Source organism: Mucilaginibacter sp., from assembly GCF_041088075.1.
Lineage (GTDB): Bacteria > Bacteroidota > Bacteroidia > Sphingobacteriales > Sphingobacteriaceae > Mucilaginibacter_A.
In genome coordinates, this window is sequence record NZ_JBGCVY010000017.1 from 1 (window position 1) to 57,671 (window position 57,671).

Sequence of the window (57,671 nt, forward strand, 5' to 3'; positions counted from 1 at the left end):
GTGTTGTTGCCCACCATCAAATCCAGATCCAAACGCTGCGCAATAGAACGCACAACGGGAACGCAGATTAAACCACGGCCATAACGCGCCATAAAATTAATCACTTCCGGAGTGGCGTTGCGCGCAGGAATATAAAAATCGCCTTCGTTTTCGCGGTCTTCATCATCCACAATAATGATCATTTTTCCGGCTTTTATATCTTCAATCGCTTCTTCTATACTGCTTAACATCGTTGTAGTATTTAATTGTTTTGTACCGGATGAACTTAAACCTGTTAAAAAATTGTTTTTGATTGGCACAACAGCACAAAACTAAGTATTAATACAATGTGGGCAGTCGGCATACTGTAAAACAAATTGCCCTTATTTGGCTCGGTATTTTTTTGTTGTAAGTTTTTATGCCGATAAAAGAAGCATCGGCCCTAAAGTTTTTCAGCAACAAATTTTGGGTGGTAAAAGAAGCATCAGTTTAACGATACTGTTTTTATGCCGGTAAAAGAAGCATCGGCCCAAAGTTTTTCAGCATCAAATTTTGGGTGGTAAAAGAAGTATCGGCTTAACCATATTGTTTTTATGCCGGTAAAAGAAGCATCGGCGTTAGTCATCCTGAAATTTTTTCAGGATCCCTCTTCCAAGATCATAGCCTTTCTAATGGGATGCCGAAAAAATTTCGGCATGACAAAAAACAGAAACACACTAATTTTATGCCGGTAAAAGAAGCATCAGCTTGCCAAAACGGTTTGTTCGTTGTCTTTGGTTTTTTTTTGAACAAGACGTAAAAAGAATTTTTTATAAACATCCACATCAAAAATAGCCGAATCGGTTGCGGCCTTGTAAGTTAAAAACAAACCCAGCGGCGTTAACACCACAATGGCCACCCACATCCCAATCACCGGAGGAACGTGCCCGTCTTTTGCCGATTTTTCCCCAATGGTTGAAATGATATGGTAAATCAGGAAAAACGCCACCGAAACCACAACTGGCAGGCCCAAGCCGCCTTTGCGAATGATGGCTCCCAAAGGTGCGCCAATTAAAAACAGCACCAAACAAGCGGCCGATAAAGTGAATTTCCGTTGGTATTCAACCATTGTTCTGCGGATGTTATTCGAAGCGCCTTTTCGCAAATCAATCTTGGAAGAGACCGTTTCCTGTAAAGCCCGGGCTTCGCCCAAAGCAGCACTAAGGGCACTTAAACGCTCTGTAGGTTTAAAAGTGTTCAACAAGCTGCTGGCCAGTTTATAGGTTTTTGGGCCAGTTTTGGATTGGTGCGGAACAGAAAAATATTTAGCATAAGCACTCAATGTCCTAAATTCTGTGGCCAAACCGCTGTCCAGCCTAAATTCCATCGTTTCGCGTTCGTGTTTAAGCTGCTTTAAATTCATCATTTGGTAAGCACTTTTAAACTCTGCTTCTGATGTCCTTTTAAACTTTAAATTTGATAAGTCAAACTTTTGCTCGGTTTCTTTAAAACGCATCCGGGTCAAACGCTGGCGCGGATTGTAGCCTTTATCGCCGTTCGTTTCCTCATAACGGATGCCGTTCTTCAATTTTAAAACCAAATAAGAATCGTCGGGCGTGCGGTACATACTTCCCTCTTTGGCAAAAATAACAGAGTTGTTGCCGCTGGAAGGGTTTTTTTCGTAAATGATGATCCCGTAAAGCCGCTGTCCGTCCGGATCTTTCTTTTTAACACGGATGGTATAGCCCGGAAAATTACTGCTGAAAATATTTTCGGGCAATAAGTTGGTTGATTTTTGCTGGCGGGCATCGTACAACAAGGAATAATACTTGAGGTTGGCCACCGGCAGCATATAATCCGAAAATATAAACGCGCTGATGCTTAATAAAGTAACCACGATAATCATCGGGTACATAGCGCGGCTTAGCGAAACGCCTGCAGATTTAATGGCCACCAATTCGTAATTTTCGCCCAGGCTGCCAAAAGTCATGATGGATGAAAGCAAAATGGAAAGCGGCAGTGCCATGGCTACGTTGGTTGCCGAAGCATACATCATCAATTCTAAAATAACATACCATTCAAAACCTTTTCCAATCAAATCATCAATGTATTTGAATAAAAAAAGCATCAGCAACACAAACATTACAATAAAAAATGTAACGAAAAATGGCTGTATAAACGCTTTTAAAATAAGCAGGTGTATCTTTTTCACTAATCAGTCCCCCTTGTAAAATTTATAACTACGCACCCAAAACGCTGATTAAATAAGCAATCTGGTTGTCCCAAATCAAGGTTTTTTCGTTGATATTGTCTTCTGTTGCAAAATCGGTGATGCCGAGGGCAACATCATTGGTCAGTTCGTCCTGGATAATTTCCATTTCGAAATAACTTTGCGGGTCATCGTCCGTCCACCTAAAGCGCACAAACTTGTTCTCTTTTACACTGAGCAGTTTGGCATCTTGCTGTTCGCCGTCCCACGAAAAGGTGTAAACCTGATCTTTAATGGTTACATCATCTGCAAACCATTGCGCCAGTCCGTTTGGCTCGCTTATAAAACTGTATAATATCCGGGGCGAAGACTTAACTTCGTACTCTATCTTAAATTTTTTCTTATTGCTCATGTTAGGTTATACGGAGGTTTTAGGTAGAAAATGTAAATTTTAACAATTTTTCTTAGTAAAACTAATTTCTGGTATATTTGCGACCTGTTTAACAAAAGGCGGGGTAGCTCAGATGGTTAGAGCGTAGGATTCATAACCCTAAGGTCGGCAGTTCGATCCTGCTCCCCGCTACCATACCGGGACAAGCGCAATTGCGTTTGTCCCTTCTTTTTTTAACCCTAAAGCATTAGAGATTTGATAAATGTAGCGTAGAAGCAGTTTTTAGCGCAAAAAATAAGGGCAAATCAACCGCTAAATTGATTTGCCCAGTATGTAGCCCGTAGGGGAATCGAACCCCTGTTTCTAGAATGAAAATCTAACGTCCTAACCCCTAGACGAACGGGCCAACTTTTATTTGGCTACACGCAGCAAGTAATTAAACAGTTAAATTGTTTTTGGCTGATTGTTCGGCAAAGATATAAATCCAGAATTTCCCGTCAATACTACACCTGCAAAAATTGCATTCAAATAGAAATATCATTTTTGCAGAAAAATCCAGTATAAATGCATACTGTTTTTATCACTACAAAAATGATATCCAGATTGACTTTTACCTTTATTTAAGGTAAAAGAAGTATGTACAAATGAACAATAAAACTCGGTGCATTTATTAAAATGCAGGGTAAATCCCCTTGTTTTTAATATTCGTCTTTACGGCCACCGCCGCCACCTTTATTGTAGCCACTGCCGCCACCGCTTTTATAGCCGCCTTTATCGTAGCCGCCTCCACCGCCACTTCTGCCGCCGCCGCCACCATAGCCGCCACTTCCGCCCCGGCTGTTGCCGCCGCCGTAGCCGCCGCCGCTGTTTCCGCCTTTGTAGCCGCCGCCACTGTTGCCGCCGCCAAAACTACTTCTTCTGGAATCGTCCCTTTTGTCCTCAGATTTGTTGACTACAATCGAACGGCCTTCAACTGTAGATCCGTTTAGTTCGTCAATTGCTTTTTGCGCCATGGCATCGTCCGGCATTTCAACAAACCCAAACCCTTTACTTCTTCCTGAAAACTTGTCGATGATAATTTTCACTGATGATACTTCACCGTAAGCTTCAAAAACTTCTTTTAACTTGGTTTCTTCCAAAGAAAATGGAAGGCTTCCTACAAAAATGTTCATTATTGTTTTTTAATTTGATTGTATATCTATTTCAAACATACTTATATTAAATCTATATTTTACTATTAAAAAAAATTTTAATTTTAATTTAGTTTGCCAAGGTATCCTAAAACCTAAACCTGAGTCCCTCATAACGAAAACTAACGCATAAAAAAAGGCGTGCCGGTAATAACCGGCACGCCTTTTTGGATAATTATTAAATTTAACCTTAGAAAATAGTAAACTCTACACGACGGTTTTTCTGACGTCCGGCAGCAGTTTTATTGCTTGCAATTGGTTGGGTCTGGCCATAACCAGTTGCCTCAATACGAGATGTGTTTGCACCTTTGCTTACCAAATATTGTTTTACGGCTTCTGCACGGTCTTTAGAAAGCCTTAAATTAAGCGCTGCGGAACCAGTGTTATCCGTATGTCCAGCAAGTTTTAAAGTAAAGTTTTTGGTAACCAACAGGTTAGCAACTTTATCCAAACTGGCAAAAGAGTGTTCGCGGATAGTAGCTTTGCCCAAATCAAATTCTAAGTTGGCAATTGCCTCTCTCACTACTTGTTTGTCTTCTTCGGTTACAAAAACTTTAACGTCCGGCCTTCTTTCCGGCAAAGCACAACCAGAACCATCAACCACAGTTCCGGCAGGTGTACCTGGGCATTTGTCAAATTTGTTGGCTACGCCATCGGCATCATCATCACCCAAATCTTTGGCATATTGTTGTTGCAATTGTTGTTGTGCCTGCTCATCTGCCAGTCTTTTTTGTTCAGATGCTGAAAGCATGCCTTTTAACTCAGCACTTTCGGCTGCGCTTTCTTCTCTAAGTGCTGCAATCGGGCTGTAATTTGCCAATTGTGAAGATTTTTTTCTGCCTAAAGAAAACTCTAAACCTGCGTGTGCATAAGAAAACCTGTCATTTGCTCCACCACGAACACCATCAAAAACAGGTGTTTTCATGAAGTAAACGTTGTAACCCAAATCAATGTTGATCGTTTTAGACAAGCCAAATTTCAAACCTGCGCCAATCGGTACAAACCAATTTCTGTTATAAGACCCGGCCTCAACTATTGCTGCCGGAAGGCCTTGCACATTTGCACTGGAAGACATATAACCTGCGCCACCGGTTACATAAGGGGACAATGCGCTCCTTTTATGGTTAAGGCTTAAATTTGCGATGGTAAGGTTGGCACTTACTGCTGCAGACCAGTCAATATTAGTGGTAAAACTGCTGTTGTTTTGTGCTGCACTTGGCGAAGGAAGGTAATTGGCCTGATAGCCCCTTACTTTACCGCCTAAGAAATCTGCCTGAATGCCAAACCCTGGCAAAATTTGTTTTTTAATGTAACCGCCATAACCCCATGTTTCTTCAGGTGTACGGAAATCTCCATTTGAAGCATTGTTAAATGGGGTGAAGTGCGTTAACATACCGCCATTAAGCCCGATAGACCATGTACGAAAACTTTTTTTGTCAAAACGTTTTGTTGTGTCCGAATTCATGTCTTGAGCCAATACTGCTGTTGATAGCCCCACTGCAGATAGCGTAAGGGCTAATTTTGTAACTTTTAGTTTCATTTTCAATTGTTATTATTTAAACTTGTTATGCTGCTTTGTACAAATGGTCGATTTAAAATCTGTACTCGCAACACCACACTTTCATTAAAAAATGAGCCAAAAGCGGAAGCCATAATGTTAAATGTGCATTGCCATAGCTAAGTGTTTGACTTTTAAGAGCGAAAAGTTAGTTAAGGATGACAAAAAACTAATCAAACGATTAAGAAACGTAGTGCAGGATTGACTAATTAAGCAGACAATATTTAGTTTAGGACTAAATTTAAGACAGAAAACCAATTTGGTATACAGGCCAACATCAATTTTTGGGTGGTAAAAGAAGCATTTAACTTTTCTTTTTGCGCCAGGGCTTTTTAAAACCGCCCGATGCCCTTTTAACTTCTGGTTGATAAATTGGCCCTTCGCCCAATTCCGGCGGCAAAGGCATCCGTTCAATTGGTTTTCCAATCAAAGCTTCAATATCACTAAATTTCCGCTGGTCGCGTTCATTGATAAAAGTAATTGCGGTTCCGGTAGTTTCGGCGCGCGCAGTCCGGCCAATGCGGTGGATATAATCTTCCGGGTCATGCGGCACATCATAATTGATTACCAAACTAATCCCTTCCACATCAATTCCTCTCGATAAAACATCGGTGCCGATAATAATGGGCAACTGTCTGCTTTTAAAGGCACGCAAAATATTCTCCCGTTGCTCCTGCTCCAAATCCGAATGAAAAGCTTCCACTTTTAAACCTGATCGCTGCAAAGCCTGGTGCAATTGCTTTACTTTTTCTTTGGTAGATACGAAAACGATGGTGCTTGCGTAATTGCCTTCTTTCAAAATAGATTTGATCAACGCTAATTTCTGGTGGTCAAAAGTCATGTAAACCTGCTGCAAAATACCAACTGCGGGCTGCGAAAGGGCAATGTTGATCTGTTCCGGCTGGTTTAAAATTTTATTGGATAAAGCGCGGATTTTTCCCGGCATCGTAGCCGAGAACAAAAGCGTTTGCCGTTTTTGAGGCAGATAACTGATGATGCGGACAATATCGTCATGAAAACCCATGTCCAGCATCCGATCGGCTTCGTCCAAAATCAAATGCTGCAACTGGCTCAGTTTTACCACGCCCGAAGTTAAATGCGCAATCAACCGGCCCGGCGTGGCAATAATAATATCCACACCTTCATTCAAAGATCGTCGCTGCTGCTCGTAACTAATGCCATCGCCGCCGCCATAAACCGCGATGGAACTGATGCCGGCAAAATAGGCCAGCCCTTCTGTTTGCTGGTCAATTTGCTGAACCAGTTCGCGTGTCGGTGCCAAAATCAAGGTATTGACCAAGCTTTTCTCCTCGGCAACACAAATCTGATGCATAATCGGCAATAAGTAAGCGGCCGTTTTGCCTGTGCCGGTTTGCGCGCAGGCAATCAAATCGTGCTTTTTTAAAATAATCGGAATGGCTTGTTCCTGTATTGGCGTAGGTTTTCGGAAACCCATGCTGTCCAATCCTTCCTGCAGTTTTGGATCGAAGTTAAAATCGGTAAATGTCAAAAGTATTTAGCTGTAGTGATGAGTATTTTATTAGCGTTTTATTAAGTGTTAAATATACGTATAATGCTGATTTAGGCAAATGCTTCTTTTACCGGCATAAAAACAGTATCGGCAAGTTATTTTTATTTAAGCCGAAACCGGAACCGTTTGCTTGACAATGTTGGAGATAATTTGTTCGGCATGAACCCTCGAATTTTCGATAAACCACGAATGCGTGTCCATCCCGCCGCAAACTACGCCGGCCAAATAAATGCCTTTTTGGTTGGTTTCCATCGTTTTGGGATCGTATTCTGGCAACCGTTTTTCATCCGCAGAAAGCGCAATGCCCATTTTTTGAAGGAAAGAAAAATCAGGCTGATAACCGGTCAAAGCAAGCACAAAATCATTCGGAATGGTAACTAAACCTTTCGGCGTTTGGATATCCACTTCATTTTCCCTGATTACAATTAAGTTGGAATGATAATACGCTTTGATCGTTCCTTCTTTAATCCGGTTGATAATATCCGGCCGTACCCAATATTTTACACGCTCGCTGATGTCATCGCCACGGATCACCATCGTTACTTCTGCGCCTTTTCGGTACGTTTCCAAAGCGGCATCCACCGAAGAATTACTGGCGCCAACCACCAAAACTTTTTGAAAAGTATAAAAGTTCGGGTCTTTATAATAGTGCCGCACTTTGGGCAAATCTTCTCCCGGGATGTTCATCTTTACCGGCACATCGTAAAAACCGGTAGCAATAATGATATTTTTAGCCTGATAAACCGCTTTGGTTGTGGTGATTTCGTAATGATCGTTTTTAGACTGATTGCTTAAAACGGCTTCAAACAAATGAATGTTTAACTGATTTGAACTGGCCACACGCCGGTAATATTCCAGCGATTCGGCACGCGTTGGTTTGATGCTGTTGGAAACAAACGGAACGCCGCCAATCTCTAATTTATCCGAAGTGGAAAAAAAAGTCATCCCCGCAGGGTAATTATATAAGGAGTTGACGAGCGTGCCTTTTTCAACAATCAGGTAACTTAAACCTTTATTTTTTGCTTCGAGTGCGCAAGCCAAACCAATTGGCCCACCGCCGATAATCAATAAATCCAACATAAAATTTAGTGTGCTAAAAGAAGCATTGCCGGTTTTAACCAATTTTTGGATGCTTCTTTTACCGGTAAAAAATCATTAAAAAACAAAAGCCGGAAAAACTCCGGCTATGATATAATTTAAAAAGAGAAAGGTTGTTTGAAAATAAAAAATGGGTAAGCTACTTCTATCGCGCCGCTACAACTTTTTACCCTTGCTGCGTTCCCGCCCTGGGGGAGTTCAAAAGGAGCTGGCCGTAGAAGACTTACCCGCCACAAAAGTAGAAAAATTATTAAAATAAGCGCATCAAAATAACAATCGTTGTTTTTTTATAATGCGGCCGCCAATCCGATCTCTGCTTTTATACGCATCGGCAAATTGAAAAACTTGCGCGTAGGCGTTTCCAGTACACTGATTTTATCGGCGTAAAAAGAGTATTCAAAGTTTAAGCTTTCAAAATACAGCCATAATATTTCCGCTTTTTCTTTAGAAATATTTTTTGCAATTGTAATGTGCGGCGGGCATTACCTATACACATTTAACTAAACTACATTTCTCAGCTTAAACTCTGTTTCAACTTCCATCGGCTGTGTATGCAAACTGCGCGTTGGTGTTTTTAGCACCACAATTTCATCGGCATAAAAAGAGCATTCAAAGTTTTGCTTCTTAAAATAATACCACAATAATTTATATCGATTGTATGACAAAGACCTGGCAATGGTAATATGCGGCGTTTGCGGAACATCGGCACCAAACACTTTTTTAAACCTGGAAAAAGTTGCTTTGATATCTTGGCTTAATTCTACTTTGGCGTAAATGGTGTAATTGCCCTGGTGTTCAAAAAAATCAAAACCACAAATTTTGATTTCGAAAGCATCAATCCGGTTTGTCATGCTTCTATAAACAGGCATCCTATCATCAAAAAACAAAGCTTTGCCGTCGTAATAATGGTTAACGGTGATATGCGCTTTACTATTAAAGGAGGGATAATAGCCGATCAGCTTTTTCGCGAAGTCTTTCAATCTTCGTACTTCCGAAACAACTTCTTCGCTTGGCGTGATCACAAGCAGGTAGTCCTGGCTAACTAACTTGGCAAAAGGGTTTTGTTTGAATGTTTCCATTCACATAATTACCAATAATTTTAGTTTTTAATTTTATTACTTTTCCACATTTTGCTAACAAACTTATCAACATTAGCAATTAAGAAAACTGTTTAAATGATCCAACCAAAAACGACGATGCTTCTTTTAACCTATAAAAATTGGTGCCTGCATCAAGCTAAACAAAGCATAAAACAAATGCACACCAATTTTTATAGGGTAAAAGAAGCATGTAAACCTGGATCAGTAAATTTCAAACGGATTTAAACTTCGCGGCAAAGAATTTGTCTTTAATGTAACTTTTGAAAATGCACGTAGTATAATCAAAAAATTAACGCGATAATTGCAGCATTTTCTAAGCATTTTAAATTAGACAAATAATGAATCAACAACGCTATATTTTGCCTACTGTCAGAGCGGTTTTTGCTCCGGTTGCAACTGCGTTAGTTTTGGTTTCTACCTGCCTCCTCTCGTTAAGGCGACGACGGATTTACATTTCCCGGATTTAAACCGTTCCTGCAAATACACATTCACCTGTCGGAAAAAAGGCTTATGCAATTGCCTTAAAATTTATTTCCGGCGTTAAAAGCATTTTTATTTTAACGGAAAATATTTGTATTTCTCCATGACCATTCAAGATTTTAAAATACAGGTAGCCAACGGCGAACACGCAGATTATGCCCCGCAGATTTGCGATGAAATGGCCGAATCTGCCAAAGCGCGCGGGACGGGCATCGCCAAACGCTCGCCCGAATATGTTGCCAACAAAATGCTGGAAGGCAAAGCCGTTATCGCTTTGCATAAAGACGGCACCTGGGCGGGTTTTTGTTACATCGAAACCTGGAGCCACGGCCAGTTTGTAGCCAATTCCGGTCTGATTGTGAACCCGATTTTCAGAAAAGTTGGTTTGGCCAAGGCGATTAAAGAAGAAGTTTTCAAGCTTTCGCGCAAAAAATATCCTGATGCCAAAATCTTTGGCCTGACAACCGGTTTGGCGGTGATGAAAATCAATTCCGAATTGGGTTACGAACCGGTAACTTACTCGGAATTGACGCAGGACGAAGCGTTTTGGCAAGGCTGCAAAAGCTGTGTCAATTACGATATTTTGATGAGCAAAGAACGCAAAAACTGCATGTGCACGGCCATGCTTTTTGACCCGGAAGAAAAGGCCAGAGAGATTGAGGAAAAGATGAAAAAACTGAGCCACAAAGCCACTTTGCTGGAACGGATTGAAAGCGCGCTGAAAAAATCTGCCAAACTGATTACGCCTGCAATGTTGGCTTTTTTTAAATTTATTGACCACGCTTAAAAAACTGATAAACAAGCTGATGCTGTTTTTATCGCCTAAAAAATTGTCTAATGAAAGAAAAAGTAGTTTTAGCTTTTAGCGGAGGTTTGGATACTTCGTTTTGCAGCATTTATTTGTCGCAGGATTTAAACCTCGAAGTACATTCCGTTATTGTAAACACCGGTGGTTTTGGTGCCGAAGAACTGGCCGATATCGAACGCCGAGCTTATAAAATGGGCGTTGTTTCTCATGCCGTGGTTGATGAAACCGAAAACTTTTACAACACCTGCGTTCGTTATTTAATTTACGGTAATGTGTTGAAAAACAATACTTATCCGCTTTCTGTAAGTGCCGAACGGGTGAGCCAGGCCACGGCAATTGCTTTGTACGCCAAAAAAATCGGTGCCGATTATGTAGCGCATGGCAGCACTGGCGCGGGCAATGATCAGGTTCGTTTTGATATGATTTTTAATATTTTGATCCCGGAAGTAAAGATTCTCACACCAATTCGGGATTTAAAATTGAGCCGTGAGGCAGAAATTAAATACCTGAAAGAGCACGGCGTGGAGATGAATTTCGAGAAAGCCAAATACTCTATTAATAAAGGTATTTGGGGAACTTCTGTTGGCGGAAAAGAAACGCTGACTTCGCACGAAGGTTTGCCGGATGAAGCCTGGCCAACGCAATTAACTAAAGAAGGTTCGGAAAAAGTAACGCTGGAATTTAAACAAGGCGAACTGATTGCCATCAACGAGAAAACCTTTGATCATCCAACTAAAGCCATCCAACATTTGCAGGAGCTGGCATCGCCTTACGCCATTGGCCGCGATATTCATGTTGGCGATACGATTATCGGCATCAAAGGCCGCGTTGGTTTTGAAGCAGCTGCGCCAATGGTCATCATCAAAGCGCACCATGCTTTAGAAAAACATACGTTGACCAAATGGCAGTTGAGTTGGAAAGACCAGCTTTCGTCTTTCTACGGAAACTGGTTGCACGAAGGCCAGTTTCACGATCCGGTGATGCGCAACATCGAAACTTTTTTGACCGATACACAGCAAAATGTTTCCGGAAAAGTGTTTGTACAATTGTATCCGTACCGTTTCCAGGTTTTGGGAATTGAATCGGCACACGATTTAATGTCGAACAAATTTGGCAGTTACGGCGAAATGAACAACACCTGGACCGGCGATGATGTAAAAGGTTTCTCCAAAATATTTGGCAACCAAACGGTTATTTATCATAAAGTAAACGGCTCGAAAGAAAACTAATTGATGGCTTCGACAGAACAAAAAATCAAAGCCGGAATTATTGGCGGCGCAGGATATACCGGCGGCGAAATGCTGCGCATTCTGCTCAACCATCCCAACGTGGCGATTGCTTTTGTAAACAGTAAAAGCAATGCTAGCAATTATTTGTACGAAGTCCATACCGATCTTTTTGGCGATACCAATTTGAAATTCAGCAGTGAATTATCTGATGAAATTGATGTGCTGTTTTTGTGTGTTGGCCATGGCGATGCACAAAAATTTTTAGAAGCAAACCCAATTGCTGCACATATTAAGATAATTGATTTAAGTCAGGATTTTAGATTAGCAGCGAACACAAAATTAGGAGATCGGCAGTTTGTTTATGGTTTGCCAGAACTCAAAAAAACATCGATAAAAGAAGCATCCAACATTGCCAATCCCGGTTGTTTTGCAACTTGTATCCAGTTAGGATTACTGCCTTTAGCGGCAAAAAATATGCTGGTAAAAGAAGTACATATTTCGGCAACCACAGGTTCAACAGGTGCCGGGCAAAGTCTGTCGCCAACTTCGCATTTTACCTGGCGCAATGATAATTTATCCGTTTACAAAGCTTTCAACCATCAGCATTTAAAAGAGATCAGCCAGTCGCTTAACCAATTGCAACCTGATTTTCCGGTTTATCCTTCAGATAAAAACAGGTTGAATTTTATTCCCTACCGGGGAGATTTTACCCGCGGCATTTTAGCTTCGATTTATACCGAATGTGATTTAAGCGAAGAAGAAGCTTTGCACTTGTACACCGATTTTTATGCCGACCATCCTTTTACGCATATTACCACGCGTGATATTGATTTGAAACAAGTTGTCAACACCAATAAATGCTTCCTCCAAATCAAAAAACACGGCAACAAAATTCTCGTTATCAGTATCATGGACAATCTTTTAAAAGGCGCATCCGGGCAAGCGGTACAGAATATGAACTTGATGTTTGGGCTGGAAGAAACGGCAGGTTTGAGGTTAAAAGCTGGTGCTTTTTAAGTTGTTAGGTTGGATTAAAACTGTGACATTCATTATAATTTCCAAACTATGAAACACAATCTTGATATTGTTGATGAACTTTACAATATTTTAATTTCACTTCAGCCTTTAAAACCAGAATACAAGAAACGTTTAGATAAAAAATTCAGGTTAGAATTTAATTATAATTCTAATCACATAGAAGGAAACACGCTTACGTATGGCGAAACTGAATTGCTATTAATGTTTGATGATACAACTGGTAATCATAATATGCGAGAATATGAAGAAACGAAAGCGCATGATGTTGCTTATTATATGATTGAAGAATTAGCAAAAGATAATGAACGCCCATTAACCGAACAAATAATTAAAAATTTAAACGAAACTATTCTTGTGCGTCCCTACTGGAAAGATGCAATAACATCAGATGGTCAAAGTACACGCAGACAAATAAAAGTTGGTAGCTATAAAGAATATCCAAACTCTGTTCGATTACAGAATGGTGAAATTTTTGAATATGCTTCACCTGTTGAAACACCAATACAAATGCAAGAGTTGATAGATTGGTATCGTGATGAAGAGAAAGGATTGCATCCCATCACTTTAGCAACTATGCTTCATTACAAATTTGTTCGTATCCATCCTTTTGATGATGGCAATGGCCGTATTGCTCGATTATTAATGAATTATGTTTTATTAAAAAACGCTTATCCACCTATTATAATTAAGTCATCAGATAAAAATAATTATTTACGAGCATTGCATTTAGCAGATATTGGAGATTATGAACCATTAATTAGTTATGTTGCTGAACAAGCAATATGGTCTTTAGAAATTTCAATTAAAGCTGCAAAGGGAGAATCGTTAGACGATAAAGACGACTTTATAAAAGAAATAGAATTGATAGAAAGAAAAGCATCGTCTAAATCAATACCTAAGTCGCCACGGATTGTGTATGATATTTTTGAATTTGTTCACAACAAAATTTGGAATAAATTATTAGACACTTTAAAACACTTTGACACACTTTTTAATGAAGAAAAGAACATTTATAATGTAAATAATCAGGATCAACTTTTTGAAAACAAAAGCATTCTTAATATTATAAGTGGGCCTAAATTTTCAGATAAGCCAAAAGAGTTAGAAATATTTGGCCACAATGTTTATAAAAGTGATATTAAAAATATTAAATGGGAACATAAAATGTTTGCCTTACACGGTACTAATATTCCATTAGATCTAAGTGTATTTTTTGAAATCAACTTTAATAACAACAATTATGACTTCCAATTAAAAGTGTATGATGTTATTATTTACAAAGCTTCTAAAGCTTATAAAAACTTTTTTCTAGACAGTGAAATAGATGAAATTAACACAACATTAAAAAAACACCTTCTAAAATATATTCAATCAAAAATTGATTAGAACTATCAAAACATGAAACCTTTCGACGTTTACCCCATCAACCATGTCAATATTGTTCGCGGCCAGGGCAGTCTGGTTTGGGACGATCAAGGCCAGGAATACCTGGATTTATACGGCGGCCACGCGGTGATTTCTATCGGCCACACGCATCCGCATTATGTAGAGCGGTTGGAAAACCAGTTGCACCAGTTGGGTTTTTACAGTAATTCCATCGAAATTCCTATCCAAAAAGAGTTTGCGGAGAAGTTGGGCAAGGTTTCCGGCCGGGAAGATTACCAGTTGTTTTTATGCAATTCCGGTGCGGAAGCAAATGAAAACGCGTTGAAACTGGCTTCTTTTTACAATGGCAGAAAAAAGGTAATTGCGTTTAGGAAAGCTTTTCACGGCCGTACTTCTCTGGCGGTTGCAGTTACCGATAACCCGAAAATTTTGGCACCGGTTAATGAAACGGACAATGTTATTTTTTTGCCCTGGAATGATGAAACCGCTTTAGAACAGGCTTTTGCGGAAAATGAAATAAGTTCTGTTATTATCGAAGGCATCCAGGGCGTTGGCGGGATACAGGTTGCGGCAGAAAGTTTTTTGCAGAAAATCCGTTCGCTTTGCGATCATTATAATGCTGTTTTTATTGCCGATTCTGTGCAATGCGGTTACGGCCGTACCGGTAAATTTTACTCACATGATTTTGCCGGTGTAGATGCTGATATTTACACCATGGCCAAAGGTATGGGCAACGGTTTCCCGATTGGCGGCATTTCGATTGCGCCCAAAATAAAACCGGTTTATTATATGCTGGGCACTACTTTTGGCGGAAACCATTTGGCTTGTGCCGCAGGTTTGGCGGTTTTGGAAGTGATGGAACAAGATAACCTGATGCAAAATGCAGCCGAAGTCGGCGGATATTTGATTGAAGAATTGAAGAAATTTGAGCAGGTAAAAGAAGTACGCGGCCGTGGTTTGATGATCGGGATTGATTTGCCGGAAACTTTGGCGCATGTAAAAGCGGAACTTTTATTTAAATACCATATTTTTACAGGAGAAGCCAAACCAAATGTGATCCGTTTGCTGCCTGCTTTAAATTTAACCAAAGCACATGCGGATCGTTTTTTGGAAGCTTTTAGTTTGGCGATGAAAAATGCGCCGGTTGCGGTTTTTAATCCTTCGATGTAAGAAATTCTAAAAAAACACTGTTGTGTGTAAGCACCTTCGACATACCATAAAATTATAAACATGATTAAAATTTCATTACTATCACTATTAATTACAATTTCTACAGGTTCTTTTTCACAAATACGAAAGGGAGAGTTTGAAATTTTAGGTAATGTTTCGGGATTTCAAGACAGCACCTACATCAGATTGTATGACTTCTCGTCAGGCTCAAATATCCTTATGGATTCTGCTAAAATTGTTAGCGGCAAATTTGTTTTTAAAGGATCAATCAATAGAAATTTTCAACAAGTTGGAGTGGTATCTTCTGATTTTAAAAATATAAAATTGTTTTGGCTTGAAAATTCAATCATCCATTTTAACGCAGAAAAAGACAAGTTTAGTAAAGCCATCATCACAGGTTCTTTTATGCAGAATGAAGCAAACCAGTTAGATTCTATTATACAACTAAATCCAAAACAGGAAAAAGGCGATAATATAGCTTATATAAAAGAACATCCTAATTCGTTCTATAGTGGTTTTTTGTTAAAAGTCTATTGTACAACATGGGGCAAAGACACGTCTAAGCTTTTATATAAGGGACTTTCGGAAAAAGTTAAAAAATCGGAATTTGGAAAAAGTATTGGTGAATATTTATCTTTAAGTAAAGATATAAAAGTCGGTGATAAATCTGCCAATTTTACTTTGCCTAATATTAATGGAAAAAAAGTTTCACTATCGGACTATAAAGGAAAATATGTTCTATTGGATTTTTGGGGTTCTTGGTGTAAGCCTTGCAGGGAGGAAAACCCCAATTTAGTGAAAACCTACAGTAAATTTAAAAGCAAAGGTTTCGACATATTGGGTATTTCTGTTGAGACAAAAAGGCAGGATTGGCTTGACGCAATTCGTCAGGACAAGATAAGCTGGGAAAGTTTAAGCGATTTAAAAGGCAGCAATAACCTTGCTTCGCTAATTTTCGGCATACATTATTATCCTGCTAATTTTCTTATCGATCCCAAAGGAGTAATTATTGCAAAAGATTTAAGAGGAGATGCCCTAAGCAAAAAGCTTGCTGAATTACTAAAATAAAACCAGCCTACACACAACATTGGTTTGGCAAAAAACTGGCTGACGGATTTAATTGAACTTTTGGTTTGCTATTTTGCTTTAGTTTCAGCTTGACGAACAAAAATTTAGCCGGTAAAAGAAGCTCTGGCATTTGAATATAAATTTAACTTTGGTTCTGGCTGACGAATTCCAAATACCAGTTCTTCGCCAAGCCCCCAGCGATAAAAGAAGCATTTTGTCATTTCGACCCAAAGGGAGAAATCTTCATCGAAACAGAAAACATGCTTCTTTTATCACCTTAAAATAACTAACGCTTGAAAGAAGATCCCTCCTATCGTCGGGATGACAGCACACAAATTCAACCCAAATAGAAAGCCCTTCAATACAAATACATGAAACTCTTCTCCTCCGTAAACGATGTTGCCGATATAAATGCACTGGTAAAAGAAGCATTGGATTTGAAAAAAAACCCTTTCGCTTTTCAGCATTTGGGAAAGAACAAAACGCTGGGTTTGGTTTTCCTGAACCCAAGTTTACGCACACGTATGAGCACGCAAAAAGCGGCCATGAATTTGGGCATGAACGTGATGGTTTTGAACATTGACAAAGAAGGCTGGGCGTTGGAATTGCGCGATAACGTGGTGATGGACGGCACAACGGTTGAACATATCCGCGAAGCAGCGGCCGTCATCGGGCAATATGTGGATATTTTGGGACTTCGCTCTTTCCCCAGTTTGCAAAACCGCGATGAAGATTACGGCGAAGTGATCTTTAACAAATTTGTGGAGTTGTGCGGCGTTCCGGTGGTGAGTTTGGAATCGGCAACGCGGCATCCGCTGCAAAGCCTGGCCGATTTAGTTACGATTGAAGAACTCAAAACCACGTCTCGGCCAAAAGTAGTTTTAACCTGGGCGCCGCATGTAAAAGCGTTGCCGCAAGCCGTTCCAAATTCTTTTGCCGAATGGATGTGTAAGGCCGATGTTGATTTTACCATCGCTCATCCGGCCGGGTTGGAACTTTCTACCGAATTTACGCAAGGTGCAACCATCACCCACAACCAAACTGAAGCTTTGCAGGATGCAGATTTTATCTACGTCAAAAACTGGTCGGCTTTTGAGCCGTATGGGAAAGTGATCCCGGGAAACGAGGATTGGATGATGACGAATGCAAAACTCAAAAACACAAACAACGCTAAAGTGATGCACTGCTTGCCGGTTCGCCGCGATCTGGAACTGTCCGCAGAAATATTAGACGGGCCAAATTCTATCGTGATAAAAGAAGCAGGCAACCGCGAATGGGCGGCGCAGGCGGTTTTAAAACGGATGCTGGAAGCGATGTAATTACTCCAATTGGGGCGAATGTAAAGGCTGCTTTTTTACGAAAATATCTGTTACTTTATTTAAGGTGAGCCCTTGCACCACGACAGAAAAAATCACTATAAAATAACAGCCAGCTTCAATTACTTCTTTGTACCTGCTGTTTGGGATAGATAAAGCCAGCGCAATAGAAATACCACCGCGTACGCCAGCCCAGGTTAAAATCCCAACATTGTTATAATTTACATTTAATGTCCTCCGCAAAAAAACTACCGGAACTGAAATACTTAACCCTCTTGCTATCAAAATAATTAAAACGGCGCCGATGCAAATAAGCCAATAATGGGTTAAAAAAGGCATCATCACGATCTGTAAACCAATCATCACGAACAGGATGGTATTGAGTAGTTCATCAATAATCATCCAAAACTTCTCCAAAAAATCGTTCAACTTGCCGGAAGGATCTTTGCCAAAGCGCAAATTGCCAATTAAAAGCCCGGCCGATACCACGGCTAAAGGAATAGACAAATGCAGTTTGTTGGCGAGAACGGAAATCCCCATCACCAAAGCCAGCGAAACCATGACCAGCGTTTGAAAGTCGTCCACTTTACGCATCACCCGATAAGCAATAAAAGCCAAAAAAGTGCCCAACGCAATCCCGCCAAAAACTTCCTGTGCAAATAAAGCGGCAATTTTGGAGGGGTGAACCTGATCGCCGGTTTGAGAGATATATTCTAAAACAGAAACAAAAAGGATCAGGCCGATGCCATCATTAAAAAGGGATTCGCCGGTGATGATCGTTTCTAAATGCTTTGGCATGTTTGATTTTTTTAAGACTGCCGAAACCGCAACCGGGTCTGTCGGCGAAATTAGCGCACCAAAAAGCAGGCAATAAATAAAAGGGATTTCAACCTTGACCAAATTGGTAAGCCAGTTAAAAAGCACCCCGAAAATAAAGGTAGAAAGCACCACGCCAACCGTACTTAAAATAAACACTGCCCCGATCTGTTTTTTAAGCTCTCCCCAATTAAAACGAAGCGCGCTTGCAAAAAGCAGAAAGCCAAGCATGGTGTTTAACAGCGTTTGCGAAAAATCTATATGGTTGTTTAAACCGGTAAGGGTTTTAAACAACACCGGAAAAACTTCTCCGGTAAAAACAGCAATAACAGAAACCACAACAGCAATACTGATGACACCGATTGCGCCGGGCAGTTTAAAAAACCTGGCGTTAATAAATGAAAAAACAGCGCTTACCACAACCAGTATGGTTGTAATTATAAATGTGTCCATAAACAAATATAATGAAAGAAGGCAAAGACGGATTGTTTATGGGCATTATAAATGGTTTTTTCAAAATTCTTTTTTATTACTCCAACTCAAACAATCGGGGCTTAAAATGCTTTTTTTATGGCAATAAATTTTAAACTTAAACCAGCATAAAATGATAGATCCAAAAGATGCAGTTCTCCGCGACCTGGACGACCAGGGAAACCCCGATGACAACAACCGGGTACATGACGATGTGGGTTTTTTGGGCGATGAAGAACAAGACACAGCAGGCGACAACGACACACCAACACCAGAAGGACACCAAATACCAAAAGCCATGACGATAGAACAGGAAGGCGAAAAGCCTTGGGAAAACACCAGCGGAACCACTAATCTAACGGAAGAACAGTTGGAAAAAGTGCCTTCCCCATCCACCAACACACCGGAAGAAAATGCCGCTGCCGAACAACCTGAAACGGAAGGCGCCGGTTACCGCGAAGAGCCAGACCAGGCAAAAGTAGGCGGAGAAGAATAAGCCCGTTTTTTTGATTTAACAGTTGTATAAACTTTTTTCTGGGTTGATGCTTCTTTTACCCTATAAAAATTGGTGAATATATTTAGCCTGAACAAACCAAAAACCAGGCATACCAATTTTTAGGTGGTAAAAGAAGCATTGCGTAAAGTACAAAAGAATAAGTTTGAACAAGTTTTTAGCTGAAAACGCAATTGGCCGCAACCCGGCTTGTTGCGTTTTTTTATTTCCGATTTGTATCTTTGAACACAAACCCGAACAGAATTTACCTTGCTATGCTGGTTTTACTTATTACCAATATTAATTTATCAAACCGGTAAATGCTTAGCATAGACGAGATTAAGAAACCGATAGCTGCCGAAATTGATGTTTTTGAAGATAAGTTCAAGGCATCAATGCACAGTTCGGTTCCGCTGCTCGACCGCATCACCCATTACATCGTAAAAAGAAAAGGCAAGCAAATACGGCCGATGTTTGTTTTTTTTAGTGCCGGTTTGTGCGGCGGGATCAATGAAGCTACGCATCGCGGCGCAGCTTTGGTGGAACTGCTACATACCGCAACTTTGGTGCATGATGATGTGGTGGACAACTCCTATCAGCGGCGCGGTTTCTTCTCCATCAATGCGTTGTGGAAAAACAAAATTGCGGTTTTGGTTGGCGATTATTTGCTTTCAAAAGGCTTGCTGCTTTCGCTGGACAACAATGATTTTTCACTGTTAAAAATAGTATCCGAAGCGGTAAAACAAATGAGCGAAGGCGAACTGTTGCAGATTGAGAAAGTGCGGAAAATGGATGTGGGCGAACCGATTTATTACGAAGTCATCCGGCAAAAAACTGCTTCTTTAATTGCTTCGTGTTGTGCCTGCGGTGCGGCTTCTGCCGGTGCAAATGCAGAAACGGTTGAACGGATGCGGCTTTTTGGGGAGAAAATCGGCATAGCTTTCCAGATCAAAGACGATATGTTTGATTTTGGTTTGGATGATGTGGGCAAACCTTTGGGCATTGATATCAAGGAGAAAAAAATAACGTTGCCGTTAATTTATGCCTTAAACAAAGCATCCAAAATTGACCGCCGAAACATCATCAACCTCGTTAAAAACCACAACGAAGAACCCAAAAAAGTAGCTGAAATTATTGCTTTTGTAAAAGGTTCCGGCGGCCTGGCTTATGCTGCTACCCAAATGGCCAAATACCAGGAAGAAGCTTTTTCAATTTTAAACACTTTCCCGCCAAGTGAATTTAGAACTGGTTTGGAACAGTTGGTGCGCTTTACTACAGAGCGCAAAAAATAGGTGGTAAAAGAAGTATTGCTAATTACTTGCTTTTTTATTTTCAAAACCCTTACTTTTAAATAATGCTTCAAACACATCCTGTTGTTCAGCATTTATAAACCTATTTTTTTTGCTGTCTTGATTTATTTTTTTCCTGGAATTTATCAATAAAACGAAGTTATGTTAAAACTTATCGTCCTCCTCTTATTATTGTTTACGCTGAAAAGTAGCACATATGCCCAAGACGCAAAAACGGATTCGCTAAAAACCGCAACGATTGCTGTTACAGATGCAGACAAATATTTAAAAATCAATAAAAAGATTAGAAAGGCTTTTCGGCATAAAAACCTTAACAGTACGTCGGATTATTTTAAGCCTACTTTGCAAACTACCAGCAATCCAAAATTTCTTGCTGATTCTAATTATGTAAAAGTTTATCGGCATACCGCTTTTGAAAGTACTGTTTACCAGATTCCGCTTAATAGAACTAAGGTTGTTATAGTAGTTGTGGTGGTTGCAGGTGTTGTAGTAACAGTAATAGTTATTGCAAAAATAGCAGAAAAAATAGGGAACGGTTTAGCTAATTTTCTTGGTGGTGTTAAATAACATTACACCATCACCCCTTTCATCAGCATCAAAATAGAATCTACATATTCCCTATTGTTGGCCAAACGAGGCACTTTATGCTGGCCGCCCAATTTGCCTTTTTGTTTGAGCCATTTATAAAAAGTACCATCGGCAGCTAAATGAACGGTTGGCCGTTTTAAAGCCATGTCCCTAAAACGTTTGGCATCGTAATCTGAGTTTATTTTGCGCAGGGTTTCGTCCAGCAAATCCACAAAACGTTCAAACTCAACCGGTTTTTTCTCAAATTCGATGATCCATTCGTGTCCGCCGGCTTTGCTGCCGTCAAAATAAAGCGGCGCTGCGGTGTATTCGCGGATGATGGCACCGGTTTGCGTACATGCTTCTTTTAAGGCCCTTTCGCTGTTGTCAATAATCACTTCTTCGCCAAAAGCATTGATAAAATGTTTGGTGCGGCCGGTAATGCGGATGCGAAAAGGCGAAAGCGACGTAAACTGAACCGTATCGCCGATCATGTACCGCCACAAACCGGAATTGGTCGAAATGATCAACGCATAATTTTTCCCAATTTCCACTTCGTGCAGCAGCAGCGTTTTCGGGTCGTCATCAAACAAATTTTCAATTGGCAGGAATTCGTAAAAAACGCCGTAATCCAGCATCAGCAGCATTTCTTCCGAATCCGATTCATCCTGAATCCCAAAAAACCCTTCCGAAGCATTGTATGTTTCCATGTAATACATCGCATCACTTGGAGCTAATTTTTTAAAATGATCACGGTAAGGCGTAAAAGAAACGGCACCATGGACGTACAATTCCAAGTTTGGCCAAATCTCCAACAGGTTATCTTTTCCCGTCAATTCCAGCAAACGTTTAGCCAACACAATATTCCAGGTTGGCACACCGCTAATGGCCGTAACATTAACTAATTTAGTAATGTTGGCAATCTTTTCGATCTTCTCTTCGTAATCCTCAATCAGTGTAATGGCCAGTTCAGGCGTTCGGTAAAACTCGGCCCAAAGCGGCAAATTTTTCAATAAAACAGCAGAAAGATCGCCATAATAAGAGTCGGTGTTGAGTTGATTGATTTGATGGCTTCCGCCTAAAACCAGCGTTTTACCGGTGAATAATTTGGCTTCCGGGCGGTTGTTGCAATATAGCGTGATCATGTCTTTGCCACCTTTAAAATGGCATTCTTCCATCGCTTCTTCGCTTACGGGGATGAATTTGCTGCGGTCGCTCGTGGTGCCGGACGATTTGGCAAACCATTTTATTTCCGAAGGCCAAAGCACGTTTTGCTCGCCTTTCATCATCCTTTCGATGTAAGGTTTTAACGTATCGTAAGTTTGGATTGGAAAACGCTGCCGAAAATCATCCGCATTTTCGATATTTTTATAGCCGTACTTTTTGCCCCATTCGGTGTTTTCGGCACTGGTGATCAGGTTTTCAAACCATTCTTCCTGCACCTCATTTGGATATTTGATAAAAAGCTCGATCTGGTGCATCCGCTTTTTCATGATCCAGGTAACCAACGAATTGATAAAAGTCATAAAGCCTGTTTAAAATTTGTTCAATCTGTTTTGTATGCTTCTTTTATCGGCCTAAAAATGGTAAACATGCGGTTTTTGATTTGGTTAAATTGATGCAAACTCCAATTTTTATAGGGTAAAAGAAGCATTAAGGTTTTTTCCCGAATAAATTTAAACAGGCTCATGTAATTTAAGCGAAAGTTTTTCTTTTTAAAACGAAGTTGGAACCCAAGTATAATTTACGCACAATCGGGTCTTCGGCCAGCACTTCCGGTTCGCCGTAACGCAAAATCTTGCCTTCAAAAAGCAGGTAAGCGCGATCGGTGATGGATAGAGTTTCCTGCACATTATGGTCGGTAATCAAAATCCCAATGTTGCGCGTTCTTAATTTGGCCACCATATATTGGATTTCTTCTACCGCAATCGGGTCAACGCCGGCAAAAGGTTCGTCGAGCAGGATAAACTTGGGTTCGGCAGCCAGAGCGCGTGCAATTTCAGTCCGGCGGCGTTCTCCTCCCGAAAGCAAATCGCCGCGGTTTTTGCGCACTTTTTGCAAACTAAATTCTTCGATCAGTTCTTCCAGCTTGTCTTTTTGTTCAGCCTGGTTCATTTTGCCCATTTCCAAAACCGCTTTGATATTGTCTTCTACCGAAAGTTTTCGAAAAACTGAAGCTTCCTGCGCCAAATAACCAATCCCTTTTTGTGCCCGGCGGTACATCGGCGCATCGGTGATGTCTTCGTCTTCCAGAAAAATTTTTCCTTCATTTGGTTTGATTAAACCCACAATCATGTAAAAAGAAGTGGTTTTTCCGGCACCGTTCGGCCCCAGCAAACCTACAATTTCGCCTTGCCGCACGTTAAAAGTAACATCGTTAACAACGGTGCGCTGCTTGTATTTTTTGATTAAATTTTCTGCTCTTAAAATCATAGTTCATTCTGATGCTGCACCTTCAATCCGAATCCCTTTCAAATTTAATTGCAGGGTTTTCTGTTCGCGCCAAACGTTTTCTTCGATGGTATAACAAATATCAAACGGCATACTGTTTTTAATGGCATAAATATAGTCGCCCATGCCAAAACCGATACAATTGAAAATTGGCGTTCCTTCCTGCATTACGCAAAGTTTAAGGTGTTTTTCGCCCACCAGGTTTATATTGCCGCTAACATACACATTTTTGGTGATGAAAACAGGTGCCATATTTTCCGGGCCAAAAGGTGCAAACTGCTTTAAAATCCGTACAAAACGCGGCGTAATTTGGTTTAAATTGATTTCCGTATCAATCCTGATCCGCTGTACCAACTGTTCTTCTGTAATTACCGAAGCCACAATTTCTTCAAAACGTTCGCTAAACGCCGTTACATTTTCGGGCAATAAAGTTAAACCGGCCGCATATTTATGGCCGCCAAACTGCAAAAGCAAATCGCTGCAGCCACACAACGCTTCGTACAAATCAAACCCATAAACAGAACGTGCAGAACCGGTAACGTGGCCGTTGCTTTTGGTAAGCACAACCGTTGGCCGGTAATATTTTTCGGTCAGGCGCGAAGCCACAATCCCAATAACGCCTTTGTGCCAGTTTTCCTGAAAAACGACGGTAGAACGGCGGTTAATGAGCAGCGGGTTTTGGTCAATCATGTTCAAAGCCTGGCCTGTAATGCTCAAATCATGCTCTTTTCGTTCGTTATTTTTTAGGTTGATGGATTCGCCGAAATCAAAAGCTGAAACCGAACAATCCGCAATCAATAAATTAACGGCATGTTTAGCATCGTCAATCCTTCCGGCGGCATTAATACGCGGGCCGATGGTAAAAACCAGATCAGAAACGGTATAATTTTCGGCTTTTCCGGCAACGTTCATCAACGCTTTTAAGCCGATGGAAGGATTGGTGTTGATTTTTTCGAGGCCAAAAGCAGTAAGCGTGCGGTTTTCACCATTGATATGGACGAGATCGCAAGCAATGCTTACGGCAACCAAATCCAGGTAACAAGTTACTTCTTCAAACGGAATATCGTTTTTCTCCGCATAAGCCTGGATCAATTTAAAACCAAGGCCGCAACCGGAAAGCTCTTTGTAAGGATAATCGCAATCGCTTCTTTTTGGATCCAGAACGGCAATGGCCTGCGGCAGTTTTTCGCCCGGCAAATGGTGGTCGCAAATAATAAAGTCAATGCTTCTTTTATCGGCATAAATTACTTTTTCTACTGATTTGATGCCGCAATCCAAAGCAATAATCAAACTGAAATTGTTCTCGGCAGCAAAATCAATTCCGGCGGTAGAAATGCCGTAACCTTCGGTATATCGGTTTGGAATGTAAAAGGAAATATTTTCGTAACGCTTCTTAAAAAACTGATACACAACAGAAACGGCCGTAGTTCCGTCCACATCGTAATCGCCATAAACCAATATTTTTTCGTTGTTGCTGATGGCTTGCTCAATCCGAAGCACGGCTTTTTCCATGTCCTGCATCAAAAACGGATCGTGCAGATGGCCTAAATCCGGCCGGAAAAAATATTTGGCTTCCTCAAAAGTGGTTATGCCGCGCTGCACCAGCAAATTGCTCAGCACTTCGTCAATTTGCAAAGCTTCCGCCAAAGCCAAAACCTGTCCGCGGTTTCCTTGCTCCTCCAAAACCCATCGCTTTTGCATATCTTTAAAAAAGTTTAAACAGTAAAGATAGTTATTGGCTTATCATTAAATAAGTTTAAACTCATTTTAGCATTGCTATGAATATTTATGCCCTGGGCGAAGGTTCTTTTTCTGTTGATTCTACCAAAAAATTTGTCCCTTTTAACCCGCTGACCAATAACCCGCAAGACCGAAAAGGTTCCATCTTCATCCACGTTCAACCGTTTTTGCTCAAAACCGAACACGATTTAATTTTGATGGATGCCGGTTTGGGCTTTAAAAACCCGAACGGCGAACTGATGCTGCACGATAACATCCGGAATGCGGGTTTTGAGCCGGAAGAGGTTACGCTGGTTTTGATGTCGCACCTGCATTACGACCATACGGGCGGTTTGGTGATGGAACGAAACGGAAGAATGGAGCCGTCTTTTCCAGATGCCGAACACGTGATCCAGCGCGGCGAATGGGAATTTGCTTTCTCCGGAAAATCAACTTCTTACCGGCAACCTATTTTTGAAGTTTTGCAACGATCAGCCAACATCACTTTGGTGGAAGGAAGCGGAGCTTTTAGAAATGGGGTTTCGTATGAGTTAACCGGTGGACATACGCCTTTTCATCAGGTTTTTAAGATAGAATCGGCAGGAAAAATTTATTTTTTTGGCGGCGATGTTTTGCCGGAGCCGGAACAATTGATCAGAAGGTTTGCGGCGAAATATGATTTTGACGGAAGAAAATCCATGGAACTGCGCGAACGTTTTGGCAAACAAGCGGCAGAAGAAAATTGGATATGCTGTTTTTACCATGCAAAAAACCTTGCGATTGGCAAGGTTACTTTAAATGATGGGTTTTCGGTAAAAACGTTAGACAGTTAGCGCTTATTTTAATTTTGTTCGTTAGTTTTTCTATGCTTCTTTTATCACCTAAAAATTTGCATTACTGCTTTTTGGTTTGTGTAGGCTAATGAAACACCAATTTTTATAGGGTAAAAGAAGCATTAACATTTTTTCATGTAAAAATCTGGGCAGTTAACCAACGTGTACTTTTGCGCCGCCAAATACTTCTTTTATAGACTCTATATTAAGTGGCTTGGAGATAAAGTTGGCTACAGAGCTAAACGACCTTGCTTTATCAATATCATTACTAAAAACAGACGAGGACAGGATGTAAATCGTAATCCTTTTGTCGGGGTCTAAATTTGATGATTTATATTCCTCCAAAAATTCCCAGCCGTTCATGATCGGCATATTAATGTCCAACAAAATATAATCAGGAATTTGCTCCGGATGGTTGTTAAATATATCCTTTAACCGGTTTATTGCCAGACGGCCATTCAGGTAAGTTGATATCTCTGCATCGGCAAATCCCTTCCTGATCAGTTTAACGGTAATGAAATTATTTATCTCATCATCGTCAACCAGCATAATATTAACAGGCTTCTGATTCACATTCATATAAGTTTGTACGAAAGTAAAAGCATGAAAGTTCGGTACATGCATAATAAATTTTTTAGCACCTTAATAAAATTACAATCTCAAACGGCACAAAACGTTTTTCTTTGGATGATAGAAAAATAACGTGCGCTTAATATCCAATAAAAGATATTAATACTATTACGTTGAAATTAGAAAAGCAGATTTTTTTTGTAACTCTAAATGACTTCTACATTACATTTACACACTTATTCGGTCAAACTTTCTTCAAAAGCATAACTTTCCAAAGGCGGGCAGGTACAGATCAAAGTACGGTCGCCGTGCGTATCATTCACACGCCCAACAGAAGGCCAGAATTTAAAAGCAGCAACATAAGGCAGCGGGAAAGCCGCTTTTTGCCGGGTGTATGGATGCTCCCACTCGTTATCGGTAACCACAGCAGCGGTGTGCGGGGCGTTTTTCAACGGGTTGTTTGCTTTATCAGAAATACCGTTTGCCACATCTTCGATTTCATTTCTTATCGAAACCATCGCATCACAAAACCGGTCAAGTTCGTGCTTTGGCTCTGATTCTGTCGGTTCAACCATCACCGTTCCGGCAACCGGAAAAGAAACCGTTGGCGCGTGGAAACCATAATCCATCAATCGTTTGGCAATATCGGTTACTTCGATACCAAAGTTTTTGAATGCGCGGCAATCTAAAATCATTTCATGTGCACAACGTCCGTTTGCCCCGGCATACAAAACCGGATAATGTTTTTCTAAACGGGCTTTGATATAATTGGCGTTGAGGATAGCATAACGTGTTGCATCCGTTAAACCCTGGCCGCCCATCATGGCAATATAGGCATGAGAAATCAGCAAAATAGAAGCCGAACCCCAGGGCGCTGCCGAAACCGCCGGAATAGATTTCCCTTGTTCGATATCAACCATCGCATGTCCTGGCAGAAACTGCACTAAATGTTTGGCCACGCCGATTGGCCCCATCCCCGGGCCGCCGCCGCCATGCGGAATGCAAAAGGTTTTATGCAGGTTGAGGTGGCAAACATCGGCGCCAATATTAGCCGGACTGGTTAAGCCAACCTGCGCGTTCATGTTGGCGCCATCCATGTAAACCTGGCCGCCGTGTTGATGGATAATATTGCAAATTTCGATGATAGATTCTTCAAAAACGCCGTGGGTTGAAGGATACGTAACCATCAAACAAGAAAGATCGTTGCTGTATTGTTCGGCTTTGGCTTTCAGGTCGGCTACGTCTATGTTTCCGTTATCATCACATTTTACCACGATGATTTTCATGCCGGCCATGGCTGCCGAAGCCGGGTTTGTTCCATGTGCAGATGAAGGGATTAAAGCGATGTTACGGTGATGGTTGCCATTGGACTGATGATAAGCGCGGATAACCAGCAAACCGGCATATTCGCCCTGTGCACCGGCATTTGGCTGTAAGCTCATAGCCGCAAAACCGGTAATTTCGCTCAGCCATTGGTTCAACTCATCAAAAATCTGCATATAACCGCCAACCTGGTCGGTTGGTGCAAACGGGTGCATTTTGCTAAATTCGGGCCAGGTAACCGGAACCATTTCTGTGGTTGCATTTAGCTTCATAGTGCACGAACCCAACGGGATCATCGAATTGCATAAAGAAAGGTCTTTCGCTTCCAATGATTTGATATAACGCAGCATTTCGTGTTCAGAATGGTGCGTACTGAAAACCGAATGGTTTAAAAATTCGGAAGTACGCTGCAATGCTGTCGGAACCGGTGTTTGTAATGCTTCTTTTATCGCCTCAAAATTGGTATCGGCCAAAGTTTTTCCTTTGGCTTTGGCGAAGATTTTAACGATGGTTTGGATATCATCCGCAGAAGTGGTTTCATCCAAAGCAATAGAAACCGATGAATCTTGATAATAAAAATTCATTTCCTGGTTTAAAGCTTCAGCATGAATGGTATCTTTTAACTGACCAGCTTCTAAAGTAATGGTATCAAAATAAACCTGGTTTTGCTGCTGATAACCTAAAGCCTTCAGCGATCCTGACAGCAAAACTGTCAAACCATGAATCCGTTCTGCAATCAGTTTTAAACCCTCGGCACCATGATAAGCGGCATACATGCCAGCCATGATGGCCAGCAAAGCCTGCGCCGTGCAAATATTGGAAGTTGCTTTATCTCTGCGGATGTGCTGCTCGCGGGTTTGCAAAGCCATACGCAAAGCGTAATTTCCGGCATTGTCAATCGTTACACCAATGATTCGACCGGGAATGCTTCTTTTATAGGCATCTTTTGTGGCAAAAAAAGCAGCGTGCGGGCCGCCAAAACCCATCGGCACGCCAAAACGCTGCGTTGTGCCAACCACCACATCTGCGCCCCACTCGCCCGGCGGCGTCAATAGCACCAAACTCATCAAATCGGCAACTACGGTTAATTTGATGTTTTTTTGGTGAAGGGAATCGGCAAAACTCCAGTAATCATAAACTTCGCCGTTTGAGGCCGGATATTGAACGATGGCACCAAAAAAACTATCATCCAAATCAGCCGTTTGATGATCGCCGATAACCAGTTCCAGATCCAAAGGCTGAGAACGGGTTTTTAAAATATCAATGTTTTGCGGGAAAACTTCCGCAGAAACAAAAAACTTTTTGGCTTTGGCATTTTTGCGCAAACTGTATTGCATAAACATCGCTTCGGCCGCCGCCGTTCCTTCATCCAGCAACGAAGCGTTGGCAATTTCCATTCCGGTCAAATCAATTACCATCGTCTGGAAATTCAACAAAGCCTGCAAACGGCCTTGCGCAATTTCGGCCTGGTAAGGCGTGTATTGCGTGTACCAGCCTGGGTTTTCCAAAATATTTCGTTGGATAACGCCGGGAACGATCACATCGTAATAACCTTTTCCGATAAAAGATTTAAAGACTTTATTCTTGGAAGCGGTAATTTTTAAGCTGTTCAAATAATCAAATTCGCTTTTTGCGGCAGGAAGGTTTAGCGGTTTTTTTAAGCGAATAGCCGCCGGAATGGTTTGATCAATCAGTTCATCAACCGAATCAAGGCCAAGCGTTTTAAGCATTTCCCGGGTTTCGGTTTGATTTGGGGCAATATGGCGGTGTTGAAATTTTTCCTGGTAATTGATATTTAACTTCATGTAGTTTGCTGGATGAATTGAAGGCGCAAAGGTAAGGCTTTGGGTTTTGACGGTCAATGTTTTGTGCAATCGTTACAGGAGATTTACATAAAATTTTGGAATGCTTCTTTTAGCACTGTTTTTTTCGGATGGATAAAAAAGCGAAAACCTGTTGCACTGATTTTTGCACGATAAAAGAAGCATCAACAACGGAAAAAACTTTACGCCAAACACCGCTTGTACATCTGTATCGTGTTTTCCAAACCCAAATACAAAGCATCGGCAATCAAAGCATGGCCAATACTTACTTCCAGCAAGCCGGGGATGTTTTGGGCGAAGTATTTTAAATTGTGCAAATCCAAATCGTGGCCTGCATTTAAACCCAAGCCTAACTCCACTGCTTTTTCCGCAGCTTTTATGTAGGGCGCAATAGCTTGTTCTTTGTTTTGATGGAAGTTGGAAGCGTAGGCTTCGGTGTACAATTCAATTCGGTCTGTTCCGGTTGTGGCCGCAGCTTCTACCATTGCTACAACCGGATCAACAAAAATGGAAACCCGGATATTTTGTGCCTTAAAAACAGCAATGATTTGTTTTAAACAATCCTGGTTCTTGAGCGTGTTCCAACCGTGGTTGGAAGTGATCTGGCCTAAAACATCGGGAACCAAAGTAACTTGTGCCGGTTTGTTGGCCAGTACCAAATCCACAAACTTTTGTTCCTGGCAATTACCTTCAATATTAAATTCGGTGGCAATTACTTTTTTCAGGTCGAAGACATCCTGGTAACGGATATGCCGCTCATCAGGCCGCGGATGTACGGTGATTCCTTCGGCGCCAAAACGTTCGCAATCCAAAGCTACTTTTACCAAGTCAGGGTTGTTGCCGCCGCGCGAATTGCGCAAGGTTGCTATTTTATTGATGTTTACGGAAAGGTGCGTCATGCTGGTAAAAGTAGGGATTTGGAAAGATGTTTGGAGGGATGCTGTTTTTATCGCCTAAAAATTGGTGTGGTTTTATTCTTTCAAAAGAAACCATCGTTTTGGGTAGTGTAAATTGAACTGTTGTACGTTTACTAAAGCAAAAAACGCATGGATTAAGGCCGATGAACTGTTGGCAATAGATACAGCCTGACACGTCCTGCCCCCATTTCGTTTTTACATCTCAAGACCGAATAGTTCGCCAGGCTTTTGCAATTTGCACATCTGAAACAACATATATTGATGGCTATGTTTCAAAGGCATGGAAAGTTCAATTATTATTACGCTTATTCCAAAAAAGTTTTTACATTGGGCTTAATTATATTAAATCGAATTTGTAACAGACTAACATGACTGCCGCTACTTTGGACGATGGAAAAGCACTGTTGCTTAAATTGAAGCAGGGTGATGAGCGCGCGTTCAAAATTATATATGACAGCTATAAATTCCGCCTTGCCGGAAACCTATGTAAACTCTTAAAATCTAACGATCTGGTAAAGGATATTTTACAGGAGCTTTTTTTAAAAATTTGGGAAACCAGAAACCAAATTGACCCGGAAAAACCTTTTAAATCTTATTTATTTCATATCGGTCAAAATCTGGTTTATGACTATTTTAGAAAAGCTGCCAAGGATAAACGGCTGCTCCTTAAATTGATGGCCGCTACATCTGATCTGTATCAGCACATTGAAGAGGACATTACGCGTAAGGAAAACTCCGAAATCTTTCAGCGCGCAATTGATTTGATGCCGCCGCAACGCAAACAAGTATTTACTTTATGTAAACTGGACGGCAAAACTTATAAAGAGGTAGAAAATATAATGGGCATCAACGGCAAAACCATCAGTAGCCACATGCTAAAAGCCAACAGGTTTTTAAAAAACCGGTTTCAACCACCCTCTAATGCTGTAGTGCTGACTTTGTTAGGCTTTCTATTAAACCGCTTGTAAGGGTTCCTTGGTTTTAGAGCCGGTTTAAATTTTGTTCAAGTTATTTCCTGTGCTTATTTTATCACCCAAAAACTGAAAATTTTCATGCTTGTTTTAGCATGAATTGCCAAAACAAGTTTTATAGGCATAAAAGAAGCACTGTAATTTTTTCTGATATAGAAGTTGTTTAAACTTTTTTCTGGCCCCTCTTTTTCCGGCTGATGCTTCTTTTACCCTATAAAAATTGGTGTTTGCATCAGCCTAACAAATCAGAACAAATTGCCCACCAATTTTTAGGTGATAAAAGAAGCATGGTGTAAAGCACAAAAAAATAAGTTTAAACAAGTTCATAAATATAAACAGGCCCTAAAACTTTTTTAAATTAATTTGCAATCAGACTAAGGATTTTTTTGCCCAGCTCCGTATTGGGTTAAAATCAAAAGTTGAAAGATACCCACCGAACCACTTTACTTTTTGAAAAGTACTTAGCTAACAATTGCTCTTTGGAAGAAACCCAGGAGTTGATGAAGCACTTTGAACTTGGCAAGCATCAGCATTTACTAAAAAAGATGATTGTTGATGCGCTTAGCAAGGAAGATGAAAGCCACTCCAATCACTTGGAAATAACTAAGATTGTTGCCAAAGTTGATGCTGATTTGTTTACACATATCCATTCAATTACCAAAGCGGCTACGGTAAAAAAACAACGAAATAAGCTCATTTGGTTGCGTACAGCGATGGCAGGGGCCGCAGCGCTGCTGTTAATTTTTACCGGCACCTATCTTTATAATCATAACAAAGACAGCGTTGGCAATAAAGATTTTTCTGCCGTTTCAATTATTTCCCCTGGCAGAAGCGGTGCAACTTTAACCCTTTCCAATGGAAAAAAAATCTTGCTGTCAGATGCTGTAAATGGCAAAATTGCGGCAGAGCAGGGTGTTAATATTATAAAATCTCCTGATGGTAAATTAATATACAGCAACCAGACATCCCTTAGCCTTCCGGGCAAAACGAATACATTATCTACTGCCAACGGAGAGACCTACCGATTGCGCTTGCCAGACGGTTCTTCGGTTTGGTTAAATTCTGCTTCGAGCTTGACGTTTTATACAATGTTAAACGATAACGGCAAGCGCGTGGTAAATTTAACGGGAGAAGCATATTTTGAGATAGTTAAAGATAAAAAGCATCCATTTATAGTTAAAACAGGCAAACAGAACGTTGAGGTTTTGGGCACCCATTTTAATATCAACAGCTATAACGACGAGCCTGCTATTGTTACTACATTATTAGAAGGATCTGTAAAGGTGAAGGCAGGGCAGCTTGTTTATATGCTTAAACCTGGCGAACAGGCATTAAATACGGGCAAAAGTATAGCTGTACGCAAGGCCGATGTAGAAAATATTATAGACTGGAAAGACGGGGATTTTTTTCTTGATGGCGTTGCGTTTAAAACAGCTATGCGGAAAATCTCCAGGTGGTATGATGTGGAGGTAGTATATGATTCATCCGTTTCTGACAACATTAAATCTGGTGGCTGGATCTCAAGAAAAAATCCGCTATTGACCGTTTTGAAATCAATTGAATCATCTGGACAGGTGCACTTTAAAATTGAAGGACGAAAAATATACGTAACAAAGTAACATCCATTCCGCGACAAAAACAGATTTGAGTATTTTATTAACCACTAAAATTTAAACTATGTAAAAATCAAAAGACAACAAAGCCAAAAAACAAACCAGAAGTGCTTGGAACACTCCTGGTTGTGGTTAGCAACAATCAACAGAAAAAATTAACCGTTTAGCGTCAAACGTCCCTTTCATTATCAAATTGAGGCAGTTTGCCAAAAATTAAACCAACTACTAATGTATAAAATTTATACTAAAATTCCGGGTACACCTAACATCCTGTACCGTAAAATTTTGCGGGTTATGCGATTAACTACGGTCTTAATAATTGCATCTCTAATGCAGGTAAGCGCAACCACGTTTGCGCAAAAAATTACTTTAAGACAAAAAAATGTAACGTTAACATCTGTGTTAAAAGAGATTAGGGAACAGAGCGGTTTTGATTTTTATTATAATTTCAACGATATTTCAAAAACGCAAAAGGTAAGTGTCAACTTTGAAGGCGCTAGGTTAGATGAAGCGCTAGTTACTGTTTTTAAGGGGTTAAATTTAACATTCTCGATCCAAGGCAAGATAGTTTCCATTAAAAAGCAACCAAATGCCATTCTTGTAAAACAGGCCATTGATGTTAGGGGAACCGTAGAAGATGCAGAGACGGGCAATACGCTTTCTGGCGCTACAGTTACGGTTAAAAACGCTGGTAAGTCTACAGTTACAGATAAGGATGGCGGTTTCTTTTTAGCAGGGTTAAATAAAAACGATACCCTTAGGGTTACTTTTATTGGTTATCTACCCAAAGAAGTAGTAGTTTCGCAGAATATTTTACAGGTAAAACTTACCGCCGCAATTGGCAGCCTAAACGGGGTAGATGTGGTAAGTACTGGCTATCAATACATCAAGCCAACCCAAATAACAGGGGCAACCGCATCAATAGGTACTAAAGAGTTTGAATCCCGTATCAATACTGATTTTCTGTCAGGGCTGGTAAATAAGCTGCCCGGTTTGGTAATCAATAATGATGTTAGTTTTAACAGCAACACTTATACCGGTAACAATAGAAATGGGTTATTTAATATTCGAGGCCTCTCTACAATTACAGGCAATCAAAACCCCCTGATCGTACTTGATGGTTACCCTACAGAACTGTCGCTCAATGACATTAACCCTAACGAAATCCGCTCGGTAACTGTTTTAAAGGATGCTGCGGCCGCAGCGGTTTATGGCGTAAGAGCTGCCAATGGTGTAATTGTGATAGATCGCAAACAAGCAAAAATTGGAGCAACCCGATTTTCTTTTCGTACTACTGTTGGCATTAAGCCGAGGGAAAATTATAGTGGTTACCGCTGGGCGCCAAACGATACCTATTCAAGATATGTGAAAAGTGTTACTCCGCCGCTCCCTTATCAATTTTACCCCCAGTATAATATTCCCTTAGATCCGGTTTCTTCTATCATTTACCAAAATATCTCCGGAACGCTTTCAAAAGAGGATATGAATCAGCAGCTTGCAGACTTATTATCTTACAATAACAATGCAGACTATAGCCACACGTTTACCAGGCCTGCTGTTACCCAACAATACAACTTAGACGTTAGCGGGGGAACCAATAAAGCACTTTATTACTTTACCCTCGGCTATTTGGGCAACGATCTTACTCAAATTAAAAATAATAACAGACAACTGCAGTTTAGTGCGCGAACCGATTTTAATTTCACCGAAAAATTATCTCTTCAACTTACCACCGATTATCTAGACAGAACCGTAAATGATGTTCCTGTACCTGATATAAGCCAACTTTACTCGTTTGAGCGTTTTAAAGATACACAAGGCAATCCCGCACCAACGTATAACGGGTCTAACAGCAATTATGTATTCAACAAAAATCAAATCCCGTTGGGGTATGCAGATAATCTTTATTATCCTTTGGTAGATGTTAACGAAATTAACACCAATACTCATACTATTGATAATCGCTTTACCCTTAACTTTAAATATTTGATAGGAAATGGGTTTAGGCTGAGTTTTGGAGGTATTTATGAGAGTTCCAATACAAGCCAAAATTACAATGCGTCCGGACAGTCTTCCGTTGTTAAACAACTTATTAACCGCTACACGGATCCCAGCACCAGCCCATTTACATTAGGTATTCCTAATGGAGGGTATTTACAGGAAACAAATCCAAAGCTGACGAGTTTTACTGCCCGAACGCAACTTGACTACAATAAAAATATTGGGAAAGACCATTTTCTAAACGCAATTGCCGGTGTGGAAGTAAGGCGCCTGATTAATCAGTTATCTTCGTCACCTTTTTTCGGCTACAACAGCCAAACACTCATCTCGCAACCGGTAAATTATAACGACGTTGCAAATGCGCCTCCAAATTACAACTATTATTTTAACCCAACACTTGGTTACGGCGACTTGTTTAAGCAGCAGTATACAGACGACCGTTACGTGTCAGCTTACTTTAATGGCGTATATACCTTTAAACAGAAATATTCTTTTACAAGCAGTATTAGGATAGATCAATCTAATATTTACGGTCAGGACCCGAAATACCGTTACAGGCCACTGTGGTCTTTCGGCGCAGCCTGGAATATTGACAGGGAAAATTTCGTTAAACATATTGACTGGCTTACCTCACTAAAACTAAGGGTAGCAGAGGGTATTAGTGGCAACGTTGCAAAAGCAAGTTTGCCACAAACTATTGCAAATGCAACCCTTAACTATGTAACGGCTTCTACTTCACCTGCACTTACCTTAGCTACGCCAGCAAATAGCGGCTTGCGATGGGAAAAAACCAACACATTCAACACCGGTATTGATTTTACGCTCTTCCGCAGGATAAGCGGCAGCTTTGATTATTATAACAAAAAAAGCAGCGACCTCTTGGGAAATACCCAGACAGATGCAACAAAAGGGATTTCCGGGGCTTTGATTAACCAGGCAAGTTTAAGGAACAGGGGATTTGAGATTAACCTGCATGCCGACTGGATTACCCGATCAAATTTTAACTGGAACACCGGGTTTACACTTGCAGGAAATACTAGTAAGGTTTTAGATATATATCAAAGCTCCCAATATTTTAGGGGTACCCGTCCAACAATTCTTGCGCAAATGTTAGGTGGTTATGTTAAAGGTTATCCATTAGGGCAGCAGTTCAGCTTTCGATATGCTGGACTGAGCAATACCGGTGTACCAATGGTATATGGCCCCGATGGCAAAGTAGCTCAACTTAATACGAACGACAATCCTGGCAACGATTATTTTGAGAATACAGGCAGCTATATTCCAAAGTATAACTTTGGGCTGAGCAACCGCATAGATATAGGCAACTTTTATGTTTATGCGATGGTTACTGCCTATACTGGATTTAAAGTAAGAACACCTTATCCTTCTCCTAATGACATTAGACCGATAAGCGGCTCTGAAAATTTTTGGCAGAAACCTGGCGACGAGCTGAACCCAAATGAAGTAGTGGGAAAATTAGACGGTATTCCGGGTGTGTTCTATTCTAATATTATCCCTTATTTAAATACCTATACGGTCAACGGTTCATACCTCACATTAACCGATGTAAACATATCGTACAATCTATTAAAAGCAAATTTTATTAAAAATCTTGGGTTCAGCAACTTTGAGGTCAAGTTGCAGGCTTCCAATCTATATACCGTGGGATTTAACAAGTATAACTTGAGCCAGGCAACAGGGTCTTTTGCCAAAAACTATTTAACTCCTACTTACACATTAGGTTTATTTACAAATTTTTAATGAAGTTGTTTAAACTTTTTTCTGGCCCTCTTTTTTAGGCCATGCTTCTTTTACCCTATAAAAATTGGTGTCTGTACCAGCGTGGACAAATCAAAAACCAGGCAATGTCAATTTTTAGGCGGTAAAAGAAGCATGGTGCAAAGCATAAAAGAATAAGTTTAAACAAGTTCAATTACTGAATAGAAACCACTCAATAACAATATAAAAAATATTAGAATGAAAGTATTATATCAATACATGGCATTATTAATTACATGTGTCCTGTTGTGCACAGGCTGCGAAAAGTATTTAGATGTGCAACCCAAAGGGAAGCAACTGCTCGTTACAGCGAGTGATTATGATCTATGGTTAAACAGCGAAATCTTAACCTATGAAACCAATGCCTTCGTTACCGTTAGGTTTACAGATTTATACGATGTTTATCCTTTTAATCTCATGTCAAGTTCGGCTTCGGACCTGGAATATCGTTGGGCACCGCAGTTTAATGATGCAGCAACCACTCCGGATATTTGGTCGGGTTTTTATGCAAGCATTTATTATTATAACACCGTAATAAATGGTATTGATGATGTAAAAGATGCCAGCAGCCAGCGTAAGCAAAGCCTTAAAGCTGAAGCCCTTCTGGGCAGAGCTTTCGAATATTTTTACCTTGTAAATTTATATGGAAAGCCGTACAACCCCGCAACAGCAGCACAGGACTTGGCTGTTCCGTTTGTACAATCTTCTGATATTGTTACCGATGTCCCTCCGCGTAGCACCGTACAAGATATGTACAATCATATTATTGCCGACCTCAAGCAAGCCGTAACCGCACTGCCCGAAGACAACGTTCTGAATCGCTTTAGAGGATCGGTAGCGGCTGCAAACAGTATGTTGGCACGAACTTATTTTTACATGGGTGATTATGCAAACGCTCAAAAGTATGCAGAACTGGCGCTAACGGCACCTTCGTTAGGAATGATAGATTATAATACAGGCATTACCAGCCCTTCGGCTTATCCTAATTGGCCTTTGCTTGCCACACGTAAAGATGTGATTTTTGCCCGGGGAGCAGGTAGTAAGTCAACAGTTGCCACTATACCTATCCCGCTATCTTATTATAATAGTTTCGCAAGCGGGGATTTAAGGTTTTATTTTATAAAAGACAACAGAAAACCTACCCTTTCTCTTAATCCGAAACGGGGAACGATAAACTATGTTATGGCATATCCAAGTTTTGCAAACAATACGGGCAATGGAAACAACGCCAATATTGGCCCGTCTGTATCAGAGATGAAACTGATCATAGCAGAGGCAGCTGCGCGCTCTGGAGATATAACTACTGCCTTACAACAACTGGATGATGTTAGAAAAAACAGATTTGACACTACAAGCTATCAAAAGTTTATATCTGATGACAAAGTTGTGGTGTTAAACAAAGTATTGGATGAGAGAACTTTTGAACTGCCGTTCGTTGGCCTGCGTTGGCTTGATATGCGCCGCCTCAATGCCGAAGGCAAAATGCCGGCAGTACAGAGATACGATAATACGAATACTGTTTTTGCTACATTAAACCCAAACGATCCGCGGTACGTTTTACAGATTCCCCTAAACGTGTTGAGGTATAATCCAAACATGCCGCAAAACCCTTAATTGAATCTAAATTTCAATCAGCCTAAAAATTATGACACATATAGTAAAAAAAACCACATTCATCTTTTCATTAATTTCATCCTTTTGCAACTTGGCTTTAGCGCAAGAGTCGGCTTTTGTTATTAACGGCACTTTAAAAAACTTCAAACCCACGCCAGATAAAGTTTTCCTTATCTATCCCCCTTATGCGGGCGGCAAGGTTGACAGTTCGTCGGTGGTTGGAGGAAAGTATAAGTTTACAGGAAAGATAGGAGACGACGCATTGCCATTATCCTTGGCTTTTGGCCCTGAGCCGTTTTTAGCAGCGCCTACCGCAGATATTCAAACCACGCTTATTGTAACCAAGGGGCAAACAGACATTGTATCAGACGGTGAAATCTATAATTTTACTGAAAATGGCGCATCTCAAAAAGCATTTACCGAATACCATAATGTGGCAAGCAAAGCATTTAATGCTGGTTTGGAATTAATAGCAAATATGAAAACGATTGCCTACAGGGGCCGCCAATCTGTAAGGAATTTAGCAATGGAGAAATACACCGATGCCCTTAAAGATTATCCGGAAATGTTATACCGCTTTATTTTAAAAGATCCTGGTTCTGAAATTGTTCCTTTGGTTACCAAATTGTTTTTGAACACAACCGATGTTACCAAATCTAAGGCAGACTCCTTAATTGCTATTTTATCTCAGAAGCAAACAGGAACTAATATTAGAACCGAAACGTTAACTAAACTAAAAGAAAAGTCTGATTTGCTTGCAAAGCAGATGGGTACAGCGGTAGGTAAAATGGCCCCGGATTTTACCCAAAATGACGTAAATGACAAGCCAGTTTCTCTAACTTCTTACAAAGGCCGGTATGTACTTTTAGATTTCTGGGCGAGCTGGTGTGCACCTTGCCGAGCAGAAAATCCAAATTTGGTTAGGGCTTATGCTACATATCATAATAAAAACTTTGACGTTTTGGGAGTATCGTTAGACAGATCAAACGCAAAACAGGCGTGGCTAAATGCCATAAAGAACGACGGACTGACCTGGACCCAGGTTTCGGACCTTAAATTTTGGGACAATGAGGTTGCAAAACTTTACTCTGTAAACGCAATACCACAAAACTTTTTAATTGATCCGAACGGTAAAATTATTGCCAGGAACTTACGTGGTGAAGAGTTAAATAAAAAATTGGCAGAATTGCTGGGTAATTGATGGAGCGAACACTTTGATGGCTTGTTACGTGTTTTCATAACTATTGAAATAAGCCAGCGTTTTATAATTTTTTAATTTTAACATGCCCAAATCATAATAGCCAGTTCAATAAATTGAACTGGCTATTATTGTAAGAAAATGACACCGAAATAAAAGTTTGAAGTTAAAGAGCCTGTTTAAATTTCTATCATAAAAATTTATAATGCTTCTTTTATGCCTGTAAATCCTGTTTTTGGAAGCTGTTCCAATACAAAAAGTACAATGGGCCGATGATTTTTATGCGGTAAAAAAAGCATAGAAAATATGTTGAACAAAATTTAAACTGGCTCAAAGTTTTTTAAACTTTTGTACCTTGTTTAAATTTATACATTAAAGAAAACGCCATGCTTCTTTTACCAGGTAAAATTGATGCCTGCCTGCATTTGATCAACCAGAAAAACCAAACGGCCAAGGTTTTTAGGTGATAAAAGAAGCATCAATTTAAAAAAAGAGGGACAGAAAAAAAGTTTAAACAATTTTGTTGTTAAAATTAAAAAGCATAAAATTTTATTTTAAATATTGATGCAATGATAATATCATGAAAAATTATAAAATAAGATTTTTTAGAGCCTGTTTAAATTTCTGTCATAAGAATTTATAATACTTCTTTTATGCCTGTAAATTTCGTTTTTGGAGGTGGTATATTGATACAAAAGGTACAACAAACCAATGATTTTTAGGTGGTAAAAGAAGCATTGACAAAAATTTATCAATCCAAATCTAATCATGCTTCTATAAAAACTACAACCTCCTCATTTCATCCCCGCCGTATAATCCTGCTTCACACTAAATTTAAAATACTGACTTGCCGCTTCGCCGGTTGCGGTAATGCCTTGCAGTACGCCGATATAATTTCCCGTTCGGTCTGAAGTGTAAAAGTTTACCTGCGTTTTTCCTTGTGCACCCGTAGAAACAGATGGCGACCAGTAAAGCACGTTTCTAAAATCGGGAAGCCGGCTGGCCATTTGCTGGCTGCTTTCGTACACGGGCGAATAAAATTCCCGCTCCAGTTGCATGCCTTCGTAATCAATAATAACTGCGTGAGGGTCAAATTCATAACCGCCCAAATCTCCTTTATAAGTGGTAAAATTTAGTATCCCTTCAAATTCAGTAGCTTGCCATAAATACTGGTTATTAACCAGTTCCAGCTTTTGTATTTTCAGCGGGTCTATCGCCATTACTTTGTCTATATTAAAAACAGGAACACCATCCAGTATCACAATCGGGTCTCCGCCAAACCTTGCATTTTCCTCGTAAATCCTGATATGAAACCGCTTTTGCTGTCTTATTACGGTCAATGATTTTACATATTCGCGCAAAACCTCTTCCATCGTGGTAAACCTGGTGTAATCATCCAATTTGTAGGGGGAAAATAATTTGCCGTAAAAAGAACTGCTGTCAATTTTTGGATTGTAAAACTGCCTCAATTTATTTCCGGCATACAGGTTTTGGACTTGCATATCCAAACTTCGGGCTTTCAATGCGCTTTGCATATCTTCTGTCAAAGCAAAAACAGGCAATGTACTTTTGGAATATTTTTCTGAAAAAGGGCTTAAAATATCAATGCGGTAAGTACTGTCTTTTTCAGTATTGGTTTGCACCACAATTTCTCCCGGCCCGTAAAGGTCTTTGGTATTGAACAGCAATTTGCCTGTAGAATCGCTGTTAGAAGTGTACAATTGCACGCGTTTTCCCGGCACGGCCAAATAAGCGGTAATGTTTTTCTCCGGTTTATTGGTAGCGATACCGGTTAATTTGGCAGTAACCAAATGGCCGGTGTATTCGGGAAGAAATGAAAATGAAGGTTGCGGGTTTTTGAAAACTTCTTCCCATTTAAACCTGCTCCATCCTTGCGAAAGCATCAAATTGTCTATGGCTTCGTCGGCTTCTGCATTTTTGTTTTTGAAATAATAATCCGGCGATTCGATGTTGCCTTTCAAATCCGAAGTGAGCCACAAATAATTAACAATATCTCCAGGTTCTGTAGTTTGAAGCGAATCAATCTGGTAAACCGACATGGACAGATCAGCAACCAAAGGCTGGCCTTGCTGGTCTTTAACCGAAACGGCAACATTTACTTTTTTTCGCGTGCCATATTGTTCCTGGTCTGGATTGAGGTTGATCACAACTTTTTGTGCCGGCCGTTTAAAATAAAGCCTTTCGCAAACTGGTTTTCTGTCGCTGTTAAATACGGTCAGGTGTGAAATCCCTTCTCCCAGCAAAGCTTTGTCAATTAAAAATTTGGCCGTTCCGTTTACCAAAGCTGCACTTTGTACAGACTTAGTTATACTTTTGGTATGCGCAAATAAATACACTTCGCCTTGATTGGAATTGCTGTTTACCGTTACGGTCAGTTGAGTGGCATTGTCTGTTAATTGCATCACAAAACCCTGGTCAAATACTGACGGCAGTTCTTTTACAATTGGTTTGTTTTCTGCTTCAATATAAACTACCGCTTTGTAAGTATCTTTTAAATTGGGTTTAAAAGTGAAGTTACCGATACCAAATTTTAAAGGACGGAACCTGGCAACAGTGTCGTTATGCTGATTAACAATTGCGCCCCTAATGTTTACACCTTTCCCATCCTTGCTAACTACTTTAAACGCCACTTTGCTGGTCAAACCGTTTACCAAATTTCCGCCTTCCGGGAAAAACTGAATGTCATAAGTTGGCTTTGCTTTGTTTGCGGTTGTTTCCGGCGATTTTAAAGGATTGATGATCGTTATGTTTTTTTCAAAATAATTGTCTGCGCTAAAATTTTTCATCCAATTGGTGTAAGCACGCAAATGATAATTGCCGCTGTTGATGGCAACCGGAATGTAAACCGAGCCATTTCCGCTGCCGCTTCCTTTTAAAGCAACTTTGGCTTGTATCACCGGGACTTGGTTGTTGTCCAGCACTTCAACATAAGCCACTTTGCTGATATTGATGGGTTTATTGTTTGTGGCATCAACATTGTAAACCTTGAACCATAAAATTTCGCCGGTTAAATACGTGCTTTTATCGGTATGCACAAATAGTTTTTCCTGGAAAGTTTTCTGCTGATAAGCATCAAAACTGTTTTGAATAGCAGTTGCGGTTTGTGCATTACTTTCAAACGAAAGCAGCAGCACCAATACAAAACTGAGTAAAATATTTTTTAACATATCTTCAATTATTATAGCTAATTCGTTTTGTTCATTTGGTTGCCGATGCTTCTTTTATCGTATAAAAAACATTCAAATTTATCATCCTGTTAAACACCAAAATTTTATGGGTAAAAGAAGCATTGTTGTTTCATCTTTATTTCCAAAATACAGGCTGTTTAGTCGTTCCGCGAATTGTACAATCGGTACACGAAATGGTAGAACTGATGTAACCATCCGGCCTAGCAGTACTTCCGGGATAATAGAATGGATATATCGGGATAGAAGCAGAGCCTATAGGAATAAGAAAAAGTGCCACCTGGTTTCTCCCATTATAATTAACAAAAACAGAATCCGTGCCGCAGTTATAAGGATATGCAGGTTGCCAGCTTGGCGGCAAAGCATCGTTCGATATAAAGATCCTTTTACTTTTAACATTTGTAGCACTGATAAACCCGATAACAGGTTCCGTAGGGTCGGCGGCATTATGTATATTTCCGGAACTGGTAGAAGGTTGTGCATCAAATATACTTCCAAGCTGTTCTGTGTTTTTTTTCAGGTTTTGCCAATACAAATAAGCGTCTTTTGTTAAGGCATACTGTTTAAGCAAGATGCTGTATTTAATTTCAATTTTTTCGGATGTGGAAACAATCGTTGTGATTGGGTTTTGATAGATCACATCCTGTTGCAGTTTCTCCGTAGAACCTAAAATGATGTTGTTTGATACATCGCTGCCAAAACAATAATAAATCATCTGGTCTGGCCTTCTTGGAACGATATCAGTTCCATTGGTAATAGAAACAGATTGATACTTGGAATGAAACCTCCAGGTTTCTACAAAATCCCAACGGTAATAACGGGTATTGTTTTTAGGATCGTGGGTGTTGGCATAAATCTGCAACCCGTTTGAGGTTATATGATAACCAATACTATCAATTGCAGGCGTGGGCGTAAATTGTACATAGTCCGAAAAGTAAGTTTTTCCGTTATTAGTTTGGATATGCAAGCGATATTTTTTCGTGCTGTCGAGGTTTAACGGGGCGCAAGTATATCTGCCGCTGCTTGCTTCTTTTAACGCATAAATATTTCCCGACACATCTTCAACACTTAATTTCGCATTGGTTTCTGTTTTAGATTTTGTATTTTGAGAGAGGTTTACCGTGCGGCTAAGCTTGATAATTGTGGAGTCGGAATTGCCGTTAATTACACCTTCCACCACCAGATAACTACTGGGCGCAGTTACTGCAGGCGGGTTATAAGCCTTTTTACAACCAAGGTTTAAACTTAGAATAAACAGCCATAAAAGAAGCATTTTACTTTTCATAAATTTAAAATCTGATGTTGTAATTAATAAAAGGGATCGGCCGGGCAAAAATGGACAACTGGTAACCGTTGATCGCACCGCCTTCCGAGGTAAAATAAGTTGAATAAGCATTCTGCCGGCCTGTTAAATTATAAACGCCAATAGTAAACGAATTATGGGTTCGCTGGTGCACTTTATGGTTGCCTTCTATATTCATGGAGAAGTCTGACCTGAAATAATCCGGGATGCGGTATTGGTTCCGATCCGAATAATAAACCCTTTCGGCACCCGCATACTGATACTTGGCAATCGGCAAAGTAATTGGGCGGCCGGTACTGTAAGTTGCATTTAAAGAAACACTAAAGCGATGCGACAAACGGTAGTTGCCGGTAAAGTTGAAACTATGCGGCTTGTCAAAATTTGCCGGATAATAATTGCCTTTGTTGATCAAATCGCCTGCGTTCGGGTCATCTTGTTTTAAAAAAGTACGCGAGTAAGTATAACTCATCCAGCCGTTTAATTTTCCTGCCGTTTTGCGCAGTAAAAATTCTGCGCCGTAAGCTTTTCCTTGTGTGTTGATGACGTCTGTTTCAACGTGATGGTTCAAAACCAGTGTGGCACCGCTTTTATAATCCAAGTAATCTTTCAGCCGTTTATAATACACTTCCACAGAAAGTTCGATGGTGTTTGCCTTGGCATTGTGATACAAGCCTAACGAAACCTGGTCGCCGTATTGCGGTTTAATGTTCGGATCGCTCAACTTCCAAACATCCGTAGGCGAAATTGCGGTTGTGTTGGAAAGCAAATGAATGTACTGCCTTAATGTATTGTACCCGGCTTTGATGGAAGAATTATCACCCAGGTTATACCTTACCGAAGCCCTGATCTCTGGCCCATGATACGTGTTAATCACCTGGTTCTTTTTATAAGTTGTGCTGTCAATCAGGTTTACACTTTCCCGAGGCAGATTGGGCGCATAATAATTAACCGTTTGCGGGCCGAGGTAATTGTACAAAGAATAGCGCAAGCCAAAACTAACCAGCAAATCAGGCGTGATGTCGTACTTGTCGCCCAGATACAAAGCGCTTTCCAAGGCCCGTTCTGCCGAAACAACATCTGGCACCACCAAAGATTTGCTTCCGTTCGGTTCAAAATCGCCGGGGTTTAGTTTGTACAAAATAGAACTCAGCCCAAAATCAACTGTGTTTTTTGGGTTGACGTAATAAGTAAAATCAGCTTTAAAATTGGTCTGGTTGATATCAAAACCCAGCTTATAAGCATTTACAGGATTATCGGAACTGGAAGTATTGTATTGGTAATGATCGTTCCCGGCGGTAAAAACACTGTAAAACCGGTTGCTAAAATTATGCTTCCATTTGATGTTGACATTGGTGTTGCTGTAAGCGTAAGCCGTATCGCTGTTCAACTTAAATTTATCATTGCTGAGGTAACTGGTGATGTAAATGTTGTTCCGCTCATTGATTTGGTGGCTGATATCCAAGTTCAAATCATAAAAAGAAGCCTGGCTGTGTTTGTAATCTTCGGGCAACAGCTTTAGCAACCAATCGGAATAAGTGGTGCGGCCGCCAAAAATAAAAGAAGTTTTATCTTTGACGATCGGGCCTTCGATATTAAACCTGCTGGTAAGCAACCCGATACCTGCCGAACCGGTAAAGTTTTTCTTGTTTCCTTCGCGGTCTGTTACATCCAAAACGGAAGATAAACGGCCGCCGTATTTTTCCGGGATACTGCTTTTATACAGTTGCACATCTTTAACAATATCCGGGTTGAAAGCGGAAAAGAAGCCGAAAAAATGCGCCGGGTTATAAATCGTGGCATCGTTCAGCAAGATCAAATTTTGATCGGCAGCGCCACCGCGGACATTAAACCCGGTGGTTGCTTCGCCAACCGATTGCACGCCGGGCAGCGTCAGGATTACCCGCAACACATCGGCTTCCCCAAAAACTGCCGGAACTTGTTTGATCGCTTTGATGTCCAGCCGGTTTACGCCCAACTCCCCGCTCCGTACATTGGCTACTTTTTCCGCAGAAATCTTTACTTCTTTTAACGAGGTAATTTGTTCCTGCATTTCAATATTCAGTTTTCCGTTGCTGTACAACAGGATTTGCCTCCGCGTGTCGCGCATGCCCAAACCGCGAATACTTAACGTTTGCCTGCCGCGCGGCAGGGTAAGGGAGTAATAACCAAACTGGTCTGTAGCAATTCCAATCTTAGAATCAACCACTTTGATACTTGCACCAATAACCGCTTCGCCCGATTTAATATCTTTTACATAACCGGCCAGTGTGGCCGTACCCGGTTTAATTTCGTTTGTTTTTATCCCGATTTCGTACAATTTGTTTTCCGTTGTTGCTTCCGGTATTTTTTTATCCTGATCGTTGGCATAATCTACAATTGGAATTGTTTCATGCGATACATCCCCTGCCTTTCCTTTAAAAAAACCAGCAGCCAGCGTTGTTTGCAGTTCCCTTCCTTTGGTGAGGAAAACCTGCTGCCCAACTATGGCATAATGAAAACTGGTATTGCGAAAAGATTGTTCCAGAATGGTTTGCAAAGGCACATTGGCAACTTCCAAAGTAACTTTTAAACTATCAAATTGTGCGGGGTTGTAATAAAAATGATAGCTGCTTTTTGATTCCAATTCAGCAACAAACTGTTCAATCTTAACTTCATGAAAATTGACGCTAAAAGTTTTTGCCGGTTGTTGTGCAAAAGCAACTTTTATAAGTATCAGCAGGAAAAAAACGAAATAACATTTTTTCATATCAGTTTGATAATTGGTCGTAATAAGCAGCAATTTTTACCAATGCCTGCTCCGAGTCTGCTTTATACTTGATACGGTTATCACTGATAAAAAGCTGGACTTGTTTTTTCTTGTCTTGCAAAGCTTTTAAAATAGAATTTTTTCCGTTGATCTTGTAATAAATGCCTTCATTTTTCAGGTAAACCTCTTTTTTCTCCGTATTGAAATAGCTTTCTAAGGTGGTTGATTTTGTATTTGTTTGAATAGTTTTTGATCTCTTTACCAAAACCTCTGTTTTTCCTTTATAAAGTTGGTCAAATATCCCGTTTTGGATTCCCGAATCTTTCAAACTATCTGCATGAACATAGATAAAATGATGATCTAATAAATTAAAGTAGTGCAATTTATCATTCAGCAAAGTATAGCGAAAAATTTTGTTATAATACAAAACCACCACACAATTCTTGTAAATATCATACATCATCGAAACATTGTTGTAAACTACATCATCATAATTTACCGATCCAATCTTCCAAACATTTATATCATCGTAATAAGCATTTCCTTTAATTGCAGCATCGTACTGCTCATATTCCGGCCCGTTGTACAACCTGGAATTTTCACCGATAGCCGTAGTAAAATTCTGAATAACATTGTTGATTTTTTGTTGTTGGGAAGAAGTATCCCTTACCAATGTTTGGCCAATTAAAGTTTTGCCATACACCATACATATAAAAGATACGGCTATGAATTTTAAAATATTGCTGCTCATTTTTTAGGTAGATGGAGGAACGAAAGTTACAGTAATATCTTTTAATAATCAAACACTTAATTTTTTGAAAAACAAACAATTGACCCAGACCGAGCCGGAATACTTTCAATTAAGAATGCTTCTTTTAGCACTATAAAATTTACCTGTTGCAAAAAAGGATGCTGCCATTATCCCAAAACCACATCCCACGTTCCTGCGTTAAAAAACATTTTAGCTGATAAACCGAATGCCATTCAAACTCAAACTCCTCGCCCTCCTCACCATTTTTATGCCGGTAAAAGAAGCATCGGCCCAAATTGCAGCTTTTAAAGACATCCGTAATTACGAAACTTATTATGCCGAGGCCAGAAGAAATACAGAAAACTGGCTGGTCATACGCCGTTTCGAAGATTCTGGAAAAACCTGGCTTTTGCTGGCAGAACCACGGACGCTGGTTACCAAAGTTGCCGAAGCCAATTCGTACGAACTTAAACCAACCACACTTGCAGCAGCACGGCAATCTTTCAACAATACCGCTTATACCAATGCTTTAACCGCTGCCGAAAAACAATCAGCTACCATTCAGGATGCCGGAATTGTACAGGGAATGCCGAAAGAAGCGGGAATTAGTTTAACGATTGACCTTTGTCCTTCGCATAAAAAACTTGACCGCCGTATTTTTAACGATGTTTTTCAGGAATTTAACAAAGCAGAGCCACATCCGCCGGTTGCCATTTCGGTTTCGGGTTTGTGGATGAAAGACCACGAAGCAGATTTAAATTGGCTGAAACAGCAGGAGCTGGACGGCCATATTTTTATCACCTGGATCAACCATACTTATAATCATCGCGTTGACCCTAAAAAGCCTCTGAAAGAGAATTTTTTGCTTGAACCCGGCACGAATATCAACTACGAAGTGCTGGAAACCGAGCAGGCCATGTTGCGCAACGGCATGCTGCCTTCGGTGTTTTTCCGGTTTCCGGGACTGGTTTCGGATGCAAAATTATTGTTTGAAATTACCGGTTTTGGTTTGATCCCGATTGGCAGCGATGCCTGGCTGGCCAAAGGACAAAAAGCGTTGCCCGGAAGTATTGTGCTGATCCACGGCAACGGCAACGAACCGATCGGCGTGAATGATTTTATCAGTTTGCTAAAATCAGAACAAAAAAATGTTACGCAAAAACAATGGTTGCTGTATGATCTGCGCGAAAGTGTGGACGAAGAATACAATCATTAAAGCCTGAAAGCAATCCCCGCAAAAAAAGCATGGTCTGCCGCCTTTTGAAATCCAAGATTAAACCCAATATCAAACATTACAGACTTGGAAATACCATATTGCAAAGCCGCATCAAAGTAATTGTTGATGTTGTGTGCTTTGAAATCATACTCGTAATAAGTTTCTAAATAACCATTTAAGTTTTTATTGAAAATTGGATGCCCGATATTGACAGATTGTAAAATTTGATTGTGCAAACCATCGCCCACATCATCTTTTAAGCGGTCGCCTTCTACTTGCAAACTTAGTTGCCAATCGTTTTTTAATTTGAACATGATTGGAACAATAATTCCGCCTTCATATTTAGAATTATCCTGGTAGTGGTTGGTTGGAAAAGTTAAGTACGGAATTACAGCCAGCGAAATATTGCCGTCATCACCCAAAAAATTCTTTTTTAAACGGATGGTCAAATCACCAAAACCAGCATCTGCGGTTTTCTCATGCGTGGCCAAATCTTCGTTTTGTTGATGGGCGTAAGTTTGGATCAAAACTTGCGCAGCCAAACTGTTGCTCAACCCAACTTTGATGTTGAAATAATTATACAAGATGGCGTGTTGCCTGCCTTCTTCGGTTGTTTTGTATTCATAGCGCAAAAAATCGGCTTCGTATTGAATGTGCCCGGCATCAACCGTGTAAGGCGATTCGGTGATGTTCGGTCGGTCCGGATCAAATGACCGCAACGAATCTTTTGGTGTGGGATGAAAAAGATTGTAACGTTGTTTGATTGGCTTTTCTGTTTTGGGCAAATCCTGTGCGCAAACTTGTAGAACCAACGCGAAGAAAATAAAAATCAGAAAGATAAATTTTATGGTCATAAAAGAAGTATTGGGATAATTTTGGACACAAAAAAAGCTGCCTTAGTTAAAGCAGCTTTTAAGAAATATGTTTTTTTCTGAATAAAATCAGCTAAATTAATACCGATAATAATCCGGTTTAAACGGACCATCCACTTTTACACCAATATAATCGGCCTGGTAGTTTTCTAATTCTTCCAATTCCACGCCAATTTTGGATAAATGTAACCTTGCAACTTTTTCGTCCAAAGTTTTTGGCAAGGTATAAACTTTGTTTTCGTACTTGTTGGTATGCATCCAAAGTTCTAATTGTGCCAAAGTTTGGTTGGTAAAAGAAGCACTCATCACGAAACTTGGATGTCCGGTTGCACAACCCAAGTTTACCAAACGGCCTTCGGCCAATACAATTACATCTTTACCGTTGATGGTATATTTATCAACTTGTGGCTTAATTTCAATTTTGGTATTGCCATAATTTTCATTCAGCCAGGCCATATCAATTTCGTTGTCAAAGTGGCCAATGTTGCAAACAATGGCTTTATCTTTTAACGCACGGAAATGTTGTTCTTTCACAATATCACAATTTCCGGTTGCCGTAACTACAATATCAGCTTCGGTAATGGCAGTCGAAAGTTTCTTCACTTCAAAACCTTCCATCGCAGCTTGCAACGCACAAATCGGGTCAATTTCGGTTACAATCACACGAACACCAGCATTGCGCAAAGAATCTGCAGAACCTTTTCCTACATCGCCATAACCGCAAACCACGGCTACTTTTCCGGCCATCATTACATCAGTTGCGCGGCGAATGGCATCAACCAAAGATTCGCGGCAACCGTATTTATTGTCAAACTTGGATTTGGTAACCGAATCATTTACGTTGATAGCAGGCATTGGCAACGTACCATTTTTCATGCGCTCGTACAAACGGTGCACGCCAGTGGTGGTTTCTTCGGACAAACCTTTTATTCCTGCAACCAGCTCCGGGTATTTATCAAAAACCATGTTGGTTAAATCGCCGCCATCGTCCAAAATCATGTTCAACGGCTTGCGGTCTTCGCCAAAATACAGCGTTTGCTCAATGCACCAGTCAAATTCCTCAGCGTTCATCCCTTTCCAAGCATAAACCGGGATTCCGGCAGCCGCAATGGCCGCAGCAGCATGATCTTGTGTAGAGAAAATATTGCAGGACGACCAGGTAACTTCGGCACCCAGTTCAATCAGCGTTTCTATTAAAACGGCCGTTTGAATGGTCATGTGCAAACAACCGGCAATCCTTGCGCCTTTTAACGGTTTTGATGCGCCGTATTCGGCACGCAAGGCCATCAAACCAGGCATTTCTGCTTCGGCAAGGCCAATTTCTTTGCGGCCCCATTCGGCCAAACTAATGTCTTTTACTTTAAACGGAACGTAGGTTTCTACTAATGCCATAATGCTTCTTTTATCATGCAAAAATAAGGATAAAAAAGTTTTATTTCGAAACCAGAAAACTTATCGTTGTCAGTTCTGTGTTAATATTTTTACTTCGCTTAGCACGACTAATTTGGATTGATTAGATTTGTTGGGATTTAAAAAGAAGAAAAATGTACCCAGAATATTTAGTTGCCCCGATGCGGGAAGATTTGACCCGAGTTGGTTTTCAGGAATTAAAAACGGCCGATGATGTAAAAAACGCCATCGAATCGCCGGGAACTACTTTTGTGATGGTTAATTCGGTTTGCGGTTGTGCGGCTGCCAACGCGCGCCCGGCAGCAAAAATGGCTACGCAAAACGGCAAAGTGCCAGATCGTTTTGTAACCGTTTTTGCCGGAATGGAAACTGATGCCGTTGATACCGCGCGCGATTACATGCTGCCTTATCCGCCGTCATCGCCGGCCATGGCTTTGTTTAAAGATGGAAAGTTGGTGCACATCATCGAGCGACGCCAAATTGAAGGCCGCCCGGCACAAATGATTGCCGATAACCTGGCTGGCGCTTTCGACCAATATTGTTGATGCTGTTTTTATCGGTATAAAATTAAAATCCGGCGGTTTAATTACTACCGGATTTTTTTGTTTCTTGAATTTTCGTTTGGGAATGTGGCTGTTTTTTCTAATGCTTCTTTTACCGGTATAAATCTGGGCTGTTTTATTTTTTGTCCGTTCTTTTTGCTTGATCAAAAAGAACCAAAAAATCAAGAATGCCGGATCGCCTCCGGGCGGCATTCAGCCCCACGCTCCTGGGCGGCTACCTGCAAGCGGCCCTGCAAGTTTCTAAAAAACAAGAAGTTGCTTTTTCATTCACCTAATTTATGCCGGTAAAAGAAGCATCTGAAAAAATAGCCTTTAAAAGCGCAAGATAACCGTTGGATATTCCAAAGCAACAGGTCACCGCCCAGGTGCGGAAAGGCCGGACAAAACGCCCGGAGGGATCGGGTTTGTCTTGAATTTTTGGTTCTTTTTGTTCAAGCAAAAAGAACGTTAAATCGAGCAAACAAAGGTTTGCTTAACTAAACAATTAACGGGTCTTCGCCCTGTCTTTACGTTCTTTTGTCTTGACACAAAAGAACCAAAAAGTCAAGAATGCCGGATTGCCTCCGGGCGGCATTCAGCCCCACGCTCCTGGGCGCATACCTGCAAACGGCCTTGCAAGTTTTTAAAAACAACAAACTACTTTCCATCTTACCTAATTTATACCGATAAAAGAAGCATCTGAAAATAGCCATCAAAAGCGCAAGATAACCGCCGGATATTCCAAAGCGGCAGGTCTCAACCCAGGTGCGGAAAGGCCGACAAAACGCCCGGAGGGATCGGGTTTGTCTTGAATTTTTGGTTCTTTTTGTTCAAGCAAAAAGAACGTTAAATACTTCCAGTTTTTTTATCAACCCTCAACAATCCTTTTCATAGCCTTTGCTTTCGCTTCTTGCCAAGTGCTTTCCTTTGCCGTTCCGGCTTCCGGTTCTTTCGTCCGGCTTTCCTTTACGCTTTCAATATCAGTTTCCAAAACCATATAAATCGCTTTTAATTTTTCTTCATCTGCTGTTTCAATATAATCGTGCAGCTTTTTTTTGATTTCCAAAGTTTCCATAGTGATGTTTTATCCAAATTTAACTAATTGCGCGTTATTAGCCCAAGGAATGTAAATTTACACTTCTTAACCTGTATAATTTTTATTCAAAATATGATCAACCTTTTTAAACGCTTTGCCGCAATCGGCGCAGCCTGTTTGGTTTCCTCGGCCTTATCTGCCCAAACAACCAATGATAACCCGGCTTTAAAAATCTATCGTGCCACGCCGGTAAAAATTAATGATTTGGTCAACACCAAACTCGATGTCCGTTTTGATTATGGCAAGCATTATTTGTACGGCAAAGAATGGGTTACGCTGAAACCGCATTTTTATCCAACCGATTCTTTGACTTTGGATGCCAAAGGAATGGACATCAGCAATATTTCTGTGGTTAAAAACGGTAAGAATATGCCGTTGAAATACACTTATGATAGTTTGCAATTGAAGATCAAACTCGATAAAAAATATACTTCCGCAGAAAACTATACGCTTTACATAAGTTACACATCCAAGCCGGACGAACTGAAAGTAAAAGGAAGTGCGGCCATCAGCGATGCGAAAGGTTTGTATTTTATCAATTCGGATGGCGCGGACAAAACCAAACCGATCCAAATCTGGACGCAAGGCGAAACGGAAAGTTCATCCGCTTGGTTTCCAACAATTGACAAGCCCGACCAGAAAACGCTGCAAGAGATCAGCATGACGGTTCCGTCCAAATATGTTACGCTTTCTAACGGAAAACTCATTTCCCAAAAACCTGCGGGAAACGGACTGCGCACCGATACCTGGAAAATGGACAAGCCCAATGCGCCGTATTTGTTTATGATGGCCGTTGGCGATTTTAAAATCTACAAAGACAAATGGAAAGACAAGGAAGTGAACTATTATCTGGAACCTGCCTTTGCCCCTTTTGCCAAACAAATTTTTGGTTTTACGCCGGAACTGATCGGTTTTTATTCGCAGAAATTAGGCGTTGATTTTCCCTGGAACAAATACAGCCAGATTGTGGTGCGTGATTATGTGAGCGGCGCGATGGAAAACACCACGGCAACTTTGCATGGCGAATACGTGCAAAAAACAGCCCGGGAAATGCTGGACGATAATTACAGTCAGGGCGAAAGCACCATCGCACACGAACTTTTCCATCAATGGTTTGGCGATTACGTAACTTGCGAAAGCTGGAGCAATTTAACGGTGAACGAATCTTTTGCGGATTTCAGCGAAACCCTTTGGGCCGAACACCGCTACGGAAAAGATGAAGGCGGCGCACACATCCACGAAAATATGCTGGCTTATTTGAATTCTAAAGATGCGCGTACAAAAAACCTGGTTCGTTTTTATTATGCGGATAAAGAAGACATGTTTGATGTGGTTACGTACCAAAAAGGCGGCTGCATTTTAAATATGCTACGTACTTATTTGGGCGAAGATGCTTTTTTTACCGGCCTGAATTTATACCTCCGCCAAAATGCTTTGGGCAACGGCGAAGCACAGCAATTGCGTTTGGCATTGGAAAAAACAAGCGGACAGGATTTAAACTGGTTTTTTAACCAATGGTATTATGGCGCGGGCAACCCGGATTTAAAGATTGATTACAGATGGGACGAAGGCAGCAAAACGCAGTTTGTTTATTTAACGCAAACCCAGGAAGGCCAGACTTTTACCTTGCCAATGGCCATTGATTTGTATGTTGGCGGACAAAAAGAACGCCACCAAATTTGGATGAAAGACAAAACAGACACGCTGAGTTTTAAAGTTGCATCCAAACCAAATTTGGTTAATGTGGATGGCGATAAAACATTGCTCGCCCAAAAAACAGACAATAAAACTACGGACGAATATGTGTTCCAGTATTTTAACGCGCCTTTGTATTTAGACCGTTGGGAAGCGATGAACGCCGTAATGGGCAAACAAGGCGATGCCGGGGCGCGCAAAGTAATATTGGCGGCATTAAAAGATAAATATTACGGGCTGCGCACTTTGGCTATCCGAAATGTAAACCTAAGCAGCGATGAAGTTAAACAAGCGGCCTTGCCAGAACTGACCAATATCGCCCAAAACGATAAAAACAATACGGTAAAAGCAGCAGCGATCATTGCTTTGGGCAAACTCAAAAATTCTGCTGATCTGCCTTTGTTCAGGACTGCTTTAAACAGCCAGTCGTACGCCGTGCAAGGTGCAGCTTTGAATGCTTTGGCAGCGCAAAACCCGGACGAAGCTTTGAAAATTGCCAAAGGTTTTGAAAAAGACAACAAAGGCGCGCTTACACAAGCCATGGTAGTGCTTTATACCACAAAAGGATCGGAAGCCGAACTGCCTTTTGTGAGCAACGCATTTGACCAGGGTGGCGTACAGGCAAAATTTAACGTGATGCAAGGTTATGTTGCCATGCTGGGGAAAGTGAACGACACGCAAAAAGTAAACCCGCGGGTTGATGCGTTTAAAAAACTGGCCATTCAATACAAACAATACGGCGTTGACCAATACGTAATGGGCATGCTGGGCGAACTGAAAACCCAAAAACAAAACCAGGCCAAAAACGCTGATGCAAATTTAAAAAGCCAGTTGAATGCCCAAGCAGATTACATTTCCAAAGCGATTGACGAAATAAAAGCAGCCAAATAAATACTGTTTTTATGGGCATAAAAAGAGCATCCGGATTTTTCGGAATGCTCTTTTTATTTGCATTTAATTTGCAAAACTTCTCAATAAACATTTGTAAATTGGACATTAAATTTTATGTCATGAAAAAAGCGGTTTTCTTCATCCTGTTTTCGGGAATGGTTTTTACGCTAAAGGCCCAGCAAAATACATATACGCCAAACCGTACGCCTCAAAGTGTAGCCGGCCTTAATCGTTTTTCTGATACGGTTCCGTCAAATAAGCTTTCCAAACAGCAACAAAACGATTTGAATTTATTGTTTTCGCCTCGTATCCAACCCAAAAAAACTTTTTCAACAAATCATAATTTAACAGCTTTATTGGATAGAATGCCGATTGCTACGCCACAAGGCAATTGGAATATGCCAATTGTAAAACCTGATGGAACTACAAAATACACTATGCCAGTTTTACGTGGGCAGCCACTTGTTAAACCAAAGACAGACACAAGCAAATTTACTCCTTAAAAACTTCAAAAAAGCCCGCATACTGTTTTTATGCCTATAAAATTGGTGTACGTAAATAAAAAGCAATGATTTAAATGATAACAATAAAGCAGGGGCTTTTGAAACTTTAATATTACCGGTTCGTAAAAAGTAAACATGCCTTTCATCACAAAAGACGCTTTCCTGTCAATATTTGATTTAAGGGATCTTTCTAAAAGGCTTTTCCTGGTTTATTCCGTAGCGTTTGCTTCCGGGTTCGTTTTATCAATTGTTTATTTTTGTTTGCACCTCAACTTTTCCTGTATATCAACAAGCTTGTTTTGCTTTTGCTTGGCGAGCGTAATGTTTTTAAAAAGGATCGGCATCTTAAACAAAACAGAGTATTTATTTTTATTTATTGTAAGCATGCATTTGATAATCAGCGTTTTGGTAGAAGGGGCGCAATCCGGCCAATGCTTCTATTATTTCCCATTGCTGATCTGTTTGCCGGTGCTGATAGATTTTGAAAAGTCAAACTACAACACCTTGCTGTTTAATTTTACCATTACCGTGGTTTCCTTTTTAACCTGCATTTTTTTGGGGCTGTACGTTAAGCCGTTAGAACCGGTCTCGCACCGGATTGGCGCGGTAATATTTATGTGCAATGCCCTCTCCTCCGTAGTGATGACGGTTGGCCTTGCCTATGCTTTCATCCGTTCTCAAAAGTTAAACTTTGAAGAATTGATCGAAGAAAAAAACAATACCATTTCTTCCCGCACCAGGTTCCTTTCCACGATGGGCCACGAGTTGAGGACGCCGCTTAATGGTGTTTTAGGTGCCGTTAATTTGTTAAAAGATGAAAAATATCTTTCGGAAGACAACGAATATTACCGAATTTTAAAGTATTGTTCTAAACACATGCTCAACTTGGTAAACGATATACTCGATTTTAATAAAATAGAAGCCGGCAAACTGGAAGTACACCTGGTCGAGTTCAATTTGAAGCAGTTGATTACCAACGCCATCTTGCCGTTTTATAACAGTTTTGAAGAAAAAAACCTGCAATTGATTGTAGATGTAGCACCTGAGGTTGATGAGATGATTTGGGGAGATGATGTACGCATCATCCAAATCCTCAACAATTTATTGTCAAACGCATTAAAGTTTACCGAGAAAGGTTTTGTAAAGCTAAGTTTGCTTTGCCGGCAAAAAGACGATGCAGGGCTTTCGGTAGAATTTGTGGTAGAAGATACCGGCTTTGGCATTGCGAAAGAAGACCAAGGCAAAATATACGAAAGTTTTTGGCAGGTTTACGATGAAAGCACCCGAAAATATACCGGCACCGGTTTAGGGCTTTCCATTTGCCTCCGTTTGCTGGAATTGATGCACAGTTCGTTAAAGTTAGAAAGCGAAAAAGGCAAAGGAAGCAAGTTTAGCTTTACCATCAATTTTAAACTTGCCGATAAAAAAGAGTCGCCTTTGT

45 protein-coding genes, 2 tRNA genes, 1 other RNA gene and 1 pseudogene (1 of these 49 running past the window's edge) are annotated in these 57,671 nt (G+C 40.5%); 22 read left to right on the forward strand and 27 right to left on the reverse strand.

The features are described from left to right. The 4 genes from V5804_RS02880 to V5804_RS02895 all read right to left on the reverse strand — a co-directional run. The coding region (locus V5804_RS02880) for a 3,4-dihydroxy-2-butanone-4-phosphate synthase (RefSeq protein ID WP_369589866.1) at positions 1-230 on the reverse strand (230 nt) is incomplete at its 3' end. A gap of 233 nt (positions 231-463) precedes the next feature. After that, on the reverse strand, positions 464-604 hold the full coding sequence (locus V5804_RS02885; RefSeq protein WP_369589867.1) for a hypothetical protein: 141 nt from the start codon (positions 602-604) through the stop codon (positions 464-466). Positions 605-721: 117 nt separating this feature from the next. Next, positions 722-2,170: an LptF/LptG family permease gene (locus V5804_RS02890; RefSeq protein WP_369589868.1), complete on the reverse strand. Its 1,449-nt coding sequence runs from the start codon at positions 2,168-2,170 to the stop codon at positions 722-724. A 28-nt stretch (positions 2,171-2,198) separates the two neighbouring features. Then, complete coding sequence (locus V5804_RS02895) at positions 2,199-2,579, reverse strand: START-like domain-containing protein (RefSeq protein ID WP_369589869.1); 381 nt, start codon at positions 2,577-2,579, stop codon at positions 2,199-2,201. Positions 2,580-2,676: 97 nt separating this feature from the next. Between V5804_RS02895 and V5804_RS02900 the strand changes: the two genes are divergently transcribed. Then, positions 2,677-2,753, forward strand: a tRNA-Met gene (locus V5804_RS02900). 139 nt (positions 2,754-2,892) lie between these two features. Here the strand turns inward: V5804_RS02900 and V5804_RS02905 are convergent. The 7 genes from V5804_RS02905 to V5804_RS02935 all read right to left on the reverse strand — a co-directional run bounded on the left by V5804_RS02905 (position 2,893) and on the right by V5804_RS02935 (position 9,014). Beyond that, a tRNA-Glu gene (locus V5804_RS02905) sits at positions 2,893-2,964 on the reverse strand. A 292-nt stretch (positions 2,965-3,256) separates the two neighbouring features. Continuing rightward, on the reverse strand, positions 3,257-3,730 hold the full coding sequence (locus tag V5804_RS02910; protein WP_369589870.1) for an RNA recognition motif domain-containing protein: 474 nt from the start codon (positions 3,728-3,730) through the stop codon (positions 3,257-3,259). Between the two features lie 208 nt (positions 3,731-3,938). Beyond that, positions 3,939-5,288 (reverse strand): OmpA family protein, encoded by a 1,350-nt coding sequence (locus V5804_RS02915; protein ID WP_369589871.1) that lies wholly within the window; start codon positions 5,286-5,288, stop codon positions 3,939-3,941. A gap of 322 nt (positions 5,289-5,610) precedes the next feature. After that, entirely contained in the window at positions 5,611-6,816 is a 1,206-nt protein-coding gene (locus V5804_RS02920) for a DEAD/DEAH box helicase (RefSeq protein ID WP_369589872.1), read from the reverse strand. A 126-nt stretch (positions 6,817-6,942) separates the two neighbouring features. After that, positions 6,943-7,917: a YpdA family putative bacillithiol disulfide reductase gene (locus V5804_RS02925; RefSeq protein WP_369589930.1), complete on the reverse strand. Its 975-nt coding sequence runs from the start codon at positions 7,915-7,917 to the stop codon at positions 6,943-6,945. A 147-nt stretch (positions 7,918-8,064) separates the two neighbouring features. Next, positions 8,065-8,164, reverse strand: an RNA gene (gene ffs / locus V5804_RS02930) — signal recognition particle sRNA small type. A 271-nt stretch (positions 8,165-8,435) separates the two neighbouring features. Next, complete coding sequence (locus tag V5804_RS02935) at positions 8,436-9,014, reverse strand: 2'-5' RNA ligase family protein (RefSeq protein ID WP_369589873.1); 579 nt, start codon at positions 9,012-9,014, stop codon at positions 8,436-8,438. 604 nt (positions 9,015-9,618) lie between these two features. Here V5804_RS02935 and V5804_RS02940 point away from each other — a divergent pair. The 7 genes from V5804_RS02940 (at position 9,619) to V5804_RS02970 (ending at position 17,533) form a co-directional block, all read left to right on the forward strand. After that, positions 9,619-10,302: a GNAT family N-acetyltransferase gene (locus tag V5804_RS02940; RefSeq protein ID WP_369589874.1), complete on the forward strand. Its 684-nt coding sequence runs from the start codon at positions 9,619-9,621 to the stop codon at positions 10,300-10,302. Between the two features lie 50 nt (positions 10,303-10,352). Then, a complete protein-coding gene (locus V5804_RS02945) occupies positions 10,353-11,552 on the forward strand; it encodes an argininosuccinate synthase (RefSeq protein ID WP_369589875.1) in 1,200 nt (399 codons plus the stop codon). A 3-nt stretch (positions 11,553-11,555) separates the two neighbouring features. After that, positions 11,556-12,569 (forward strand): N-acetyl-gamma-glutamyl-phosphate reductase, encoded by a 1,014-nt coding sequence (gene argC / locus V5804_RS02950; protein WP_369589876.1) that lies wholly within the window; start codon positions 11,556-11,558, stop codon positions 12,567-12,569. 48 nt (positions 12,570-12,617) lie between these two features. Beyond that, entirely contained in the window at positions 12,618-13,976 is a 1,359-nt protein-coding gene (locus tag V5804_RS02955; RefSeq protein ID WP_369589877.1) for a Fic family protein, read from the forward strand. A gap of 12 nt (positions 13,977-13,988) precedes the next feature. After that, positions 13,989-15,146 (forward strand): aspartate aminotransferase family protein, encoded by a 1,158-nt coding sequence (locus V5804_RS02960; protein ID WP_369589878.1) that lies wholly within the window; start codon positions 13,989-13,991, stop codon positions 15,144-15,146. A gap of 60 nt (positions 15,147-15,206) precedes the next feature. Further along, positions 15,207-16,214, forward strand: coding sequence for a redoxin domain-containing protein (locus V5804_RS02965; RefSeq protein ID WP_369589879.1), 1,008 nt, complete (start codon positions 15,207-15,209; stop codon positions 16,212-16,214). Between the two features lie 371 nt (positions 16,215-16,585). Further along, entirely contained in the window at positions 16,586-17,533 is a 948-nt protein-coding gene (locus V5804_RS02970) for an acetylornithine carbamoyltransferase (protein WP_369589880.1), read from the forward strand. On the opposite strand, the gene V5804_RS02975 is transcribed toward V5804_RS02970, so the two are convergent. Beyond that, on the reverse strand, positions 17,534-18,799 hold the full coding sequence (locus V5804_RS02975; protein ID WP_369589881.1) for a cation:proton antiporter: 1,266 nt from the start codon (positions 18,797-18,799) through the stop codon (positions 17,534-17,536). It abuts the gene before it with no gap. A gap of 151 nt (positions 18,800-18,950) precedes the next feature. On the opposite strand from V5804_RS02975, the gene V5804_RS02980 reads away from it, so the two are divergent. Further along, positions 18,951-19,313, forward strand: coding sequence for a hypothetical protein (locus V5804_RS02980; RefSeq protein WP_369589882.1), 363 nt, complete (start codon positions 18,951-18,953; stop codon positions 19,311-19,313). A gap of 317 nt (positions 19,314-19,630) precedes the next feature. Then, positions 19,631-20,602, forward strand: coding sequence for a polyprenyl synthetase family protein (locus V5804_RS02985; protein ID WP_369589883.1), 972 nt, complete (start codon positions 19,631-19,633; stop codon positions 20,600-20,602). On the opposite strand, the pseudogene V5804_RS02990 reads toward V5804_RS02985, so the two are convergent. After that, positions 20,575-20,694 (reverse strand): annotated as a pseudogene (locus tag V5804_RS02990) (hypothetical protein); the annotation flags it as partial. The gene V5804_RS02985 and the pseudogene V5804_RS02990 sit on opposite strands and share 28 nt — an antisense overlap. 67 nt (positions 20,695-20,761) lie before the next feature. On the opposite strand from V5804_RS02990, the gene V5804_RS02995 reads away from it, so the two are divergent. Continuing rightward, positions 20,762-21,187 carry a hypothetical protein gene (locus tag V5804_RS02995; protein ID WP_369589884.1) on the forward strand — a complete coding sequence of 142 codons (426 nt, stop codon included), beginning with the start codon at positions 20,762-20,764 and terminating at the stop codon, positions 21,185-21,187. Between the two features lie 2 nt (positions 21,188-21,189). Here the strand turns inward: V5804_RS02995 and V5804_RS03000 are convergent, their stop codons facing one another. The 3 genes from V5804_RS03000 to recJ form a co-directional block, all read right to left on the reverse strand. Beyond that, on the reverse strand, positions 21,190-22,713 hold the full coding sequence (locus V5804_RS03000; RefSeq protein WP_369589885.1) for a GH3 auxin-responsive promoter family protein: 1,524 nt from the start codon (positions 22,711-22,713) through the stop codon (positions 21,190-21,192). 169 nt (positions 22,714-22,882) lie between these two features. After that, the gene (gene lptB / locus V5804_RS03005) at positions 22,883-23,620 is read right to left on the reverse strand and encodes an LPS export ABC transporter ATP-binding protein (RefSeq protein ID WP_369589886.1); all 738 of its coding nucleotides are present in this window, start codon (positions 23,618-23,620) and stop codon (positions 22,883-22,885) included. A 3-nt stretch (positions 23,621-23,623) separates the two neighbouring features. Beyond that, positions 23,624-25,339 (reverse strand): single-stranded-DNA-specific exonuclease RecJ, encoded by a 1,716-nt coding sequence (recJ, locus tag V5804_RS03010; protein WP_369589887.1) that lies wholly within the window; start codon positions 25,337-25,339, stop codon positions 23,624-23,626. 77 nt (positions 25,340-25,416) lie between these two features. Here recJ and V5804_RS03015 point away from each other — a divergent pair, with 77 nt between their 5' ends. Beyond that, on the forward strand, positions 25,417-26,190 hold the full coding sequence (locus tag V5804_RS03015; protein WP_369589888.1) for an MBL fold metallo-hydrolase: 774 nt from the start codon (positions 25,417-25,419) through the stop codon (positions 26,188-26,190). A 153-nt stretch (positions 26,191-26,343) separates the two neighbouring features. On the opposite strand, the gene V5804_RS03020 is transcribed toward V5804_RS03015, so the two are convergent. The 3 genes from V5804_RS03020 to V5804_RS03030 all read right to left on the reverse strand — a co-directional run bounded on the left by V5804_RS03020 (position 26,344) and on the right by V5804_RS03030 (position 30,805). After that, complete coding sequence (locus V5804_RS03020; protein WP_369589889.1) at positions 26,344-26,769, reverse strand: response regulator; 426 nt, start codon at positions 26,767-26,769, stop codon at positions 26,344-26,346. A gap of 227 nt (positions 26,770-26,996) precedes the next feature. After that, entirely contained in the window at positions 26,997-29,888 is a 2,892-nt protein-coding gene (gene gcvP / locus V5804_RS03025; RefSeq protein WP_369589890.1) for an aminomethyl-transferring glycine dehydrogenase, read from the reverse strand. Between the two features lie 200 nt (positions 29,889-30,088). Beyond that, positions 30,089-30,805: a pyridoxine 5'-phosphate synthase gene (locus V5804_RS03030; RefSeq protein WP_369589891.1), complete on the reverse strand. Its 717-nt coding sequence runs from the start codon at positions 30,803-30,805 to the stop codon at positions 30,089-30,091. 386 nt (positions 30,806-31,191) lie between these two features. Here V5804_RS03030 and V5804_RS03035 point away from each other — a divergent pair, with 386 nt between their 5' ends. The 5 genes from V5804_RS03035 (at position 31,192) to V5804_RS03055 (ending at position 40,002) form a co-directional block, all read left to right on the forward strand. Next, positions 31,192-31,791: an RNA polymerase sigma factor gene (locus V5804_RS03035; protein WP_369589892.1), complete on the forward strand. Its 600-nt coding sequence runs from the start codon at positions 31,192-31,194 to the stop codon at positions 31,789-31,791. Positions 31,792-32,213: 422 nt separating this feature from the next. After that, a complete protein-coding gene (locus tag V5804_RS03040; RefSeq protein ID WP_369589893.1) occupies positions 32,214-33,413 on the forward strand; it encodes a FecR family protein in 1,200 nt (399 codons plus the stop codon). Positions 33,414-33,635: 222 nt separating this feature from the next. Continuing rightward, the gene (locus V5804_RS03045) at positions 33,636-37,169 is read left to right on the forward strand and encodes a SusC/RagA family TonB-linked outer membrane protein (protein ID WP_369589894.1); all 3,534 of its coding nucleotides are present in this window, start codon (positions 33,636-33,638) and stop codon (positions 37,167-37,169) included. A gap of 216 nt (positions 37,170-37,385) precedes the next feature. Continuing rightward, positions 37,386-38,801 (forward strand): RagB/SusD family nutrient uptake outer membrane protein, encoded by a 1,416-nt coding sequence (locus tag V5804_RS03050; protein ID WP_369589895.1) that lies wholly within the window; start codon positions 37,386-37,388, stop codon positions 38,799-38,801. Positions 38,802-38,832: 31 nt separating this feature from the next. Then, a complete protein-coding gene (locus V5804_RS03055; RefSeq protein WP_369589896.1) occupies positions 38,833-40,002 on the forward strand; it encodes a redoxin domain-containing protein in 1,170 nt (389 codons plus the stop codon). Between the two features lie 791 nt (positions 40,003-40,793). On the opposite strand, the gene V5804_RS03060 is transcribed toward V5804_RS03055, so the two are convergent. The 4 genes from V5804_RS03060 to V5804_RS03075 form a co-directional block, all read right to left on the reverse strand. Continuing rightward, entirely contained in the window at positions 40,794-43,187 is a 2,394-nt protein-coding gene (locus V5804_RS03060; RefSeq protein WP_369589897.1) for a hypothetical protein, read from the reverse strand. Between the two features lie 136 nt (positions 43,188-43,323). Further along, positions 43,324-44,490, reverse strand: coding sequence for a DUF4249 domain-containing protein (locus V5804_RS03065; RefSeq protein ID WP_369589898.1), 1,167 nt, complete (start codon positions 44,488-44,490; stop codon positions 43,324-43,326). A gap of 4 nt (positions 44,491-44,494) precedes the next feature. Then, positions 44,495-47,254: a TonB-dependent receptor gene (locus V5804_RS03070; RefSeq protein ID WP_369589899.1), complete on the reverse strand. Its 2,760-nt coding sequence runs from the start codon at positions 47,252-47,254 to the stop codon at positions 44,495-44,497. Position 47,255: 1 nt separating this feature from the next. Further along, complete coding sequence (locus tag V5804_RS03075) at positions 47,256-48,005, reverse strand: hypothetical protein (protein ID WP_369589900.1); 750 nt, start codon at positions 48,003-48,005, stop codon at positions 47,256-47,258. Between the two features lie 226 nt (positions 48,006-48,231). On the opposite strand from V5804_RS03075, the gene V5804_RS03080 reads away from it, so the two are divergent. After that, positions 48,232-49,221, forward strand: a complete 990-nt coding sequence (locus V5804_RS03080; RefSeq protein WP_369589901.1) for a polysaccharide deacetylase — start codon at positions 48,232-48,234, stop codon at positions 49,219-49,221. Here the strand turns inward: V5804_RS03080 and V5804_RS03085 are convergent. Beyond that, positions 49,218-50,075: a transporter gene (locus tag V5804_RS03085; protein WP_369589902.1), complete on the reverse strand. Its 858-nt coding sequence runs from the start codon at positions 50,073-50,075 to the stop codon at positions 49,218-49,220. The genes V5804_RS03080 and V5804_RS03085 overlap by 4 nt on opposite strands. Positions 50,076-50,171: 96 nt before the next feature. Further along, entirely contained in the window at positions 50,172-51,485 is a 1,314-nt protein-coding gene (ahcY, locus tag V5804_RS03090; protein ID WP_369589903.1) for an adenosylhomocysteinase, read from the reverse strand. A 152-nt stretch (positions 51,486-51,637) separates the two neighbouring features. Here ahcY and V5804_RS03095 point away from each other — a divergent pair, with 152 nt between their 5' ends. Further along, positions 51,638-52,048 (forward strand): BrxA/BrxB family bacilliredoxin, encoded by a 411-nt coding sequence (locus V5804_RS03095; RefSeq protein ID WP_369589904.1) that lies wholly within the window; start codon positions 51,638-51,640, stop codon positions 52,046-52,048. A 289-nt stretch (positions 52,049-52,337) separates the two neighbouring features. Here V5804_RS03095 and V5804_RS03100 read toward each other — a convergent pair whose 3' ends face one another. Further along, entirely contained in the window at positions 52,338-52,526 is a 189-nt protein-coding gene (locus V5804_RS03100; protein WP_369589905.1) for a hypothetical protein, read from the reverse strand. A 387-nt stretch (positions 52,527-52,913) separates the two neighbouring features. After that, positions 52,914-53,120, reverse strand: a complete 207-nt coding sequence (locus V5804_RS03105; RefSeq protein ID WP_369589906.1) for a hypothetical protein — start codon at positions 53,118-53,120, stop codon at positions 52,914-52,916. A 93-nt stretch (positions 53,121-53,213) separates the two neighbouring features. Between V5804_RS03105 and V5804_RS03110 the strand changes: the two genes are divergently transcribed. From V5804_RS03110 to V5804_RS03120, 3 genes are all read left to right on the forward strand, one after another. Then, positions 53,214-55,727, forward strand: coding sequence for a M1 family aminopeptidase (locus V5804_RS03110; RefSeq protein WP_369589907.1), 2,514 nt, complete (start codon positions 53,214-53,216; stop codon positions 55,725-55,727). A gap of 11 nt (positions 55,728-55,738) precedes the next feature. Continuing rightward, positions 55,739-56,230 (forward strand): hypothetical protein, encoded by a 492-nt coding sequence (locus tag V5804_RS03115; protein WP_369589908.1) that lies wholly within the window; start codon positions 55,739-55,741, stop codon positions 56,228-56,230. A gap of 384 nt (positions 56,231-56,614) precedes the next feature. Continuing rightward, positions 56,615-57,671, forward strand: the 5' portion of a protein-coding gene (locus tag V5804_RS03120) for a hybrid sensor histidine kinase/response regulator (protein WP_369589909.1). The gene runs 422 nt beyond the window's last position; only the first 1,057 of its 1,479 coding nucleotides appear in the window; it begins with the start codon at positions 56,615-56,617; its stop codon lies beyond the right edge, outside the window.

Coding starts and splice junctions, on each gene's coding strand:
- V5804_RS02885 (WP_369589867.1), bottom strand. CDS start 604: ATGACTAACGCCGATGCTTCTTTTACCGGCATAAAAACAATATGGTTA.
- V5804_RS02895 (WP_369589869.1), bottom strand. CDS start 2,579: ATGAGCAATAAGAAAAAATTTAAGATAGAGTACGAAGTTAAGTCTTCG.
- V5804_RS02910 (WP_369589870.1), bottom strand. CDS start 3,730: ATGAACATTTTTGTAGGAAGCCTTCCATTTTCTTTGGAAGAAACCAAG.
- V5804_RS02915 (WP_369589871.1), bottom strand. CDS start 5,288: ATGAAACTAAAAGTTACAAAATTAGCCCTTACGCTATCTGCAGTGGGG.
- V5804_RS02925 (WP_369589930.1), bottom strand. CDS start 7,917: ATGTTGGATTTATTGATTATCGGCGGTGGGCCAATTGGTTTGGCTTGC.
- V5804_RS02935 (WP_369589873.1), bottom strand. CDS start 9,014: ATGGAAACATTCAAACAAAACCCTTTTGCCAAGTTAGTTAGCCAGGAC.
- V5804_RS02940 (WP_369589874.1), top strand. CDS start 9,619: ATGACCATTCAAGATTTTAAAATACAGGTAGCCAACGGCGAACACGCA.
- V5804_RS02945 (WP_369589875.1), top strand. CDS start 10,353: ATGAAAGAAAAAGTAGTTTTAGCTTTTAGCGGAGGTTTGGATACTTCG.
- argC (WP_369589876.1), top strand. CDS start 11,556: ATGGCTTCGACAGAACAAAAAATCAAAGCCGGAATTATTGGCGGCGCA.
- V5804_RS02955 (WP_369589877.1), top strand. CDS start 12,618: ATGAAACACAATCTTGATATTGTTGATGAACTTTACAATATTTTAATT.
- V5804_RS02960 (WP_369589878.1), top strand. CDS start 13,989: ATGAAACCTTTCGACGTTTACCCCATCAACCATGTCAATATTGTTCGC.
- V5804_RS02965 (WP_369589879.1), top strand. CDS start 15,207: ATGATTAAAATTTCATTACTATCACTATTAATTACAATTTCTACAGGT.
- V5804_RS02970 (WP_369589880.1), top strand. CDS start 16,586: ATGAAACTCTTCTCCTCCGTAAACGATGTTGCCGATATAAATGCACTG.
- V5804_RS02975 (WP_369589881.1), bottom strand. CDS start 18,799: ATGGACACATTTATAATTACAACCATACTGGTTGTGGTAAGCGCTGTT.
- V5804_RS02980 (WP_369589882.1), top strand. CDS start 18,951: ATGATAGATCCAAAAGATGCAGTTCTCCGCGACCTGGACGACCAGGGA.
- V5804_RS02985 (WP_369589883.1), top strand. CDS start 19,631: ATGCTTAGCATAGACGAGATTAAGAAACCGATAGCTGCCGAAATTGAT.
- V5804_RS02995 (WP_369589884.1), top strand. CDS start 20,762: ATGTTAAAACTTATCGTCCTCCTCTTATTATTGTTTACGCTGAAAAGT.
- V5804_RS03000 (WP_369589885.1), bottom strand. CDS start 22,713: ATGACTTTTATCAATTCGTTGGTTACCTGGATCATGAAAAAGCGGATG.
- lptB (WP_369589886.1), bottom strand. CDS start 23,620: ATGATTTTAAGAGCAGAAAATTTAATCAAAAAATACAAGCAGCGCACC.
- recJ (WP_369589887.1), bottom strand. CDS start 25,339: ATGCAAAAGCGATGGGTTTTGGAGGAGCAAGGAAACCGCGGACAGGTT.
- V5804_RS03015 (WP_369589888.1), top strand. CDS start 25,417: ATGAATATTTATGCCCTGGGCGAAGGTTCTTTTTCTGTTGATTCTACC.
- V5804_RS03020 (WP_369589889.1), bottom strand. CDS start 26,769: ATGAATGTGAATCAGAAGCCTGTTAATATTATGCTGGTTGACGATGAT.
- gcvP (WP_369589890.1), bottom strand. CDS start 29,888: ATGAAGTTAAATATCAATTACCAGGAAAAATTTCAACACCGCCATATT.
- V5804_RS03030 (WP_369589891.1), bottom strand. CDS start 30,805: ATGACGCACCTTTCCGTAAACATCAATAAAATAGCAACCTTGCGCAAT.
- V5804_RS03035 (WP_369589892.1), top strand. CDS start 31,192: ATGACTGCCGCTACTTTGGACGATGGAAAAGCACTGTTGCTTAAATTG.
- V5804_RS03045 (WP_369589894.1), top strand. CDS start 33,636: ATGTATAAAATTTATACTAAAATTCCGGGTACACCTAACATCCTGTAC.
- V5804_RS03050 (WP_369589895.1), top strand. CDS start 37,386: ATGAAAGTATTATATCAATACATGGCATTATTAATTACATGTGTCCTG.
- V5804_RS03055 (WP_369589896.1), top strand. CDS start 38,833: ATGACACATATAGTAAAAAAAACCACATTCATCTTTTCATTAATTTCA.
- V5804_RS03060 (WP_369589897.1), bottom strand. CDS start 43,187: ATGTTAAAAAATATTTTACTCAGTTTTGTATTGGTGCTGCTGCTTTCG.
- V5804_RS03065 (WP_369589898.1), bottom strand. CDS start 44,490: ATGAAAAGTAAAATGCTTCTTTTATGGCTGTTTATTCTAAGTTTAAAC.
- V5804_RS03070 (WP_369589899.1), bottom strand. CDS start 47,254: ATGAAAAAATGTTATTTCGTTTTTTTCCTGCTGATACTTATAAAAGTT.
- V5804_RS03075 (WP_369589900.1), bottom strand. CDS start 48,005: ATGAGCAGCAATATTTTAAAATTCATAGCCGTATCTTTTATATGTATG.
- V5804_RS03080 (WP_369589901.1), top strand. CDS start 48,232: ATGCCATTCAAACTCAAACTCCTCGCCCTCCTCACCATTTTTATGCCG.
- V5804_RS03085 (WP_369589902.1), bottom strand. CDS start 50,075: ATGACCATAAAATTTATCTTTCTGATTTTTATTTTCTTCGCGTTGGTT.
- ahcY (WP_369589903.1), bottom strand. CDS start 51,485: ATGGCATTAGTAGAAACCTACGTTCCGTTTAAAGTAAAAGACATTAGT.
- V5804_RS03095 (WP_369589904.1), top strand. CDS start 51,638: ATGTACCCAGAATATTTAGTTGCCCCGATGCGGGAAGATTTGACCCGA.
- V5804_RS03105 (WP_369589906.1), bottom strand. CDS start 53,120: ATGGAAACTTTGGAAATCAAAAAAAAGCTGCACGATTATATTGAAACA.
- V5804_RS03110 (WP_369589907.1), top strand. CDS start 53,214: ATGATCAACCTTTTTAAACGCTTTGCCGCAATCGGCGCAGCCTGTTTG.
- V5804_RS03115 (WP_369589908.1), top strand. CDS start 55,739: ATGGGCATAAAAAGAGCATCCGGATTTTTCGGAATGCTCTTTTTATTT.